Annotated in this window: 45 protein-coding genes (2 of these 45 cut by a window edge); 10 read left to right on the top strand and 35 right to left on the bottom strand. The window is 28.8% G+C overall.

Annotated features, from left to right (window positions below):
* The 11 genes from GOQ27_RS11600 to GOQ27_RS11550 form a co-directional block, all read right to left on the bottom strand.
* Window positions 1-966 carry the start of a glycoside hydrolase family 31 protein gene (locus GOQ27_RS11600; RefSeq protein WP_203367028.1) on the bottom strand. 1,287 nt of this gene lie to the left of the window's left edge, so the window shows 966 of its 2,253 coding nt (coding positions 1-966); the start codon lies at window positions 964-966; the stop codon falls past the left edge of the window.
* Window positions 967-1,204: 238 nt separating this feature from the next.
* The gene (locus tag GOQ27_RS11595) at window positions 1,205-1,855 is read right to left on the bottom strand and encodes a hypothetical protein (protein WP_203367027.1); all 651 of its coding nucleotides are present in this window, start codon (window positions 1,853-1,855) and stop codon (window positions 1,205-1,207) included.
* Between the two features lie 61 nt (window positions 1,856-1,916).
* Window positions 1,917-3,653, bottom strand: coding sequence for an ABC transporter ATP-binding protein (locus GOQ27_RS11590; protein ID WP_203367026.1), 1,737 nt, complete (start codon window positions 3,651-3,653; stop codon window positions 1,917-1,919).
* Window positions 3,654-3,795: 142 nt separating this feature from the next.
* Window positions 3,796-5,382 carry a Na+/H+ antiporter NhaC family protein gene (locus GOQ27_RS11585; protein WP_207751304.1) on the bottom strand — a complete coding sequence of 529 codons (1,587 nt, stop codon included), beginning with the start codon at window positions 5,380-5,382 and terminating at the stop codon, window positions 3,796-3,798.
* Window positions 5,383-5,512: 130 nt separating this feature from the next.
* Window positions 5,513-7,294 carry a hypothetical protein gene (locus GOQ27_RS11580; protein ID WP_203367025.1) on the bottom strand — a complete coding sequence of 594 codons (1,782 nt, stop codon included), beginning with the start codon at window positions 7,292-7,294 and terminating at the stop codon, window positions 5,513-5,515.
* A 256-nt stretch (window positions 7,295-7,550) separates the two neighbouring features.
* Window positions 7,551-8,327 (bottom strand): helix-turn-helix domain-containing protein, encoded by a 777-nt coding sequence (locus GOQ27_RS11575; RefSeq protein ID WP_203367024.1) that lies wholly within the window; start codon window positions 8,325-8,327, stop codon window positions 7,551-7,553.
* 121 nt (window positions 8,328-8,448) lie between these two features.
* Window positions 8,449-11,784, bottom strand: coding sequence for a UvrD-helicase domain-containing protein (locus GOQ27_RS11570; RefSeq protein WP_203367023.1), 3,336 nt, complete (start codon window positions 11,782-11,784; stop codon window positions 8,449-8,451).
* The gene (locus tag GOQ27_RS11565) at window positions 11,750-14,926 is read right to left on the bottom strand and encodes a PD-(D/E)XK nuclease family protein (protein WP_203367022.1); all 3,177 of its coding nucleotides are present in this window, start codon (window positions 14,924-14,926) and stop codon (window positions 11,750-11,752) included. The genes GOQ27_RS11570 and GOQ27_RS11565 overlap by 35 nt, the downstream gene beginning before the upstream one ends.
* A 79-nt stretch (window positions 14,927-15,005) precedes the next feature.
* On the bottom strand, window positions 15,006-15,362 hold the full coding sequence (locus GOQ27_RS11560) for a hypothetical protein (RefSeq protein ID WP_203367021.1): 357 nt from the start codon (window positions 15,360-15,362) through the stop codon (window positions 15,006-15,008).
* Window positions 15,363-15,489: 127 nt separating this feature from the next.
* Entirely contained in the window at window positions 15,490-15,768 is a 279-nt protein-coding gene (locus tag GOQ27_RS11555; RefSeq protein WP_203367020.1) for a 2Fe-2S iron-sulfur cluster-binding protein, read from the bottom strand.
* Window positions 15,769-15,889: 121 nt separating this feature from the next.
* A complete protein-coding gene (locus tag GOQ27_RS11550; protein WP_203367019.1) occupies window positions 15,890-16,441 on the bottom strand; it encodes a hypothetical protein in 552 nt (183 codons plus the stop codon).
* A gap of 155 nt (window positions 16,442-16,596) precedes the next feature.
* Between GOQ27_RS11550 and GOQ27_RS11545 the strand changes: the two genes are divergently transcribed.
* From GOQ27_RS11545 to GOQ27_RS11535, 3 genes are all read left to right on the top strand, one after another.
* Complete coding sequence (locus GOQ27_RS11545; protein WP_203367018.1) at window positions 16,597-17,331, top strand: class I SAM-dependent methyltransferase; 735 nt, start codon at window positions 16,597-16,599, stop codon at window positions 17,329-17,331.
* A gap of 82 nt (window positions 17,332-17,413) precedes the next feature.
* Window positions 17,414-17,605, top strand: a complete 192-nt coding sequence (locus tag GOQ27_RS11540) for a ferredoxin (protein ID WP_203367017.1) — start codon at window positions 17,414-17,416, stop codon at window positions 17,603-17,605.
* A gap of 72 nt (window positions 17,606-17,677) precedes the next feature.
* A complete protein-coding gene (locus GOQ27_RS11535) occupies window positions 17,678-19,753 on the top strand; it encodes an ATP-dependent helicase (RefSeq protein ID WP_252187817.1) in 2,076 nt (691 codons plus the stop codon).
* A 36-nt stretch (window positions 19,754-19,789) separates the two neighbouring features.
* Here the strand turns inward: GOQ27_RS11535 and GOQ27_RS11530 are convergent, their stop codons facing one another.
* From GOQ27_RS11530 to GOQ27_RS11515, 4 genes are all read right to left on the bottom strand, one after another.
* Complete coding sequence (locus GOQ27_RS11530; protein WP_203367016.1) at window positions 19,790-20,554, bottom strand: TPM domain-containing protein; 765 nt, start codon at window positions 20,552-20,554, stop codon at window positions 19,790-19,792.
* 15 nt (window positions 20,555-20,569) lie between these two features.
* Window positions 20,570-21,139, bottom strand: a complete 570-nt coding sequence (locus tag GOQ27_RS11525) for a LemA family protein (protein WP_203367015.1) — start codon at window positions 21,137-21,139, stop codon at window positions 20,570-20,572.
* Between the two features lie 67 nt (window positions 21,140-21,206).
* Window positions 21,207-22,460, bottom strand: a complete 1,254-nt coding sequence (dsdA, locus tag GOQ27_RS11520) for a D-serine ammonia-lyase (RefSeq protein ID WP_203367014.1) — start codon at window positions 22,458-22,460, stop codon at window positions 21,207-21,209.
* 20 nt (window positions 22,461-22,480) lie between these two features.
* Window positions 22,481-23,218: a flavodoxin family protein gene (locus GOQ27_RS11515; protein ID WP_203367013.1), complete on the bottom strand. Its 738-nt coding sequence runs from the start codon at window positions 23,216-23,218 to the stop codon at window positions 22,481-22,483.
* 438 nt (window positions 23,219-23,656) lie between these two features.
* On the opposite strand from GOQ27_RS11515, the gene GOQ27_RS11510 reads away from it, so the two are divergent.
* Window positions 23,657-24,094, top strand: coding sequence for a hypothetical protein (locus tag GOQ27_RS11510; RefSeq protein ID WP_203367012.1), 438 nt, complete (start codon window positions 23,657-23,659; stop codon window positions 24,092-24,094).
* 26 nt (window positions 24,095-24,120) lie between these two features.
* Here the strand turns inward: GOQ27_RS11510 and GOQ27_RS11505 are convergent, their stop codons facing one another.
* The 6 genes from GOQ27_RS11505 to GOQ27_RS11480 form a co-directional block, all read right to left on the bottom strand.
* Window positions 24,121-25,116 carry an ABC transporter ATP-binding protein gene (locus GOQ27_RS11505; RefSeq protein WP_203367011.1) on the bottom strand — a complete coding sequence of 332 codons (996 nt, stop codon included), beginning with the start codon at window positions 25,114-25,116 and terminating at the stop codon, window positions 24,121-24,123.
* The gene (locus GOQ27_RS11500) at window positions 25,109-26,089 is read right to left on the bottom strand and encodes an ABC transporter ATP-binding protein (RefSeq protein WP_203367010.1); all 981 of its coding nucleotides are present in this window, start codon (window positions 26,087-26,089) and stop codon (window positions 25,109-25,111) included. Before GOQ27_RS11500 ends, GOQ27_RS11505 begins: the two co-directional genes overlap by 8 nt.
* 17 nt (window positions 26,090-26,106) lie before the next feature.
* On the bottom strand, window positions 26,107-28,521 hold the full coding sequence (locus GOQ27_RS11495; RefSeq protein WP_203367009.1) for an ABC transporter permease subunit: 2,415 nt from the start codon (window positions 28,519-28,521) through the stop codon (window positions 26,107-26,109).
* The gene (locus GOQ27_RS11490) at window positions 28,518-29,435 is read right to left on the bottom strand and encodes an ABC transporter permease subunit (RefSeq protein WP_203367008.1); all 918 of its coding nucleotides are present in this window, start codon (window positions 29,433-29,435) and stop codon (window positions 28,518-28,520) included. The genes GOQ27_RS11495 and GOQ27_RS11490 overlap by 4 nt, the downstream gene beginning before the upstream one ends.
* 273 nt (window positions 29,436-29,708) lie before the next feature.
* Complete coding sequence (locus GOQ27_RS11485; RefSeq protein WP_203367007.1) at window positions 29,709-30,074, bottom strand: VOC family protein; 366 nt, start codon at window positions 30,072-30,074, stop codon at window positions 29,709-29,711.
* A 143-nt stretch (window positions 30,075-30,217) separates the two neighbouring features.
* Complete coding sequence (locus GOQ27_RS11480; RefSeq protein WP_203367006.1) at window positions 30,218-30,835, bottom strand: histidine phosphatase family protein; 618 nt, start codon at window positions 30,833-30,835, stop codon at window positions 30,218-30,220.
* Between the two features lie 148 nt (window positions 30,836-30,983).
* Between GOQ27_RS11480 and GOQ27_RS11475 the strand changes: the two genes are divergently transcribed.
* Window positions 30,984-31,505: a peptidylprolyl isomerase gene (locus GOQ27_RS11475; RefSeq protein WP_203367005.1), complete on the top strand. Its 522-nt coding sequence runs from the start codon at window positions 30,984-30,986 to the stop codon at window positions 31,503-31,505.
* 53 nt (window positions 31,506-31,558) lie between these two features.
* On the opposite strand, the gene GOQ27_RS11470 is transcribed toward GOQ27_RS11475, so the two are convergent.
* From GOQ27_RS11470 to GOQ27_RS11420, 11 genes are all read right to left on the bottom strand, one after another.
* On the bottom strand, window positions 31,559-32,416 hold the full coding sequence (locus GOQ27_RS11470) for a DegV family protein (protein ID WP_203367004.1): 858 nt from the start codon (window positions 32,414-32,416) through the stop codon (window positions 31,559-31,561).
* Between the two features lie 12 nt (window positions 32,417-32,428).
* A complete protein-coding gene (locus tag GOQ27_RS11465) occupies window positions 32,429-32,881 on the bottom strand; it encodes a GNAT family N-acetyltransferase (protein ID WP_203367003.1) in 453 nt (150 codons plus the stop codon).
* A gap of 275 nt (window positions 32,882-33,156) precedes the next feature.
* Window positions 33,157-34,185, bottom strand: a complete 1,029-nt coding sequence (locus GOQ27_RS11460; RefSeq protein ID WP_203367002.1) for an anti-sigma factor domain-containing protein — start codon at window positions 34,183-34,185, stop codon at window positions 33,157-33,159.
* Window positions 34,124-34,891: an RNA polymerase sigma-I factor gene (gene sigI, locus GOQ27_RS11455; RefSeq protein WP_203367001.1), complete on the bottom strand. Its 768-nt coding sequence runs from the start codon at window positions 34,889-34,891 to the stop codon at window positions 34,124-34,126. The genes GOQ27_RS11460 and sigI overlap by 62 nt, the downstream gene beginning before the upstream one ends.
* Before the next feature lie 148 nt (window positions 34,892-35,039).
* Entirely contained in the window at window positions 35,040-36,143 is a 1,104-nt protein-coding gene (locus GOQ27_RS11450) for an HD-GYP domain-containing protein (RefSeq protein WP_203367000.1), read from the bottom strand.
* A gap of 133 nt (window positions 36,144-36,276) precedes the next feature.
* Window positions 36,277-40,557 (bottom strand): 2-hydroxyacyl-CoA dehydratase, encoded by a 4,281-nt coding sequence (locus GOQ27_RS11445; protein WP_203366999.1) that lies wholly within the window; start codon window positions 40,555-40,557, stop codon window positions 36,277-36,279.
* A 232-nt stretch (window positions 40,558-40,789) separates the two neighbouring features.
* Window positions 40,790-40,960 (bottom strand): aspartyl-phosphate phosphatase Spo0E family protein, encoded by a 171-nt coding sequence (locus tag GOQ27_RS11440; RefSeq protein WP_252187816.1) that lies wholly within the window; start codon window positions 40,958-40,960, stop codon window positions 40,790-40,792.
* Between the two features lie 207 nt (window positions 40,961-41,167).
* Window positions 41,168-41,410, bottom strand: a complete 243-nt coding sequence (locus GOQ27_RS11435; protein ID WP_203366998.1) for a hypothetical protein — start codon at window positions 41,408-41,410, stop codon at window positions 41,168-41,170.
* 20 nt (window positions 41,411-41,430) lie between these two features.
* The gene (locus GOQ27_RS11430) at window positions 41,431-42,690 is read right to left on the bottom strand and encodes a DNA polymerase Y family protein (protein ID WP_203366997.1); all 1,260 of its coding nucleotides are present in this window, start codon (window positions 42,688-42,690) and stop codon (window positions 41,431-41,433) included.
* 116 nt (window positions 42,691-42,806) lie between these two features.
* Window positions 42,807-44,639, bottom strand: a complete 1,833-nt coding sequence (locus GOQ27_RS11425) for a peptidoglycan D,D-transpeptidase FtsI family protein (protein WP_203366996.1) — start codon at window positions 44,637-44,639, stop codon at window positions 42,807-42,809.
* Window positions 44,640-44,731: 92 nt separating this feature from the next.
* Window positions 44,732-46,306: a hypothetical protein gene (locus GOQ27_RS11420; RefSeq protein ID WP_203366995.1), complete on the bottom strand. Its 1,575-nt coding sequence runs from the start codon at window positions 46,304-46,306 to the stop codon at window positions 44,732-44,734.
* Window positions 46,307-46,509: 203 nt separating this feature from the next.
* Here GOQ27_RS11420 and pepT point away from each other — a divergent pair, with 203 nt between their 5' ends.
* Window positions 46,510-47,739 (top strand): peptidase T, encoded by a 1,230-nt coding sequence (pepT, locus tag GOQ27_RS11415; protein WP_203366994.1) that lies wholly within the window; start codon window positions 46,510-46,512, stop codon window positions 47,737-47,739.
* A 44-nt stretch (window positions 47,740-47,783) separates the two neighbouring features.
* Here pepT and GOQ27_RS11410 read toward each other — a convergent pair whose 3' ends face one another.
* Together GOQ27_RS11410 and GOQ27_RS11405 are read right to left on the bottom strand one after the other, a co-directional pair.
* The gene (locus tag GOQ27_RS11410; protein WP_203366993.1) at window positions 47,784-47,963 is read right to left on the bottom strand and encodes a hypothetical protein; all 180 of its coding nucleotides are present in this window, start codon (window positions 47,961-47,963) and stop codon (window positions 47,784-47,786) included.
* A 155-nt stretch (window positions 47,964-48,118) separates the two neighbouring features.
* The gene (locus GOQ27_RS11405; protein WP_203366992.1) at window positions 48,119-48,868 is read right to left on the bottom strand and encodes a TrmH family RNA methyltransferase; all 750 of its coding nucleotides are present in this window, start codon (window positions 48,866-48,868) and stop codon (window positions 48,119-48,121) included.
* A 176-nt stretch (window positions 48,869-49,044) separates the two neighbouring features.
* Between GOQ27_RS11405 and GOQ27_RS11400 the strand changes: the two genes are divergently transcribed.
* The 3 genes from GOQ27_RS11400 to GOQ27_RS11390 are packed head-to-tail and all read left to right on the top strand — an operon-like array spanning window position 49,045 to window position 52,926.
* Window positions 49,045-50,595, top strand: a complete 1,551-nt coding sequence (locus GOQ27_RS11400; RefSeq protein WP_203366991.1) for a spore germination protein — start codon at window positions 49,045-49,047, stop codon at window positions 50,593-50,595.
* 13 nt (window positions 50,596-50,608) lie between these two features.
* Window positions 50,609-51,697: a GerAB/ArcD/ProY family transporter gene (locus GOQ27_RS11395; protein WP_203366990.1), complete on the top strand. Its 1,089-nt coding sequence runs from the start codon at window positions 50,609-50,611 to the stop codon at window positions 51,695-51,697.
* Window positions 51,694-52,926, top strand: a complete 1,233-nt coding sequence (locus GOQ27_RS11390) for a Ger(x)C family spore germination protein (protein WP_203366989.1) — start codon at window positions 51,694-51,696, stop codon at window positions 52,924-52,926. The genes GOQ27_RS11395 and GOQ27_RS11390 overlap by 4 nt, the downstream gene beginning before the upstream one ends.
* A 1,396-nt stretch (window positions 52,927-54,322) precedes the next feature.
* Here GOQ27_RS11390 and GOQ27_RS11385 read toward each other — a convergent pair.
* Window positions 54,323-55,171: an aminotransferase class IV gene (locus GOQ27_RS11385; RefSeq protein ID WP_203366988.1), complete on the bottom strand. Its 849-nt coding sequence runs from the start codon at window positions 55,169-55,171 to the stop codon at window positions 54,323-54,325.
* A 276-nt stretch (window positions 55,172-55,447) separates the two neighbouring features.
* Between GOQ27_RS11385 and pflB the strand changes: the two genes are divergently transcribed.
* Window positions 55,448-57,671: the 5' portion of a formate C-acetyltransferase gene (gene pflB / locus GOQ27_RS11380; RefSeq protein ID WP_203367053.1), read on the top strand. The gene runs 5 nt beyond the window's last position; 2,224 of the gene's 2,229 nt are visible here — the first part of the coding sequence; its start codon is at window positions 55,448-55,450; its stop codon lies off the right edge, out of view.

The raw sequence follows: 57,671 nt of genomic DNA, 5'->3' as shown, positions 1-57,671 counted from the left end.
AAAATAATCCTTTTCTACCCCTTCATCATAAACATTATATCCTTCTTCTTTTTTAACACCAGGATCAATAATTACTACAAGCTTATAACCCATTCCTTTTAATATATCATTCATTTCTTTAAATTCTTTAAATTTTTCAGAATCTACCGTAAATACCTTATAATCCTTCATATAATCGATATCCAAATAAAGGATGTCACAAGGAATATTCTCTTCTCTCATTTTCTTTGCTACAGTCATTAACTCATCTCTGTTTTCATAACTCCATCTACATTGTTGGTATCCTAAAAAATCCTTTCGAGGCAATGGCATACTGCCTGTAATATCACTATATCCCCTGACAACTTTAGACAGCTGAGGTCCATATATAAAGAAGTAATCTATTCTTCCATCTTCTGCTCTAAAATCAATAGTATCTTCTACTTTTTTGCCAAAATCAAAGTATGTTCTATATGTATTATCAAAATATATTCCATAAGCAAGATTTTGACTTAACCCTATATAAAATGGAATTGATGTATGATATTCTTTTACAGTACCTGTATGTATTGGACTATTCCCTAAGACGTCCGAATTCCAATTAACAGTATCTGTACCTATTTTATTAATCCATCCATACTTTTCTCCCATGCCATAGAACGCTTTTTCGTCTAATAGTTCTTTACTAACTTGTATATTATTTAAATCTACTTTTTTATCTTTATTAATTAGATTTCCTTCTATGTCATAAATCTCCACAGTAAGAGAGTTTTCGTTTATCTTTATTTGTAAATCTTTAGTCTTTATAGAATGTCCCTTAAGTTCAACATCCATTTTCATAGGCTTTGCTATAACTGCTATCGTGCTATCTGGTAATTTATTCTCTTCAGAATATGAAAACCTAACAATACTATCTGAATAGAACACTACATCTAAAAATACATTATCCTTTTCTACGGTATATCCATATGTTGTTTTTTTAATCAAAATTACTCCTCCTTAAGTTTAGTTAGATAATTTGTATATATTTTAGTATTTCTGGTACTGACCAAGCTAGGGTTGGGGCAAAGCATTCCATTTTTCTAAGAGTATTATACCACAATACATTTATTTCTACAGCTTTTCAATGTCTAACCACATATCAACTTTAAAGTTCATCCATTATAATTGCATCCTTTTTTCTCAAGTTTTAGGTATATTTTAAAGCTGTAGGTTTCCCTACAGCTTAATACTTTTTATTAATTAACACCCCAGAATACTCTAGGTCATCATTATCATAACCTTGAATAGAATTATTTTGAGGTACTTTTATAGACTTAAAACTTCTATACAATTTTACCACTAATTCTCTAAGAGGCTTTATAATATAATCTAAATCATTAGAGTTTTCTATTTTACTTATAAATTTGTTAGTATCTATACTTAATCTTTCATTATATTCTATTCTTATACCTAATTCTACTAAATATTTTCTATAGCTCCTAACTGTTTTTTTTATTATTTCATTATGATCTGTTGTAAATTCGTTGTCTAGAACTTCTAAAGACCTTAGAGCATCATTATATTTATTTATTAATTCCTTCATATTATTAGAAATATGTTCTTTATCCCTTTGAAAATTCTTTATTGCCTTTTCTAATTTCATTTCATTATGATAGAAACTATAATACTCATCTTTTAATCTATCAAGATTATCATAAAACTGATCTGAAGCAATTAAGTGATTGGCATTAGAATTATATGTATTATTCTCTGTCCTATTAGATGGAGAAACCTTATCTATACCACTAGTATTCATTATTTGTCGACTTCTTTCAACGAAACTATTATGAATCCTGTATTTAGTTCTTGAAGTTCTAGATATTGAAGGAGCCATAAAAACACTTCCTCTCACCTTTTTATATTATATACCCATGAGGAGGATCAATATAACAATTTTAAGCTACTTCATCAGGCATATATCCTTTAAATTGAGACTTATACAATTTAGAATACAATCCATCATTTTCTAATAATTCATTATGGTTTCCATTTTCTATTATTCCTTTATCTGTAAGGACTACTATTTGATCTGCATTTTTTATTGTTGATAATCTATGAGCTATAACAATTGTTGTTCTACCTTTTGATAATTCTTCTAGGGCTTTTTGTATTTTAATTTCAGTTTCATTATCTAGGGCTGACGTTGCTTCATCTAAAATAAGTATAGGTGGATTCTTAAGAAAAACTCTTGCTATAGATATTCTCTGTTTTTGACCTCCAGATAATCTTATACCCTTTTCTCCAATATATGTTTTATATCCATCAGGTAATGTTAAAATAAAATCATGGATATTAGCATTTTTTGCAGCTTCCACAACTTCTTTCTCTGTTGCATCAGGTCTACCATAGAGGATATTTTCTTCAATAGTTCCAGTAAATAGGAACACATCCTGTTGTACAAACCCAATATTTTTTCTTAAGGATTTCATAGTTATATCTCTAATATCCATACCATCAATAGTTATATTGCCACTACTAACTTCATAAAATCTTGGTATCAAATGACATAAAGTAGATTTTCCCCCTCCAGAAGGACCTACTAATGCTAAAGTTTTACCATGATCTACTTGCAAATTTATTTCACTTAATACTGTTTCCTCTTCATCATAAGAGAAAGTTACATGGTTAAACTTAATATTTCCTTTAACTTCTTCAAGTCCCTTTGCATTAGGACTATCTTCAATATCCGGTTTAATATTTAATATTTCAATGAATCTTTCAAATCCTGTCATACCAGATTGAAATTGTTGAGTAAATTGAGTAAGTCTTCTAATAGGTTGCATAAATAGATTTACAAATAATAAATATGCTAATAAATCTCCAATGGTTATCAATTTATTAAATAGAAATATTCCTCCTGCTGTTATTACTACTAAGTTAAGTAAATTCGATAGAAAATTCATCCCTGTAAAGAATTCTGCCATTGTCTTGAAGGCAAATTCTCTTGAAACTCTAAACTCTGTATTACCTTCTGCAAATTTATCCATTTCATACTCTTCGTTAGTAAAAGATTTAGAGACCCTTATACCAGATATACTATTTTCTAATTGAGAATTTACATTAGCAATTTTCTTTCTAACCTCTCTAAAAGCATTGGTCATTTTTTTTCTCTTCTTTAATGCAAAAAATAGCATTAATGGAATAAAGGCAAATACTATTAATGTCAAACCTAAGTTTATATTAGCCATTAATATAAAGGAACCTATTAGCATTACTATAGATAAGAATAAATCTTCAGGACCATGATGAGCTAATTCAGATATCTCTCTCAAATCATTTACCATTCTAGACATTATATGTCCTGTTCTATTCTTATCAAAATAACTAAAGGGTAATGTCTGTAAATGAGAAAATAAGTCTCCACGCATATCATATTCCATTCTTGTCCCTACTACATGTCCCCAATAATCTACAATATAATTTAACATAGCTCTAACTACAAATAGACCTAACATTATAGCAGCTATTATATACAATGATCTTAATTCACCATTGGGTATGATTTGATCTGTAATTCTTCTAGTAACCATTGGAAATACTAGATCAATTGCTGCTATTAAAAAAGCACATACCATATCTAATATAAATAACTTTTTATGTGGCCCATAATAGGATGCAAATTTTCTTAACATTATTAACCCCTCCCTGATGCATATCGCTAAATATAATTTTAAATCTTCTGAAGATTAATGTCAATGAGATTATTTCGACTCCCTAATAAATTTCATAAAAATAAGAGATACCTAAAAGGTATCCCTTATTTCATATTTTATATTAATTTGATTTAGCTTTTTTTATCTTTCTTTTAGTCTTAGGATTTATACCATACTTACGTCTTGAGTGATTTGATAGTACATACATCAATCCAAAAAGTATAATTACACCTAATGGTATCAATATCCAAGGAGTTAATTCAAATAAACCAAACAATAGATACATAAGCAGTGCTACTCCTGCAGCAGTTAATGCATAAGGAACTTGAGTAGTTACATGATCTATATGATCAGCACCTGAGAATATAGATGCCAATACTGTTGTATCTGATATAGGTGAACAGTGATCTCCAAATATAGCTCCTGAGAATACTACTCCAGCCATAGCTAAGGAAAGGTATACATCATTTGTTAATGTGTATGCTAATGGTATAGCTATAGGAGTAAGTATTGTCATTGTACCCCATGATGTCCCGGTTGCAAAAGATATTAACATTCCTAATAGGAATATTGTAACAGGAACAAAAACAAATGGTAGAGATTGCGGTAATGAATTAACTATAAATCCAGCTAAGTCCATCTCACCAGTTATACTACCAAGACTCCAAGCCAATACTAATATGGCACAGGCAAGTAACATAAGCTTAAGACCATCTATAAATGTATCCATTGCCTCTGCTAGGTTCATTATCTTTGTAGATATAGCCATTACTATACCGGTAAGAGTCATAGCAAATGCTCCCCATAATAATGCTTTGGCAGGATCTGAAGCTCCTAATATATCCATTAATGAACCACCTTCAGGTCCACCACCAGTAAACCAGAATCCAAACAATGTTACGCCAACAAGTACTATTAAAGGTAAAAAGAAGGTAATTAACATAGGTTTAGTATCTTTAGGCTCTCCAAGCTCATAATTAACATCAAGCATTGGCTTAGCTCCATCTCTTACAATTTTACCTTCTGTTACTGCTCTATGTTCTGCTTTAAGCATAGGTCCAAAATCTCTACCTGTTATAACTAGCATTCCAACAAATAACACTGCAAAAATACAATATAGATTCAATGGAATACTATATAAATATCCTTGGAATGAAGAAATTCCAGTTATACCTGCTGTATCCATTCCGGCTTTAACCATGCCTATTTGAAATGCTATCCAGTCAGATATGAAAAAAGTAGCAACCGGTGCAGCTGTAGAGTCTAATATATAAGATAATCTTTCTGAAGATATTTTCTGTTCCTCAGATATATCTCTAAATACATTTCCAACTATAGCAGCATTCACATAGTCATTAAAAAATACTATTATACCTAGTAACCATGCCCCTACTCCAGCTGCTTTTCTTGATTTAATTCTTTTTCTAGCCCAAGTAGTAAGAGCTTCACTTCCACCTAGACGCCAAATAAATGCAACTCCTGATCCCATTAATAAATTAAATAATAGCAAACTTGCATTCCACTCATCCGTAATAGATCCCACTATTGCTGATAATGAATATGCAGCTCCTGAAAATGGATTCCATCCAGATATTATAAGTCCTCCGGAAAACACACCTAAAAATAGTGATATTAGAACCCTTTTTGTTACAAAAGCCAGTACAATCGCTACCAATGGTGGTATTATCGCTAACCAACCATAGTCCATATAAATTCCTCCTTTTAAATTTATGACATATATTTGCTATGATTTTAAAAAATACTTTATGCCTTTCCATTCCCCCTCTTTTTAAACCTTCCTTAATTAATAAATATTCGCCATAAATCATTAAATTCCTTTAATTATTTTGAATATTTATAATTTTCAAATAAATCAACATAAAAAATGTATTCATATAAATAAAAGCTATTATCCCTGTATCATTAATGAATAGAGCAAACAATGAAGTAAAGTAAATTATTTTTAAATGAATATCTTTATCTCTATGTAATATAATTGAAGAAAAAATGAAATTCAGTACCCATATAATAGACCATGGAAATGTAGTAGCAAAAAAAGCTACTTGCTCTAATTTATTTTTAACAATGTTTATTAACTCATTTATACCAAATTGTTTAATATTTAAACTGAGATTTGATAAATGACTTTTATTTCCCAAGGATCTATCTATGAGTAAATTTATAGATATGGCCAGTATAATTAGGAATATAATTAACCATATATTAACCTTAACATTTTTATAAAATAGGTTCTTTATTAAAATATAACTCATAAAGATAGAAGTAATAAATCCCCCTACATTCGCTCCATATATACCGGTAAATGATAGTATAATTATCAACAGATATATTATTGATATCCCTTTGGAGTACTTATCGAATATTTTTTCTTGTATATTATAAAAAACAATTATAGATGTAGCTAATAATACTCCCATTGCTTCATTATTAATTCCATAGTACCTTCCTCCAGCAAAAATATTATTATATCCAATATATGAGTTATAGAGTAATTCATTCTTAAAGTAAACACCTAATAAAATAAATAAGTTTATAAAGATGGTCATATATATTGGTACTTTTGTATTCTTTCTAGCTTTGATCATAATGAATACTACTATTAAAAAAATCCCGATGAGATATGTGTATATATTTAATATGTTCATAAGAGGTGTTAAAAGGAAACTTGAAAAAAATATAGATAAAATTAAATATCCAATAAAAGTAGAAAGCCTAGTTGTTTTTTTATAGATTATATATATAATAAAAAATAATATCTGAAGAAATATTAAGATACCATGAAATAGATATTTTAATAAATTTATATCAGTTATATTATTTAATTCTTTCTTTATATACTTTAGAGGTTCTTTATGTTCTAATATGTTAATAGAATTTCCGATGTTTTCTTGTTTTATATCGTATAGAGAAAGTATTGTAGGATATATATCTAAATTACTTACAATTCCCTTTCTTTTTGTAGTTTGGCTAAATAGTAATCCTTCATTATTATCTTTATAATAGAGGATAGGGACTACAGTATAATTAAGTTTCTCTTTTTGATTATCTATCGTACTGATAGGTAATATAAATATGCTTTTTTCTGTATTTCTTTTAATAACTTCATTTATAGATTTTGAATTCATATCTTTCAAATTTATTAATAACAAGTTTCCATTATTGGTGAAAAATTCATTTACTAGTTGATTTAGATTTTCTTTATCTTTAGCTTCTATACTCCTCTTATAAGACAAAGGACTTACAACATCTGACAACTTATTTAATCTATCTTCTTCTCCAATCAAGCCTATACTTTTACCCTCTTTTTTTAATATTTCTCCTAATGATTTGATTTCCCGGGGAATTTCTACAGATTTTCTCACTCTTCTGCCCTGTAAAATTATATCTAACCTCTTATACATACTCTCTTCCTTTAAATACTCTTTTACTTTTATATTCATAAGTCCTAAAGCTATATTATTATCTGATTGTACATCTTGAATAGTTTCTATATTTAGCTCGTCCATAAGGATAATTATGACTTTTTCACCATCTGCATAAATATTTTTAGATAAAAATAAGAGTACTAGAGTAAATAATATACTAATGCTTTTTTTCATAATATCACCCATAAATAATTACATGTAATAAAGAAAATATCCCAACTATAATTGAGAATACTCCTAACAAGATATAAGATTCATCAGATATTTGTATTTGAGAATTTATTTTGACTTTATTAATTAATATTACTAATCCACCTATAATTGATAAAATTCCTATCAAAATCATACTAATCACCAGTAATAGTATCTAAATTAGTCAGTATTCTTATTCTAAAAAATAACATAATAAAAAGAGTATCCTAGGATACTCTTAGCTGACTAAATTTTCTTTAACTTTATTCTTCAATACCATTATCTTTTCATTATGGGTATCAACTTTATTTAATATACTCTGTGCCCTAATAATATCATTGTTATTAAAATAACATAATGCCCTATAGTAGGCTATTTCTTCTCTAATATCATTGTTTATTTTACTCTTCTCTAATTCCAATACATTACTTTCTGCTAGATTAAGATGTATTATCGCATTATCTATATCATCTTTTAACAGCATGGTGATTCCTAACATCTTATGAGTTTCAATAACTGAGCTTATTTGATTTAATCTAGAAAAATGGTCTAAAGCATCAAGAAATTGAGTCACTGCGCAATGATATATCTTATTACTTAAAGATAATTTTCCTAAGAGGTATAATCCTCTTCCATAATAGTTTGATAAACCATATTCCTTAGCTATCTGTATTGCAGTAAAAATTTTATGTAGTTTATCTGTAGTAGTTAAATTATAATTTAATTCTACTTCTTCAAATATTAGGTTGCACTCTTCAGTTGCCATATCTGATTCAGTTTTCAATAGATATGAAGCAGTTATATAAATATCTACTTCCTTTTCCTTAGAAATATAATTAATTCTATCAGCTAAATAGGTAGCATTAATAGGATTAATATTTCTTTTATTATTTTCAAACATTGAAATATAATTTTTTGAAAACTTACTCCCCGCTAACTCCTCTTGTTTAATTCCTAGTTGTTTTCTTAAGTTTTTAATTCTCTCCCCTGGACTTAAAATTCTTATGGTTTCCATCGTCCATCCCCCCACTTCGCTTTGTACTTAATAATTTAGCATAATTTTCTGATAATTGTTGTCGTTTCTTGTCGAATGGACTAATAATTTAATATATGTAATATTTAAATTATTAGTTTACTTAATCACAATCCTTCTTATGCCTACAATACTCACATTTAATCTTATTTTTATCATAGTCATCAATTTTCTTATTCATTTCTACAAATTTTATAAATTGCTGTATATCTTTTATATTATTTCTAAGACTCTTGTCAGAAATATCTATTTCTAAAAATTCTCCAGTTTCAAGTAGCATCAGACCAGCTCTTTTCACTTTTAAATTATATATATCTTGAACTACGGTAGTATATAGCTGGATTTGAGCACTATATTCTTTTAATAAATATTCTTTATTATTTGTTTTATTTGTTTTAAAATCAATAATTTCAGCTTCATTATTATTAATATTTATTCTATCTATAACACCTAACGTCTTAGATAATCCTATATTATAGTGAAATTGAACTTCTTTGTATATTTTATCTAAATCATCTTTACTTAATTTAGCATAATTATCTATATAAGGTTTTATTTCTTTTATTATATTTTCTTTAACAGGTAGATTATATTCTTTTAGAGTATTTATTATTAATTCTGTTATCTCATTATTCTCATTATATAATTCACACACCTTATGTATAACTGAACCTTTATCTAAAGGAGATATTGATATATTATTTTCATCTTCTCTAGTTTGGAAGTCAAATTTAATTACCGGTTTTTGTTGATAATAATTATGATAAAAACTACGTTTACATTTCTTATAAGTCATATATTGACTCACACTAAAAGAGTTAAAATATTTCTTTCCATAATATTTATGATCATTAAACTGAGGAAATACTTTACTATTTACTTTCTTAGTTCTTAAATGTTGGTTTTCTATACTCTTCACTCTCACTATATCTTTCTTTTCTATATCAATATTATTGATATATTTAATATTCTCTTCTGGAATATAATTTTCTATCATATTTTTAAAGGAATTTTTATAGTTCTTCCCAGCAATTTGACATCCTAATATTAATTTTTCTTCTGCCCGAGTCATAGCTACATAAAGTATTCTTTTATTTTCCTCAGATTCTTCTTGATTATCTATAGTGGATAATTCAGAGAATATAGGCGATAATTCTTTTGAAGGTTTACCCTTTGAATCAGGGTGCTTTATTCCTATTCCTCTTAGTTTATTAAACAATAAATTAGATTTATTGTTTCTAAACATCTTAGATGTTTCAGGAATTATCACTACTTTAAATTGTAGTCCCTTTGATTTGTGGATAGTCATTATATTCACAGTATCCCCATCGGCTGATTCTACATCTGCTTGAGTTGCATCACTACCATATTTTAATAAATCACCAATATGATTTAGAAACTCCCTTAATCCTAATTTTTCTTTTATCTGAATTTCTTTTGCTAATTGAATAAATTTATATATGTTAGCCATTTTTTGAGTATTACCAAAAAGGAGCATATTTGTTTCTACATAATTAGTTTGATTTACAAGTTCTGTTATAATACTATTTATATCTAATACATTTTTAAGCTTATTAAGCTTGTATATTATATTATAGGCCTTTTCTATCTTTTGCTTTTCTTTATTTTGGACCTCACAATTTACTAAGGCCTCTAATATTTCCTTAGATTTATCTTTAAATATCCAGTACAAAGTTTCATCTGAAATTCCTATCATGGGACTTCTTAAGAATCCAGCAAGAGATACAAAATCATATTTATTATTTATTACTCTTAGTCCATTTAAAATATCTAATACTTCCTGAGTCTCTAATAGTCCTCCTCCAGAAACATTAGTATAGGGTACTCCATACTCTTTTAGTTTTTCTTCATATATGGATACACTAGTTGTTGATCTAAATAATATAGCAATATCCTTATAATTATATTCTCCATTCTTCACTAACTGTTGAATACGCCTAGCAATGATATCTCCTTCAAACTTCTTATGAAATTCACTAGGGGATTCTTCTTCCGATGGAGTAATATCATCATTTTTTAGTATCTCTACGTCAATATCTATGGCTGATGTTTTATTTTTATTTGGTTTTAATATTTCATATTTATCTTTCATTAGGTTAATAAAAAAATCATTTATAACTTTCATTACAGTATCTATCGTTCTAAAATTATCATTTAATGATATTAATAGGTCATTAGAATCTTTTGATATATCTTTAGATACTTCATCAAACACTGATAAATCTGCTCCCCTAAAGCGATATATTGATTGTTTAGGATCGCCTACTACAAATAAATTATTACAATCTAAACTATGATTTCTACTACATAATTTATATAATATATTTTTTTGAAGGTTGTCTGTATCTTGAAATTCATCTATCATTATATATTTATATTTATTTTGATAATAATTTAATACATCTTTATTATCTAATAATTTTAAAGTCAAAAGCTGCAAGTCTTCAAAATCTAAGGAATTCACTTCTTTTTTCTTTAAAGTATACTTTTCATCTAACTCTATTAATATATTAAATACTGAACTATAAATATTTTTATTTATTTTTTCTATAGCTTTTAATAGAGAATCTATATCCATCTTTACATTATCTATATCTTCTTGTAATTTTTTATTTCTTCCTAAGTTATCTTTTATATAACTTAGTTTTAATAATATATTTTCATTTATCTCTGTATAATCACTATTATAATACTCTAACCAAACACTATCTTGTTTAAGTTTCGAAATTTTTGAGTTTTTAGGTGCATTATCCATTAAATATAAAATATCATTTTTTATAGAAGGTATTTTATCAGTATCAATATTTAAATTATCAATACTTTTTAAAGTTATGTCTTTGACTTCATCTATACTCATCCCAGTGGTTCTAATTTTTAGATATATATTTTTTAAAGTGGTAATTATATTTTCAGAATGTATAGACTCATCTATTGAAAAAGGAGTGAAATACTGCAAAAATTTATAAATATAATCTTGTTTTACTGAGCCATTTATTAAAATATCTTCTAATATTTCAGTGATGAATTTTGTTTTTTGATATTCTTCTAAGATTCCAAAGTTTGGATATATTTCAGCTTCAATAGGGTTTTCCATCAGTATCTTAGAACAAAACCCATGAATAGTAGAGATATTAGCTTTTTCTAAGTCTTCATATATTCTCTTCCAGTTAGAATTTACTTTAATTCTATCGCTAAGTTCCGTTCTTATTCTTTCTTTCATCTCACTCTGAGCTTTTTTAGTAAAGGTTATAGCTACTATAGAATCAACCTCTTTACTTTTTTCTAACTTCCCATTAACCAATATATTAATATATCTCTCTACTAAAACTCTTGTTTTCCCGCTACCAGCTCCAGCATTAACGGATAAATTCTTATCTATCGTATTAACAGCCCTCTGTTGACTTGATGTAAGACTCATCTTTTTCCTCCTTTAATTGGATTCTTTCCTTATTATATCTGCAAATATTTTTAAAAGGACAATAAGGACTACAATTAGTAGGTTTCACCTTAAAATCTCCTGATTTAATGCCATTTATGTACTTATTAATTTTAGCTTTAGTAGTTTCTATTACCTGCTGCCATTCTTCATCATTAAGTGATTTTTTCTCATCTACTAAATTGATACTTTCCCTTTTAACCATAGGATGAGAATATCCACCATCTTTTATTGTGATATATCCCCCGGCTATAGGATTGTAGCCTTTAGCTTTAAGCGCCATTAAATATACTGGTATTTGAAGACTTGTCCCATCTAAAATATCCTTAATACTCTTTCCATAGGAAGTTTTATAATCATAAACTATTGCTTCATTTCCTCTTACATCAATTCGGTCTATCTTTCCTAATAATTTAACTACATTATCCTCAGTTTGAATTTGAAAATCTCCATCATAACCAAATTTAGATTCAAAGGAATGGGGATATAATCCTTTTTCTTTTAACCTATTGATATCTTTCTTTATTAAATCTATAATAATTTTTTGCATAAATTCTATTCTTAGTTTCCATATGCCCTGAATATCTTTAACTCCAATTTCATTTTGTACTACTCTTATAAAAATTTTATGAATATCCTTATCTAAATTTGACATGTCTGATGACATTCCATCAATATATCTATAGATTTTTTCTTTGTATATTGAGTAATAATCTGCTAAAACCTTATGATATATGTTTCCTTTATCCATACTATTAAAATCTTCTATGTCTTTTTCATTAATATCTATTTTTAATATATATTTAAAATAGTATTTCATTGGACAATCACCATAAGTTTCTAATTGAGTAATACTATAAATATTATCTGTTGCTGTATCTATTTCACATATTACCTTAGGGTCATTTAGACAGCCATCATACTCAGTGAAATTCTTTGAATATCTCTTATCTTCTACAGATATATTTCTATAAATATCAGAAATTGATAAGTTATCTATAGAATTATACATATTTGCAACATCTAAAATATCCTGTCCATTATAATGCTTAAACATAAGACTTCTTAGTACATCAGATGGCTTAGCAGCCTTTGTTAAATCTTCTTTTAATAAATAATTAATATTTACCTCTTCATACTTAAGTTTATCCTCAACATTTTTACCATCAATTTTATTTAATACCGCTTCTACAAAAATTGATGGTATGGAGGAATCACTGCCCTTTTCTCCCGAATATGTTAATACTAATTCTCTTGTTGCTCTAGAGATTGCTATGGAAAATAATAGGCTTTCCTTATCATATATCTCTCTATAGTTTTTCAATTTAATCCCAACACTATTGAATACTTCCCTATTTCTATCATTGAAAAACCAATTGCTATTATGTTTCTTGGGGTATTTCCCCTCTCTTAGCCCTACTATATATATTTTCTCAAATTCTAATCCTCTAGAAGTAGAGGGGGTTATCATTTGAACTCCTTTTTTATTTCCTCTCTTAATTGTAAGTTCTTCATCAGAAAACAGTCTAAATAATATGTCATACACTTCTTTAATTTTAACTTTACCTTTTATAGTAATATCTACAGTAGTCTTCAATTTGTCAAATATAGTATTAAGGTTATTTACAAAATATATATCCCTATAATAAATTTCATCAATTTTATGAATTTCGTATAACTGTGCGATATTGTCACCAAGACCATATTTAAATAATATACTTTTTATTATTTCTATAGTATCTTTTATATTAGAACTATTAGGTATAGTACTTATATCTTCAATAATATTGTCTAAAACCTCTTTTATAATATTTATCTTTTTTAATTCTTCACTATATTTTTCATTATCATTAGCTTTAGATTTATATTCAAGATTATTAACTTCTTTATCTAATGCGGACATTATATCTATTCTAGGATATTTAATATGTATATCATAGAGTATGTTTTCTGCTATATCCTTATCTAGGTCTAATTCAATATTTAGATAGTTAGACTTCAATAATTCAATTACATTCTCAATATCATATTTAGATATCTTTACTTTCAATAAATTTAATATGTACTTAGCTATTGGAATATCAATCATATTTTTATTTTTATTTATAGAACAAGGAATTCTACATTCATCTAATTCTTTATAGATTATATCTTTATAAAGGTCTATATAATTAGTAATAATACCAATCTTCTCTGGATCTACTCCTTTATCAATTGTTTCTTTTATATCATCAACTATTCTATGAATTTCTAACTCAATATTATCAGCCTTTATAAGCTTAATTTGTTCTGTAGTTTTATTAAGCTTGTTATTTTGAGAAAATAATCTATAAGATAATTTATCAAAATAATCCATACTATTATTTTCTATATTAACTATTGAAAATCCAAGATTACTCAAATTATCTAAGGTATCTTTTATAGTAGTAAAATCCTTATCAAATTTATACGGAATATTTATATAGATATCTATGTCAAGTTTTGATAATGCATCTATTATATAAAATTCTTGAGGCCTAAAATCAAAGAATTCATCAATAATAACACTATCTAGTTCCTTAAATATCTCCAAGCTATTTTCCAAATTATTAGATGCCATCATATATACTTCTTCATTGTCTAATAAACTATTTTCCTTTAAGAAATCCTGATACTTTTCATATATATTCCAAACCTCAGTATATTTCATATCCTCCTTAATACCATTTTTTATATCATCAACTGTTACTAAGGATCTCTTTATTTCTCCGATAATATATACTAATGACTGTATGAAAGCATGATTCTCCACTTGTTTTTTGTAATAATTAATTTTACCATCCTCATAAAGGCTACTGACTATATTAGATATTATTGTTTCCTTAATTCCATCATCAATTTTAGTATATAAAGATTGATTAACAAACTTATTAACTACATCATCAAATGTTATAACATTCAGATTCAATGCTCCAAAGGTATCTTCTAATAATCTTTTTCTATAAACATTAAGTAGATTTCCTGAAGGTAGTATATAATAAAACTTCTCACAATTACTTTCTCTGATGTACTTCTTGGCTTTATCAATCAAGGTCTCGTTATATTTATTATTTATATCTCCAAAGTATACTATTTTTTCTCCCATAATAGCCTCCATTTTGTTATTAATATAATTATACTAGATATAGTGAATTTTCCCAAAAAAATAATCCCCTTATGGGGATTTATGCTGATATTTTATATTGCTTGAAAATAGATACAATATCATTTACTGTATACTGCGTGTTCCTGTCATATATTAATGACTCTATAATATTTCTTAATTTATTTTCAAATTCATTAGATGGAGTTAATTCACAATGAAAGGGATTCTCAACAATTTTAAGCTCTAAGAGTAACTCCCAAAAAGTTCTATAACTTACTATCCCTAAGGTTGACAGAGGGTATTCATTCACAAATTTACTTTCATCTATTTTTATTGCTTTTTCATATAACCTGCTGGTAATCTCATTATTAGTTTCTTTTAATTCTAATAATCCTTTATAATATTCTTTTGCTACTATATCTTTACTAATATTCATGATATACCTCCTATCCTGTATTTCTTAAGTACAGAAGAAATTATAACACATCCATGTGATGTTATATGTCGAATTTTCAGTATTTACAAACTTTTAAAAATTCTTTTACATTTCCGCTATATATTTGTTATGCATCCACTACAATATCTCCATGAGGAATAAAACTACAGGATAATCTCCAATCATCCCCTATTTGTTCATCACTAAGTCTATTATACTCCTCTGCACTAACATCCATAATGTCATTTCCTTCAAGTACTTTAACTCTACATCCTCCACATAAAGCATTACCTCCACAGGGAGACAGTATAGGTATTTTATTTGCCCTTGCTATCTGAAGTAGGGTATATCCAGGATAAGTCTTCACCACTTTACCAGATCTTTTAAAATTTATAGTAATATGCATAACTGCACACCCTTTCTAGAAAATACTATTTAATATAATACCCAAAAAATTAATTATATAGTATTGTATTTTATTAATAGTTTCTTTTCTAAAAAGTAAAATTTAAAAGGCTGATATGATATTATTTGTTCATCACTATTTCACATTTTTCAACTAATTCCGTAGGTATGGCATCTCTATTAGTAATTACAATAAATTTTATGTTGTTTTTATTAACTGAATTTAGAGCATTTACTACTTCACTCCATTCTAGATTTTCTAATACATAATCATTTATGAGTACATGAATAGTTTCATCTTTAATTACTGAGTTTAATCTAGATATTATTACAGGGAATAGCTCAGCAGCACTCATATACCCTAGAATAGATTTTATTTTTATAATGTTAATGTTCTTTTCATTCATATATTCTATTAAATTATCTCTAGACAAAAAATCCTCAACTGATAATTTAATATGGTATCTTCCCTCTATATTCTCTTTATATTTTGAGTTTTTAAATCTATTATATTTTTCTTTACTCCAAAAGGAGTCTAATAATATAACCTTCTGGTTGTTTTTTGATAATTTTATTATATAATTTTTAGCCTCAATTTTTGCTTTATTATAATCGTTATTTAAAAATAGTACACTTTTGTTATATAATTCATTTTTTGAAATACTACTTAACATACATATCCTCCTCTAATAAGTATCAACTAAGTATCAACTTTTAGTACCTGATACTAATACTTAATACCATTATATCATATTTTACTTATTATGTTAAAGTAATATAATAGTATTAAATAAACTAGAGTTCAGCACCGTTATTGTTAGGAGGTCACATGGATAAAGAAAGAATTATAAATCAATATTTTGAGAGATTGAACATAAAAAAATTTAATGATTTCGATTCATTTATTGAGTATATAGAGAGTAACTATGACCCACTTCTATTTCAACAAATTATTGATAATTTATTAAAACGATTCGATGAAAAAAAAGATGAACTGTTTAAAGTCAAGAATAGTAATCTTAGTCTTAGTCTAGATTTTATATCTTGGTCTAGTGATTTCTATAAAAAGATTTTTAGAGATATGTTATCTATGGATCTAAAGAAAAATGTATTAGATATAGGCTGTGACAATGGATTTATCACTTGTTTTTTAGCCTATAGCTTTCGAAATACTAATTTTATTGGAATTGATATTAATCCTTATTCTATAAAAATAGCTAAGGAACTTGCCAAGGAACTTAATCTAAAAAACATAAAATTTTATACTATAGATTATATTGATATAATAAGTCAATTTTCATCTTCCTATTTTGATACAGTAATATCAATTAAGGTGTTGCATGAAATAGATAGTAAAGAAGATTATGCTGATATAGCATACAAATTATTAAAAAACAATGGTTTACTATATAGCTGTGAAAGGTTAATAGATGAAGAGGATTTAAAGGAATGGGTAAATCTATTAGATAAAAGTAATTTTTTTATCTATAAACCTATTCCTTACATTTCTTTTAATGAATTAGATTTTTATATGGAATTCCCAATTATTTATGCTCGAAAATAACAGTGACAATTATCACATACATATTTTCAATACTTTGTTATCATTTAGTAGTACATTAAATATTATTTAAGGAGGCTATAATATGAAAGCAAAGGTTGATAAAAACTCATGTATAGGGTGTGGTCTTTGTGAGGGAATCTGCCCTAAGATCTTCCAAATGAATGAAGACAATATAGCTGAGGTTATAGTAGATGAAATCCCAACAGATGATATTGTTGATGCAAATGAAGCAAAAGAATCTTGCCCTGTTGAAGCAATTACCATAGAAGAGTAATCCCAGTATATACTGGGATTTTTTTTATTCTTATGATATACTTTTAATATTCTAATTTAAGGAGTGTCTTGATTGCCAGAGACTTTCTTCAATAACTTATCAAATAATTTTAATATAAGCTTAAATAAACAACAAAGGGAAGCTGTGTTACATATGGATGGCCCTGCCTTGGTATTAGCTGTACCTGGAGCAGGTAAAACAACTGTGCTTATAGCAAGAACTGCTAATCTAATTTTAAATCATAATATAAATCCTCATAATATCTTATCTGTAACCTTCAGTAAGGCCTCAGCTATGGATATGAAAGACAGGTTTGATAAAGTCTTTGGAGGTCATATAAATAGGAATGTACATTTTTCCACCATTCATAGTTTTGTATATATGCTTATTCGTAACTATTCTAGGATTAATAATAAAAATTTTATCCTTATAGAGGGTAAAAAATCTCCAATAAATAAGATTAGACTATTGAAGGGTATATATAAAGAAGTAAATAACACTATCCCATCCGAAGATAAACTTGAGGAGCTACTAAATGCTATTGGTTATGTAAAAAATATGCTAATAGATGAAAATGATTTCTCTAAATATAAAAATCTTAATATTAAGGATTTTAAAAATATATACAAACAATATGAAAGTTTTAAGAAAGAAAATAATTATATAGATTTTGATGATATGCTTACCCTATCTATAGATATATTAAATAAAAACCCACTGATCCTTAGCAATATAAGAGATAGATATAAGTATATTCAAGTAGATGAGGGACAAGATACATCTAAAGCTCAAAATGAAATAATAAGACTATTATCAGCCCCTAGAAATAATATTTTTATAGTGGCTGATGATGACCAAAGTATATATGGCTTCAGAGGGGCATATCCTGAGTACCTTCTAACCTTTGATAAACTCTATAAGAATTCTAAAATATTCTTTATGGAGCAGAATTATAGATCCAGTAGCAATATAGTAGATACTTCTAATGAATTTATAAAATCCAATTTCATTAGATATAATAAAAATTTACATACTAAAAATCCTGAAAATTTACCAGTTACAATTGCTAAATTTAAAAACGACTTAAAACAATACGAATACTTATTTGATGAATTAAAAGTCAATTCTAAAGACGCTGCGGTGTTATTTAGAAATAATATATCAGCTATAGCTATAATAGATGGTTTATTAAAAAATGATATACCTTTTTATATAAGGGATTCAAAGATTAATTTCTTTGAACATTGGATTATTAGAGATATTTTATCCTTTATCACCTTAGCCTACGATAATACAGATATCCATGCCTTTGAAAGAATATATTATAAAATGAATGGATACATTTCCAAAGCTCAAGTTCAATTTGTTAAAAAGAAAAGCTCATCAGAATCTGTCTTTGATAAGCTAATGGAATTCCCTGATATAAAGTTTTTTCAAAAAAACAATATCAGAAGAATTCGTGATAAATTTAATGCATTAAAAAAGTGGAGTGCAAAAGATTTTGTAGACTCAGTTTTATATGACTTAGAATATGATCAATTTTTACGGGATAACTCTAAAAGATATGGACAAGCCTATGAAAATATAAAGATTATTATATCTACTCTTCATTTTATATCTCAGAGTTTATCAAATCCATTAGAAATTCTAGATAGATTAGATTTTTTAAAAAAATCTTTATATGCAAACAGAACTTTTCAAGAAGGTAAGATTAGACTTTCAACTCTTCATTCTTCAAAAGGTTTAGAGTTTGAAAGAGTTTTTATGGTAGATTTAATAGATAGTGAGTTCCCTTCTGGAAGTAGTATAGATGAGTATGATTTAGGAAATAGCAAATCTTTAGAGGAAGAAAGAAGACTCTTTTATGTAGGTATGACAAGAGCTAAAAAAGACCTAAAATTAATAACTTATAAATCTAGAGATGGAGAAGAAGTTTTCCAGTCTAGATTCATATCAGAACTTGAAAAGATTCTATCCCATTGTGAACTAGGTATTCACAACGGAGATAGGGTAAATCATAAATCTTTTGGTGAAGGAATTGTACTAGATATTAATGATGATATGATAACTATAGATTTTAAATCCTATGGTAAAAAGAAAATTTCTTTAAGTATCAGCTTAGAAAATAATCTATTAAAAATAATATAAAAAATAAAAAAACGGACAAAATTGTCCGTTTTTTTATTACCATCCTCCTGAGGCACCGCCACCTCCAGAAGAGCCTCCTCCTCCAGAGGAACCACCGCCGCCTCCACGACCAGATCCTCCTCCTCTTCCTATACTTCTTATTAGCATATAGGTTAAGAAACCACCAAAAAATCTAAAATCAATAAAGATAAGTATCAATACTATTATTGCGATAAATATCTTCTTGATACCACTCATTTCATTAGTTGATCTGTTAGGTGGATCATTATTTAGATTGTCTTCTTGAATATCCTCAGTTATACCTTCATACTCTTCATCTATTTCCTTTACTATTTCCTCAAATGCTAGTAATACACCTTTATTATAATCACCCTGTTGGAAATAAGGCACAAGATAATTATCTCTTATTCTACCAGCTTTAGCATCATTTATTTGCCCCTCTAAACCATATCCAACTTCAATTCTCAATTGTTGCTCATTAGGTGCTACCAATAAGAGAATACCATTGTTTTCTTCTTTACTTCCAATTTCCCATTTCCTAAATAATTCTACTGAATATTCTTCTATAGAACGATTCTGTAAAGAATTCGCAGTTGCAATAACTACCTGAGCTCCGTACTTCTGATAAATATTTTTATTTACTGATATAATATGATTTTCAGTACTAGAATCTAAAATATTAGCTTCATCATATACATAGAATTCATAGCTAGGATCAGGAAGCTCAAAGTCATCTGCTATAGCTATGTTAAAACTAAATATTATAGAAAATAATAAAAGTACACTGAATATTCTACGCATAAGCATCTATATCACCTATTCAAAATTTACATCAGGTACTTCTTGATCTTCCTCTGACACTTCAAAATACTCTCTTCTATCTATCCCAAATATTCCTGCTGCTATATTCGTAGGAAATCTTCTGATTTTACTATTTAATGTTTGAGCAGCATCGTTATAATCTTTTCTTGCTACTGCTATTCTATTTTCTGTACCAGCTAATTCATCTTGAAGTCGAATAAAATTCTCATTTGACTTTAATTCAGGATATCTTTCTACTACCACATTAAGTCCTTGTAATGCACTTGTAAGTTGAGCATTAGCATTGGCTGATTCTTCTGGTGAATCCGCTGCTACCACTCTAGATCTAGCCTCAGTAACTCCTACTAAAATATCCTCTTCTTGCTGAGCAAATCCCTTTACTGTTTCCACAAGATTTGGAATCAAATCAGTTCTACGCTTTAATTGGTTCTCAACTTGAGCCCAAGCTCCATTTACCTCTTCATCTAAGGAAACTAAGTTATTATAACTACCTACAATCATTAAAGCAGGTATACCTACTATAAGTAATATTGCAACTAGTACAATTATCAATGTTTTATTCATTTTTATCTCCCCTTCATTTATTATATATTTAAATCTTATTACTTATCTTGTGCATAGTCAATGGAAGCTATTTACCTCTATTGTACATTTCATTGTAGATATCATCAGGAATAAATAAGCCACCAGTAAGCCACATGATATGACTTCCTTTCTTATTATTGATAATAGGTCCTTTCAAACTCGATACAGCAGATGGCTCTGCCTTTATATCTTCTGAATCCTTCAATATGCTTAATAACTTAAATAACTCTTCATCCTCTATTGTATATATACCATCAATTAAGAAGTCAGCTATTCTTGATACTAAACCTGATGGGGAACCTACAGCTAATCCATCAGCTTCAGTTACATTATCTATACTATAATCAGATATTTTTACCTTTTCATGATCCCCTGTTACTAAACTAAGTAGCATACAAGGAGCATGGGTAGGCTCTACAAAGTAACAGTACACATTATCCTTGAATACGTATTTAAGTCCTAATGCTATCCCTCCAGGAGCTCCTCCAACCCCACAGGGTAAATATACATGTAGTGGATTTTCTCTATCAACTATAACACCCATATCAATTAATTGTTTCTCTACTCTCAAGGCTGCTACACTATATCCTAAAAATAAATCTATAGAGTTTTCATCATCAATAAAAAATGCTTTTTTATCAGCTAGCGCTTTCTTCCTTCCTTCTTCAACTGCTTTTGAATAGTCATCTTTATGTTCAATTACAATTGCGCCTTTACTTCTTAATAATGATTTCTTCCATTCTTTTGCATCCTTTGACATATGTATTTCTGCATTAAACCCTAAAGCAGTGGACATTATACCTATACTCATTCCTAAATTTCCTGTGGAGCCTACTATTATAGTATGTTGAGAAAAAATATCTCTATATGACCCTTCTGTAATCTTAGAATAATCTCCATCTAAACTTATTAGATTATTATCTAGTAAAATATCTTCTGTTATTTTTAAAACTTCATATATTCCACCTCTGGCTTTAATCGAACCAGCTATGTCTAAATAGTTATCACATTTTAAATATAAATCTCCATTGATATCTATAGTATAAGACTGTTCTAAGGATTTTATTAAATCATCAGCCTTTATTAATTTAGATTCTATTATTCCATCTTCTGTTTCTGGAAATAATCTTTTTATTAGAGGAGCAAATCTATTAAGTCTATCTTCAGCTTCTAATATTTGGCTATATTTTATATCTAATTTTGTAGCCATATTTTCAAACATAAGTTTATTTGGGTTTCCCCAAAACAAAGGTTTTAATGCTTTTATCTTTTCTAATGTATTTCTATTATATTCATCCATATTTTCACCTCTCTATTAAATTAGTTTTCTACCTTTTTTACTTTTTTATAAAGCATATTATAAAAAATCTTTGCTACACTTTTTTTATAGGCGGGTATTTTACCATAATAATAAATACTATTATTCCATCCTCTTTCAGTCCAAAACACTCTATCTATTTCATGAATTTTTATAGCCAATACCTTTTGAACTTGATACATTATTAATTGATTGAGAGAAGGTTTAAAGTTATCTCTATGCATTTTTAAATGATTTATAAAATCACTGTATTCCTCTTTTCTTATATCCTTCTTAATGGTATTTACTGTTCTAGTGATACTTGAAGTAGGCATCATACCCCATTGAATAGATACTCCCTTTAAATACTTAGTTGTATCATTTATTCCCGAAGCTGCTGTAGTTACAACATACATAATAGGTTTTCCTACAAGTTCTGGCCTATGAAACCACTTAGCAGTCCTATCAATAAATAATTTCATCATTCCAGAAACATTGCCCATGTATACGGGAGAACTAAGTATAACTCCGTCATATGATTTTAATATTTCCATTAACTTTTCTGTATCATCCTTTAATCCACATTTATCAAACCTAACACAAGATTCACACCCAACACAAGGGGTTATATTATATTCAAATAAATTCAAAATATCTATATGAATATCCTGCTCTTTAAACTTTTCTTTCAACTCTTTTAATATACCATAAGTATTCTTCTTTCGCTTACTACTATTAATAGCTATCACTCTTTTTCCCATCAGCACCCCTACCTATATTAATATTCAATTACCCTTTACATATATTCTATTCTAATTTTCACACAAAAAAAACCCCTAGGTTCGTACCCTAGGGGTTCCCTAATTCAGGGAGGTGTTTATTAAGTATAATCGGCAAGATATACTTTAAAATACTACTATGGAATTTTGTAAATTATGAATTTACGTAAATGGGTAGGTATTGATTAATGGGGGGTAATATATTATTCAACACCTTTAAACATCGCTGATTAATCTTTGTCAATAGCTGTAACTCGTCTTTAATTGAGACTCATTATCAACTCTATAACTATAATAGCATAATTGAGAATGATTATCAAGTCTTTTTTCAAAAAAATTTTCATTTTTTATAATCATTAAATCACAACTCTAATTATCCATCAATATAATATAGTAGTATCAAGAAAGGAGTATATTAATATGGATGATTTTAGATATATGCAAGAATTTTCCCCAGATGGATTCTTTGGTCCTGATGGATTTTTTGGACCAAGACCAGATGGTCCCTTTGATGATGATAGACCTTTTGGTCCTGGCCCTGGCAGATCTCCAGGAAGACGTCCTGATGGACCTCCAGGACCACCTGGAAGAGGCCCAGATGGCCCCCCCGCTGGACCTCCACCACCTTTTGGCCCAGATTTTGAATCGGATTTTTCACCTTATCGGGTAGATCCTGGTTCCATAAGACGTTGTTTATATAGAATGACTAGAGTACGCTTAGATAATGGAAGAAGATTCTGGTTTTATCCTGTATTCCTAGGTAGAAATAGTATTGCTGGATATAGATGGGTAAGACGCTTTAATAGATGGGTATATACAGGAATAGACTTAGATAGGATAGACTTCTTTAGTTGCTAAAAAAGAACTGGATTACTCCAGTTCTTTTATTCTATCTTTGCCATTACTTCTTCATTTAAAAAACAAGCTGATTTATGTCCTTCATTGATATCCGTAAGTTGCGGTATGACTTTATCGCATATATCCATTTTATAGGGACATCTTGTATGAAATAGACATCCTTTTGGTGGATTTATCGGGCTTGGTATCTCACCTTTTAATACTATTCTCTCATTTTTCACTTCAGGATTTGGATCAGGAAATGCTGATATCAAAGCTTTGGTATATGGGTGCTTCGGATCGTTGTATATGGTATTTACATTCCCTATTTCCATTATCTTTCCTAAATACATTACCCCTACTCTATCAGATACATGCTTTACTACATTAAGACCATGGGCAATAAATAAATATGTAAGATCATATTCCCTTTGTAAATCAGTAAGCAGATTTAATATTTTTGATTGTATAGATACATCAAGTGCTGAAACTGGCTCGTCACATAGAATAAACTTTGGCCTAGTAGATATTGCCTTGGCAATACCTATCCTTTGTCTTTGCCCTCCACTAAATTCATGGGGGAATTTTTTAGCATCATTTTTTGATAGACCCACAATATCTAATAATCTTTTTACTTCTTTTTCCGTTTCAAATCTAGGGACTATTTTATGAATTCTCAAAGGCTCTGTTAATATATCCTCTATTATCATCTTAGGATCTAAAGCCCAAGAAGCATCTTGAAATATTATCTGTAAATCTTTTCTCATCTTCCTAAATTTTCTATCCGAATGTTGATATATATCTTTGTCTTCTACATATACTTTTCCATCTGTAGGATTTAATAATCTAAGAATCAGATGACCTGTAGTACTTTTTCCTGACCCACTTTCTCCAACCAACCCAAAGGTCTCTCCCTTTAAAATATCAAAGGAAATGCCATCTACAGCCTTCACATTTTGTGTATGGGTTAATATATTGGATTTATTCATAGGGAAATATTTTTTTAGATTTTCTACCTTAATTAATGTTTCTTTATTATTCATTTTTTCCCTCCTCATAAAGCCAGCATCTAACATAATGGTCTGTACTGTATTCAATCAAGCTAGGGACATTATCTTTACATTTATCCATCCGTTTTTCACATCTTTCATAAAAAGCACAGCCCTTTGGCTCTTTTAACAGGTCAGGTACATTTCCATCTATTGTGTACAGCTTCTTTGTGGGATCATTGAGTCTAGGAATACATTTCATCAATCCTACAGTATAAGGATGTAAAGGATTCTTGTATAATTCTTTTGTATCTGCTATCTCCCTAATCTTACCTGCATACATTACTAAAATTCTATCAGCAATATTAGTGACTACACCTAAATCATGAGTAATAAATAATACTGACATATTATATTCATTTTTTAGATCTTTGATTAATTCTAATATTTCTGCTTGTATTGTCACATCAAGGGCAGTAGTAGGCTCATCAGCTATGAGTAGTTTAGGATTACATATTAATGCCATAGCTATCATTACCCTTTGTCGCATACCACCACTCAATTCATAGGGATAAGAGTTATATCTTTTCTCTGGCTCTGGTATATCTACTTTTCTAAGTAACTCTATAGCCTTTGCTTTAGCTTCTTTTCCTTTTGCCTTATTATGAATGGTGAGAGCTTCTTTTATTTGATATCCTACCTTTAACATAGGATTCAATGATGTCATAGGTTCTTGATAAATCATGGATATCTCATTTCCTCTGATACTTTTAAGATCTTTTCTTTTCTTACTTAATAAATCCTCTCCATCAAATATTACTTCACCTGATTTTATCTCACCTGGAGGCATCGGTAATATCCCCATAATTGATAGAGCAGTAACAGACTTACCACTTCCCGATTCTCCAATAAGCGCCACTATCTCTCCTTTTTTTATTTCAAAGGATACATCATTTACTGCATATACAGTCTTATCATCTAGCTTAAAATGAGTCTTTAAATTTTCAACCTTTAATAAATTCTTCAAATTCTCACCCCTGGATTCTATTTAAGTTCATAATTATACATTGTAATAGCATCAATTATTAATTGAGCCTGTTTTTCTAATTTTTCTTCATCTATAATTTTCAAGTTTTGTTCTAAAGTATCTGCCTTACTTCTAGTTATATCATTTACAGATCCAATAGATATTCCACTACTGCCATTGGCATTCATATTTGTGATTCCATCCATAGGCTCTGCCACCCTATCTAATTTTAAATTCATATCTAACTCCTTACCTCTTTTTGTAAGAATTTTTGTAAAATTATAATGGGCTTTATTATCAGAAAATAGTAAAGAAGTATCTAAAAATAAAGTATCTGAGTCCTTATATCCTAAATAATTAAGAAACATGATGAAATGATCTTCTGACATATTTTCGTAGACATCAGATTTTCTAAAAGCATCCATACCTTTTTTCTTATTTGTAATAGAAGCATCAAAGAATGTAACATATATATCTCTATCTGGTTTGAAGTCCTTCTCCTTTAAAACCCTTGCAACTTCTAAATTAGTTGCAATAGATGTTCCATTGTATAAAAGTCCTTCATCCTCTAATCCATTAGTAATTCCTTTATAATCATAATTACAAGCTAGTATCATCGGTGGTTTAGTGGAGTCTTTCCCTTTAATAACTCCCCCAATATTTTTAACATCATATTTATCAATATATTCCAATGTAATATCCAATACAAATTCCTCTCCTTCATAGGATTTAAGAATATCTGCCGTTTCCTGGGTTACTGGAAAGTCCATAGCTCCAAAAAAACCTTCAGTTTTTTCTAACTCTGTTAAAGGACCCATTATCTCTATATCACGATATGATCGTATCACTGCATCTTGCATTACAAAGAATAGTCCATCAATAAATTTTTCTTCCATTAATCTCATTACAGTGCTATGATTATATCTTCTACTTTCACTCATAACAATAAAGTACTTTTCATTTTCATCATAGTTTCCTTTTTCATAATTCTCATAACTTAATATTCTTCTACGTATCTCTCCACTATAAGTTGTGTCAGAAGTTTTATCTAAAAATAATCTAAATAGATTGTAATCCTTTTTAAACTCAAACTTAACATTTTTATTTTCTGTATTAATATAAAAATCTACTTTTTGTACTGTTTTCATATTTACTTCCACACTATCTTTCTGAATATAACTTTCACCAAATAAAGGTTCTACCCCACTATTCTTTAATTGATTTAATATATATTCTGAAGCAATTTCTTTACCTTCTGTTCCTAACTTTCTTCCTCCATATTTTTCTTTAGATAATTCTTCCACATGACTATACAACTGTTCTTTATCTATATCAAACTGACTTTTAGGAGAAGGAAGTATAAAATAAATTATAATCCCTACTACTACAGCGGTTTTTATGAAGACACTTTTCTTATATCTTTTCATAGTTCTTATTTGATAAATATATGTTCTTGGTGATAAATGATAAGGAATGTGCTTTAAGAATATAATAAATTTTGAATTTCTTTTATTTAATTCTATCTTTAAACCTTCTCCTAATAAATTAAATCCTAGTACACTTATAAATATTGCTAATGCAGGATATATCACAATCCATGGTTTCCATGCTGTTATTGCATATCTAGCTGATGAAAGCATGGAGCCCCATTCCGGATAATAACTGGGTACAATATCAATTTTAAGTTCATTTATTAAATCCATATTAACTTTATTAACTCCGATATATACACCAAGAACACCTAACTCTGCTATTATAATTAAAACTCTACTTACCTCTATCAAATAATAGATTAATATACTAGCAAATAGGTGGGGTAAAACATTTTGTACGGCTATAGAAAATTTATTTTTTCCTATAGCTACTTCTCCTTTAATAAAATCTTTTGATAATATATCTTTTATTCTGTCTCTAAGAATTGTAGCAAACCTTCCCCACCCTACAAAAGTTAAAACCACTATATATGCTATAACTGCTGATTCTATTTCCATAACTCTAATAAACCCTAATCCTAACACTATAAAACTCACAATTAAAGCTGGTATCGCACTGAATGTTGTATTAAATATATCTATTATTTTAGAGCTTATCCTTCCTCCAAAGCCAGCAAAAAAAGCAAAGGGCAAAGCTACTAAAAACCTAAATAATGCTATGAGTAAGCCCAATTGGATAGTTAGTTTAGTTCCATAAATAACTCTACTAAATACATCTCTGCCTATTACATCTGTTCCCCATATATTTATATCATTAGGATCATGGGGAGGATTATCAATCTTTAATTCTCCGTCTACCACTTTAGGTAAACTAAAATGTGTAGAGAAAGGGTCTAGTGGTATTAATTGATATCCATATATAGCTATAAATAATATTATAGATACTAAGATCAGCCCTAAAATTAATGGAGTATTGATTTTCTTTAATTTATTTATCAACTGGCTCCACCTCTTAACTTAGGATTTAATATATATCTTAGTATTTTAAATAAGATATTAAGAACAAAATACATAAGTCCTATCATTATAGCCATTGCCATAACAACATTTACTTCTCCTGACTCATAGTTTTTAAACATAATAAGAGCTAACCCTGGATATCCAAACATATATTCAACTAATAATAGTGTTGAGATAATTATAGTAGCTATAGACGTAAAAGAATCTAATATATCCATTATTGCATTTCTTATGATATGTATATAAATAATCCTTTTATTAGAAGCACCTTTTCCTAAAGCAGTAGTCACATAATTCTTTTCATAATTTTCATCTATAGATAATGAGGTTATTCTGGCTATATATGACATAGGTATCAGTGTTAATGCAGTGATTGGTAAAATAGTATATTTCCATCCTCCAAATCCTGCTGCTGGTAAAAATTCAAATCCATTTCTATAAAGTATTACAGCAAAAAATTGTAATACTAATATCAAAAATACATCAGGCATTGCTAGTATGGTAAGAGTACTTAATGTTTTAAGATTTGATGGATATCTTTTATGCTTTTTACTGTCAAAGATTCCTTTAATTATTCCTAGAGTAATTGCAAAGAACAATGAGAAACTAAGTATTATAAATGAATTTTTGAACCCTGATTTAACAAATCTCCAAACCACTTTACTAGTAGTAGTCTTTCCGAAGGTTCCTGACAATAACATCTTGTAGTAATCCATTACTTGAATAAAAATTTGTTTATATTGAATATTCGTCTCTATATTAAATTTTTTAATATCAATATTTACATAAGTATTCTTTGGCAAATTTAATATAAACAATATAAATGTTAATGTGATTATAGTTACAATAATATTGATTAAAATGTTAATTATAAATTTCTTATTTACTTTCAACATACTTCCTCCTTTTTTATAATTCTTAAATGCCTCCCCCATATTCTGTATATTCTGTAAATTCCGCAAATAGTCTTATATACCTTCTTGATTTTTCATTTGTAACTTTTTTTTAATATTTAAAATTCATTTGTCATATATACTTAATATTTATTTTGAAATATATAATATAAAGTAAAATATTTTATTAAATTAACTTTCCTAGACTATAAAAAATACCTATAATAAATTATTATAGGTATTTTACAACTTTTATCTATTATTACACTTTTACTATATGTTTTCTATAAACTCTATTCTCTCTCCATCAGGACCCTCTATAAAAATAATCTTCATGCTATTCACTATTTTGGGCTCATCAAAGATAAATAATGCATTATACTGTTTTGCTCTTTTTATAGCTTTATCTAGATCTTCTACTGTAAAAGCAATATGATCAATTATTCCCCTAGATCTTTCTACATCTTTCTCTTTATACTGAAGAAGCTCTATTATTCCATTACCAGATTTAAGATATAGGAATTTTAACCTATCATCTTCAAAATCACCTTCTACTTCACAACCTAGTACTTTTTGATAAAACTCTTTTGATTTATCTATATTCTTTACTACAACTGCTATATGGGCTATATCATACATTTTAATTCCCCCTTGTTTTTTTAAGATTCTTCACTACGTTCTGAATGACAAACCTAATAATAGAGCCATCACTATCTGACTGTCATCCTGAGCAAAGCGAAGGAGCTTATCTTCAAGACTCTCTACTACCTTCAGATGACAAATTATCTAGTCATGCTATCATTATGGGATATATCTCCATATAATTCTATATTGAATTTATCATTCTTTGCATCTACTATTGTAAGGCTTGTATTAGGAAGAACTTCATCCTCCCATAAATCCTTTAATGGTCTTCCTTTAACATAAAGCATTATTATAGCTAACACTATACCATGGGCTACTATAAGTACATTCCCCTCATACTTCTCTTTTATCTCTTCTATTACTGGTATTACTCTATCATATACTTGTTGATATGTTTCTCCTTTTTCTGACATATAAGCTATAGGATTATTCCAGAGGTTATTAAACATTTCAGCATCACTTTCCTGAACTACTTTGGCCTTTACTCCTTCCCAATCTCCGAAACTCATTTCTTTAATTCTTTCTTCTTTAATTATTTTTATATCTCTATCACCTTTTATTATCTCTGCTGTGTCATAGGCTCTTGGTAAAGGACTAGCATATATTGCTCCAAACTCTATATTCTTTAATCTATCACCTAACTTTTTAGCTCCTTCAATCCCTTTTTCTGTTAAAGGAGATCCTTGTTGTCCTTGAAAACGTCTTTCTGAATTCCATACCGTTTGTCCATGCCTTGTTAGATATAATTTTGTCACAAATATCACCTCTATTATTTAAATGTTTTATTATTTATTTTATAATTATATCAAATATAATAATACCATATTGAGTTTTTGTTGATAATTAATTAAAATATAGGATATACATACAAATGTAGTGTATAATAAATTATGAGGTGATTAAATGAGTAACAATCCAATGGTAAATATTAAAATGAAAAATGGAAACGAAATCAAAGTAGAGCTATATCCTGATATTGCTAAAAATACTGTTAATAACTTTATATCTTTAGTTAATAAAAACTTCTATGATGGACTTATTTTTCATAGAGTTATAAAAGGATTTATGATCCAAGGAGGATGCCCTGAAGGTATTGGTACTGGCGGCCCAGGATACAGTATTAAAGGAGAATTTAGTGGGAATGGAGTTAAAAATGATTTAAAACATGATAGAGGAGTTATATCTATGGCTAGATCAGCTCATCCTGATTCTGCGGGAAGTCAATTTTTCATAATGCATAAGAACTCTCCCCATCTAGATGGTCAATATGCTGCTTTTGGTAAAGTTATTGAGGGTATTGAAAATGTAGATAAAATAGCTGAAACTGATACAGACTATAGTGATAAACCTTTAAAAGAACAAAGAATCGAATCTGTTACTGTAGATTTAAATGGAAACGACTTTAAAGAACCAGAGAAAATATAAGTTAGAAGGCATCCTTTTAAGGATGCCTTCTAATTTATATAAAAGTTATTTTATTATTCCGTTTTATTTAAGAAAAATATAGCTAAAGTTCCCGGACCAGAATGGGATCCAACCGAAGAGCCTATCATGCTTACGATAAAGTTTTTTACACCAAAATTCGTCTCCATTAGTTCTTTTGCTTGCATAGCAACTTCTATATCATCTCCATGACTTATTCCAACCACTTGATTTTCTAAGTCTTTTCCTCTTTCTTTCATTATCTCTATCATTCTTTTTACTACTTTATTTCTTCCTCTAACCTTTTCAATAGGTATTAATTTACCATCTTCTACATCTAATATAGGTTTGATATTCAATAATCCACCAACAAAGGCTTTAGTCTTACTAACTCTTCCACCTCTATAAAGATATTCTAAACTATCCACTGTAAATATATGTTCCATATGCTTGCTATAAAAGTCTACAGCTTCTAATATTTCTTCTATACTCTTGCCTTCTTCAGCTAACTGACCAGCTTTATGTACTATAAGACCAAATCCCATTGAAGCAGCCTTAGAATCAAATACTTCTATTTTAAAATCAGGATATTCTTCTAATACTTCTTCTTTCATAATTACTGATGTATTAAATGTTCCAGATAATTCCGAAGAAAAACCTACATATACACATTCCCTATTTTCTTTTGCATATTTAGTGAATACTTCTTTAATCTTTCCTGGTGATGCTTGAGCTGTTTTAGGTGCAGCACCTTCCCTCATCCTTTTATATAGATTTTCTGCTTCTATATCAACACCATCTTCATACTCTTTTTCATTTAGTATAACCATTAAAGGCATTACCTCAATATCATATTTTTTTATAATTTCCTTTGGCAAATCGCATGCACTATCAGTTATTATTTTTACCCTCATCAAACCATCTCCTTATTTATTATTCCCCTGAAAAACCATCTCCACATGTGGGATCCCATCTTCTAAATACATCTCTGAAACTTTTTTAAATCCTAATTCTTGATAAAATTTTAATAAATATTCTTGAGCAGAAATTCTTATTATATTATATCTTAATTCATTAGTAATAAATTGTATAGCATTTTCCATTATTTTCTTGCCTAATCCTAATCCTCGATTGTCTTCATTCACTAGTACTCTACCTATAGATGCCTCCTCAAAGGATATACCAGGCTTTAATACCCTTACATATGCCAAGATACTCTCACTATCCTTTAAAAATATATGATAAGAGTCTATATCTCTACCGTCTATCTCAGGATAAGGACAATTTTGTTCAACTACAAAGACATTAATTCTCTCTTTTAATATCTTATACAATTCATCCTTCGTTAATTCTTCGTAGCTTTTAATAAATAAACTCATAAAATCCCTCCAAAGTAGTCATAGGATTGTATTCTTTTAACTATAATTAGTAATATATAAAAATATACTTAAATAAATTATACTATAAGGTTATAATTCTTTCCATCCTATAGAAAAATAAGGGGTGATTTAATGTCTAAGATTTTCTTCATAAGAAAAAAAACATTATATGGAATAATAGGTGTGATTATATTGATAATAGCTATTTTAGCCGCTTTAACACTTATTTAATTCCAAAAAAGCAAAAGAATAAGGCCCATATATTGGGCCTTAAATTATTTTTTTCCATTAAATGAATTATTATTTTTTTTATCATTTCCGTTGTTATTATTTTTGTTATTCTGATTTTTTTTATCATTTCCGTTGTTATTATTGTTTTGTTTATTATTTATATAATTTTCACTATCTATTTTCTCTTTTTTATCTTTTAAATTTTCTTTAAATTTATTTGGATTATTTTTTTCTTTATTATTTGATTTTATATATTTCTTTTTATCTTCTTTTTGACTATCTTTCAATTTTTCTTTATTTTTCAATGGCTTATTTTTATTAATTTTTTCATCTTCTTTTTCATTCTTTTTGTTATCTTTTATTATATTCATTATTTCCTTTACAGATTTAGTAGATAATTCTTTTTCTGTAAGTGATTGATCTACTTTTATAGCTTTATTAATTATTTTCATTTTCCCTGGAGAAATCTCTTTCACTTTTGAAGTTGTATAATCTTTAGTGGTATTAGATAGCATAGTAACTTCTACTACTTTTTCATCTTTTAATCCTTCCTCTATATGTTCATTCACTTCATTTAATAGTTTTTCCTTATCTATATTGTTTTTTTCATCTGTTAATGTTATTAGGACTGCATTCTCATCCTCTTCCATATATCCATTTTCCATTGCTTTATCTATGACTTTACTTACCACTTCATCTATTTTTCTATTTTTATATTCCTTTAACTCTTCAGTAATATATTGTCCATCTTCATTTATACCTTCTACATTTATTACTCTGTCATACAAATTATAGGCTATTTCTACACTTGGATTAATATCCACATTTACATATCCAAAGGGATTATAATAACCATAGACTCCATATCCTGAGGTCATCATAAATATAAAGATAGCTGCAGCTGCAATAAATCTTCTTATATTAGAATTATAGTTATAATTTCTTTTCTCAGTAAAGCTAATCTCTTGACCTATATCAATACTCTTTCTTTCTTTCTCTATTTCTACGAATCTACCATCTTTGGTTAATACTATTAATTTTTCTTCCATTACCTCCATAACTACTGCTTTCATTACTATCACCTCCATTTATATATTCCCTGATATAAACATAATCACCCCGCAAAACTATTACTGCTGATATGATATATATTCGACCTCTCTCTAACTTTTTTCGGTGTATTTTTTTTATGTCTTGAATATCTTTTATTGGAAGTCGCTTAGTTCTATTTAGTTTTCCCATTATAGAAGTATTATTTATTATTATCATTGCAATTTCATTATATAATTCCCTGAGTTTTTTATGACTTGGTGAAGCCTTTACTAAATCTTCGAATTTTATTCCCCAAGTTAATAACTCTTCCTTATACTCTAGAATTTCTTCTTTCCTCAGTCTGTTTTCTTCTATTAATTTAAAACTATGTATAGCTTCTTTATCTTGTATATTACTACTTATCTCTTTTTCATCATCTTCTTTTAAAAGTATTTCTTTGTTTATTCTTTTATTTTTTCTATAATAATCTATTAACCTTAACTGGATAACTCTTTTAGCAAATGTTAAAAACTTACCCTTTTCTCTATCATATCCCTCTATAGCTTCTTTAAATGCTAGCATCCCTATTGTAAGTTCATCATCTTGTCCATATCTTAGATATCTACCTACTCTCTGTTGAGCAGTACTTGCTATAAATGGCTTATATTCATCTATTAATTTATTTAATTCTTCTTCTTCCTTTTTTGCATCTTCAACTCGGTCTTCAAGGTTTCTTTTAAAGATCATTTTTTCACCTCGCTCATTTAGTGTTCTATTAATAATCTATATTTATAATACAGTATATTTTCTTAAACAGTCCATTCCAAATATATACATACGAAACAATACCTTGTTTTTTAAGGTATTGTTGGTTAAAATTTATTTTTGCTATGATTTATATAATTTTAATAATCTTTAAATCATTTCTAGATAAATCTATTATTTTATCTTCTATTCTTATTAAAGGTTTAAACCTATCTACTTCACTTATAAACACAATCTCTCCTACAGATTTATCACTTAACAATACATATCTCCCAAGATTATTCCAAAGTATATTCTTAACAAATACTTTCATGCACTCATAATCTAAATGAGTTATTTCGTTATTATAAAATTCTTGAAGAGTTTCTATTATCCCTTCTCTGCTTTTATCTTTAAAATATATATTAAATCGATCTGCAACCTGTAATATCTTTGACTCTAAAGATTGCTTCTCTGAGTTAAGGCTTAATGGATACCCTGTACCTACCTGATTTTCATGATGAGTTATTACCATTTTTTTAACTTCAACATCTATACTTTTTATTTTTACTATCATCTCATAGGCTATTAATGGATGTTTTTTGTATAAAGCTAAATTCTTTTCAGACATTTCTCCATCTATAAATAAATCTTTAGGTAATGTATATAAACCAATATCTCTTAATAATCCTGCTAATATTATATTATATACTTTTTTAGATGAAAGTCCTCTCCACTTTCCTAATAATCCTCCCATTATAGCTACATCAATATGACTATTATACTTTTTATTACCTTTTTTATTAGCTAATTCTATACATACTAATATTGAGTTTTTACTTCTGATCTCTTTATATATAATTTTACCTATCTTCTTTATACTAGAGATATTAATAGTTCCTTTCTTTTTTATATCTTCAACTACATCTTCCATTATTTTTATAATATTATTATAGTATCCATTACTCTGAATATTTACTTTAGGTTTTAACTCCTCAATCTTTCTTATAATTTTTTCGTTTGTTATAGATAAATCCTCTGCTACTGGTTCTTTAGTTATTTCGGTTACTTCTTCCACCACAATATCTAATTCTTCTATTCCATATACTTTTAGTTTCTCTAAAATACTCTCAGTTAATTGCATACCTGTAGATACTAGTATTGCACCATTCTTATCCCTTACATCAGAGCTTAACTTCATTTCAGTATTACATTTTTCTATATTAATTTTTTTGCCTGACAGAGCCATAACCATTTTAGACACTCCTAACTTTATTCTTATATCAAGTATTCTTCTTTTATAACAATTTACCTGTGGTAGTATAGTCCTAACTTGTTCTTTTCTGTTATAATATTGCAATAAAAAAAAGAGTAGGGGATATCCTACTCTAATTAGTTGGAGCTACTTCTTGTTCTGTTATTTTTCTTTCTTTTTTTACTCCTTCTATATTCTTAAATGCTACAGATAACATAAGTTTTATACGATTTAATTGATTAACCTCACTAGCTCCTGGATCATAATCTATTGCTGCTATATTTGACTTAGGGTAAGAGCTTCTTAGCTCCTTTATCATACCCTTTCCTGTTATATGGTTAGGTAAGCATGCAAAAGGCTGTAAACAAACTATATTATCTACTCCTTCTTCTATTAGCTCTACCATTTCAGCAGTTAAGAACCAACCTTCTCCAGTTTGATTTCCTATAGACAAATGTTTTTCTGCTCCTTTAGCTAATTCCTCTATTGCTTTAGGTGGACTAAACCGTTTACTCATCTTCAAGGCTTTTTTCATATCTCTACGATAATACTCAAGAGCTTTAATTGAAAAATTACCTAGTATTTTATTTTTCAAGCTTCCTGATAATTTTTCGTATTTAAAATTATTATTATAGGCTGTGTATAAAAAGAAATCAATAAGATCTGGTACTACTGCCTCTGCTCCTTCTTCTTCTAATAGTTCTACAATATTATTATTTGCAGTAGGATGAAATTTAACTAATATCTCTCCTACTACCCCTACCTTTGGTTTTATAATATTATCATTTATTAGAAACTCATCAAAGTCTTTTATTATTCCTTGGATATTTTGTTTAAATTCTTTTTTCCTATCTCCATCTAAAAGACTCTCATTACATTTATCCATCCATTTTCTATACAATTTATTAGCAGAACCTTTTACTTTTTCATAAGGTCTTACTTTATATAAAACTCTCATTAATAAATCTCCATATATTAAAGATTTAATCATGTTTTCTGCCATTTTAAACCCTACTTTGAACCCTGGTTGTTCTTCCATGCCAGATGCATTTAAAGATATAACTGGTATATGTTCCATCCCTGCATCTTTTAGAGCTTTCCTTATAAAGGCTATATAGTTAGTAGCTCTACAACCTCCTCCAGTTTGGGATATTATTACAGAGGTGTTATTTAAATCATACTTTCCAGACTTCAGGGCATTCATTATTTGACCTACAGTGATAATTGATGGATAGCAGGCATCATTGTTTACATATCTTAACCCTTCATCTATAGCTTGATAATCTACTGAAGGAAGGATCTCAAGGTTATAGCCTGAACTCTTAACTCCACTTTGTAATAATTCAAAATGTATAGGAGCCATCTGAGGTGCCAATATAGTATGGGTTTTTTTCATCTCTTTAGTGAAGGCAACTTTCTTAGAATGTTCATATAGTCTCTCAGGAACAAAGTCCAATCTATCTCTTTCTTGCATAGCAGCCATAAGAGATCTTATTCTAATCCTTGCTGCTCCTAAATTATTTATTTCATCTATTTTTAGAACGGTATATATCTTACCGTATTGCTCTAAAATTTCATTTACTTGATCTGTAGTGACTGCATCTAAACCACATCCAAAAGAATTTAATTGAACCAGTTCAAGATTTTGTTGTTTTGCTACATATGTAGCAGCTCTGTACATTCTAGAATGATAGACCCATTGGTCTATGACTCTGATAGGTCTTTCTACTTCATCTAGATGATCTATTGCATCTTCAGGCAATACTGCAATGCCAAAAGAATTAATCATTTCTGGAATACCATGATTAATTTCCGGATCTATATGATAAGGTCTTCCTGCAAGAACTATCCCCTTCATATTATTATTATTAATATACTCTAAACTTTCTTGACCCTTATTTCTTACATCTTCTTTGAATTTCCCTAATTCATTATATGCTTTTTCTACCGCTAATTTAATTTCAGATTTTGATAAATTTTCATCTAATAATTCCTCAACTAATCTTTTAATAAGCTTTTCCTTATGATCTAATGGTAAAAAAGGTTTATAAAATTTTATGTTTTCTGTAGTTATTTCTTCTATATTCGCACTTAATGTTTCTGGGTAAGAAGTTACTACTGGACAATTATAATGATTATTAGCTCCCTCATCCTCTTCAATATTAAAAGGAATACACGGATAAAAAATCTTTTTTATTCCCTTTTCTATAAGATTCATAATATGACCATGGGTTATTTTTGCAGGATAACATACTGACTCTGAAGGTATACTATCCATCCCCATTTCATAAACTGATTTAGAAGATCGTCTAGATAAAATAACTCTATATCCTAATTCATTGAAGAACGTAAACCAAAAAGGATAATCCTCATACATATTTAATACTCGTGGAATACCTATATCTCCTCTAATTGCTTCTTCTTTTGATAGGGATTTGTAACTAAATAATCTTTTATATTTATATTCATATAAATTAGGAGCATTATTATTAGTCTTTTCTAACCCAGCTCCTCTTTCACATCTATTTCCTGATACAAATCTTCTACCATCCGAAAAGTGATTTATTGTTAATAGACAATTGTTTCCGCAAAGCTCACATCTATCAATGCTAGTATCTATACGAAAATCTATAATGTTTTCCTTATTTATTATGCTTGTTTTATAACCTTCTTTATATTTTTCCTTTGATATCAATGCTGCTCCAAAGGCTCCCATTATACCAGATATATCTGGCCTTACTACTTCCCTTTCTGAAATAAGTTCAACTGCCCTAAGTACAGCTTCATTATAGAAGGTTCCCCCTTGGACCACTATCTTTTCACCCAAGTCCTGGGGTCCTCTTAGTCTTATTACTTTATATAACGCATTTTTTATTACTGAGAGGGATATTCCTGCTGATATATCAGATACTTCTGCCCCTTCTTTCTGAGATTGCTTAACTCTAGAATTCATAAACACTGTACATCTTGTTCCTAAATCTACTGGATTCTTTGACCTTATACCAGATTTGGCAAATTCAGATATATCTAAATTTAAGGACTTAGCAAAGGTCTCTATAAATGATCCACACCCAGAAGAGCATGCTTCATTAAGCATAATAGAATCTATTACTCCGCCCTTTATTCTAAGACTTTTCATATCCTGTCCGCCAATGTCTAATATAAAGTCTACTCCTGGTAAAAAGAAGTCTGCAGCTTTATAATGAGCTACCGTTTCTATTTCTCCTATATCTATCTTTAAAGCAGACTTTATTAAATGCTCCCCATAACCTGTTACAGTAGAATTAACTATCTCCGTATCCTTATTTAACCTATTATATAAATCCTTTATTGCTTCTATGCTAGATTTAAGAGGACTACCTTGATTACTTCCATAATAAGAATATAAGAGACTACCTTCTTCATCTATTAAAGCTAGTTTGGTAGTTGTAGATCCGGCATCTATTCCTAAAAAGGCCTTTCCTTTATATTTATCTAAGTCTATTCTTTTAACTTTATTTTTATCATGTCTTTCTTTAAACTTTATGTAATCTTCCTCATCATTAAATAAAGGTTTGAGATTTTGATTTTCTCCATTATTCATTTGATATATTCCAGGAACTCTTTCATATAAACATTCAAAAGACAGAGATTCTTGATCTCTAGATGATAAAGCTGCTCCCATTGCTACAAAATATTGGGAATCTTCTGGGAATATTATATCTTCTTCTTTTATTTTTAAAGTTTCTACAAATCTCTTTCTAAGCTCCGACATAAAATATAATGGTCCTCCTAAAAAGGCCACACTACCTCTTATAGCTTTTCCTTGAGAAAGACCACTTATAGTTTGATTTACTACAGCTTGAAGTACAGAAGCTGCTATATCCTCTTTTTTTGCTCCTTCATTTAGCAATGGTTGTATATCCGTTTTTGCAAATACTCCACACCGTGAAGCAATAGGATATATCATTTTATAATTTTTTGCTAATTCATTTAATCCGGCTGCATCTGTCTGTAATAATGAAGCCATTTGATCTATAAATGCTCCTGTACCACCAGCACAAGTACCATTCATTCTTTGCTCTATTCCCTCTCCTAGATATGTAATTTTTGCATCTTCTCCCCCTAGTTCTATAGCAACATTAGTGTTTGGTATGAACTGTTCTATGGAATTAGTACAAGCAACTACTTCCTGTATGAAAGGCGCATTTAACTTTTTAGAAATATTAAATCCTCCTGACCCCGTCACCATAACAGTTACTCTTTTTTTATCTAATACTTTCTGAGCATCAGAGAACATTGAAATAACTGTATTTTTTATGTCAGAAAAATGTCTCATATAGTTTTTATAAAGTATATTAAATCGTGAATCTATAACTATCATTTTAACAGTAGTAGATCCTATATCAAGACCTACATTTAATATTTCGTACATTTACTTCCCCCCTTGGGCGTGCTTTCTTACTTATGTATAATTCAATACTTTATCTTATAACTTTATTAAATATTTGTTACCTTATACTTCTATTTTATCATATTCATGGCTATATAGCCTTTATGATTATTCAAACTAATTTAATTATATTTTAACCATGTTATTACTGTCAATCTTTAGTTATTTAGTATAAAAAAAGAGATGCTAAATAGCATCTCTTTTTTTATACTTTTCAATTATTACTTCTGTAATATTGGACTATCAACTCATCTAATTGTTCACTTATTTTTTGAGCATAATCTTTATTATATAGGTCATTTGACAAGATTTTATTTAATTCTCGTCTTTTATCATTAATTTCTCTTTTCAAATTTAATCCCATATACTTATCCCTGGTTTTCATTTTTCCCCCTTTTTTTTATCTTCCCCCCGATTATCCCCTTATGCGTTTTATGTATGTTATGGATAATTATACCATTATTTTGTCGTATTTTCAAAAGTTTCCATCGACATTTTTCTTCTGTATTAGATGTCTTTTTCTTTATTATCCCTATTTTCTACAATTATATTTTATATTATTATTAACTATTTATTAAATAGGCAATCATCATTATTTTTTAAATAGGTACCATCTAGCTGTATCCATTTCGTATTTAATTTCATATACATCTTTTTCATTATGTAAACATACAAATACTATTCTTCTATTACCTGCTAGTTTTTCTTCGTAGGTTTTGATTACTTTTTGTATCTTTATCTTATTATCTTTATATTTAAATTTAAAAGGCTTTATATTTCCTGTATCTTTTTCAAAGATAGCTATCATGTCTATAGTTTCATTTATAACTTTCATATATTTTACTCTCCTTTAACCTATAATATACTAGACATCACTGGATAGTCTTCTGCTGCAAAACCTCCAAGCATAGGCTTTAGTCCACTATGTAGAAAGGTAGCTCTTGTAACTGAATAATCTCCAAACCTTTCCCTTATAGTATCAATTGTTTCATTGATTTTTATAAGCTTTATGGACTCTTCTTTATCAAATAATGATGATTGTATTTTTTCTGAAGAAGTTAACTGAGATAATCTTAAGCTAAATTTTCTTATGGGAGTTCCATCCCATATATCATCAAATAACTCTAATGCTATTTGATATATTTCTTCAGTTGAATTAATGGATGATAATATTTTTCTTTGATGACTTCTATAAAATAAATCAAGATTTCTTATTCCTAAACTTATGACTCCACAGGCTACATTTGACCTTCTAATTCTTCTAGAGGTAGTTTCACATAAGCTTAATATTATTTTTTTTGCTGTTTCTCTATCCTCCACATCGAAGGGAATTGTACTACCATTGCCAACACTTTTAAAAGGTATGTAATTATTATAATTAAAAGTAGAATCATCCCTCCCCCAAGCATAATTATAAACTAACCTACCATGAGATTTTAATATAGTATCTATAATTTTAAAGTCGGAATTAGCTAAATCTCCAATAGTATATATCCCTAGCCGATTCAATTTGGGTTTAGTTTTCCTTCCCACCATGAATAGCTCCTCCACAGGCAAAGGCCATAACTTATTTTTTACTTCTTCTAGAAATAGTGTATTAACTTTATCAGGCTTTTGTAATTCTCCTGCTTGCTTTGCCAATAGTTTATTACTAGATATGCCTATATTCACTGTAAATCCTAATTCACTTTTTATTCTCTCTTTTATTTTATGAGCAGCTTTTATAGGATCCCCAAAATGTTCCTCCATTCCAGTAAAATCTAAAAAGCATTCGTCTATACTAAAAATATCGATGTATGGAGAATATTCTTTTAGTAAAGTTATTAATGCCTTACTAGCTTTTACATATAAATCATAGTTGGGAGGAACTACTAAAAGATTTTTACATTTCATTCTAGCATCCATTAAACTTTCTCCAGTCTGAATTCCAAGCCTTTTTGCGGGTAGAGACTTTGCTAATACTATTCCATGTCTTTTTTCTTCATTGCCCCCTATAACTGATGGTATGTTTCTTATGTCCTTATCAATTCCAACCTGATCATTATAAGCCGCCTGCCAAGATAAAAATGCTGAGTTCACATCAATATGCATGATAATTTTTGAATTATTTTCCATTACAATCCACCTTTCGAACATGTGTTCGATTTTATTATATCACTATTTTATTCCTTTTAGAAGAAAAATATTCCTTTATCCCATTAAAAAATATGAGTTGAATCAACTCATATTTTTTAATCATTTTTTTCTGTTTTTTCTTCTTCTATTTCTTCTCTTGGTACATTTAAATAGGTCAATGTATCTTCTATAACTTGCTTTGCTATAGGAGCAGCTATTACACCACCATAATGACTTCTAGGGTCTGGTTCATCTATTATTGTTAAAACAGTTATCTTAGGATCATCTATAGGGGCAATTCCAATAAATGATGCGATATACTTATCGGCTACATATTTACCATTTATGGCTTTCTGAGCTGTTCCTGTCTTTCCTCCTACTCTATAACCAGGTATATTAGCATTTGACCCTGATCCTTCCGATACTACACTTTCTAATATTTCTAATACAACTTTTGCTGTTTTTTCAGAAATTACCTGTTTAGTAAAAGTAGGTTCTATCTTTTCAATTTCTTTCTTCTTATCATTATTTTCATCATTTTTATAATGGATTATACTGTTTATTATATTTGGTTGCATCATCTTACCCTTATTTGCTATAGACGATATTGAGTTTATAAGCTGTAATGGCGTAACTGCTACTCCTTGTCCAAAGGCCATAGTAGCCACATCTACATCTCCCATAGTTTTAGGACTTTTTATTAATCCTCCTATCTCTGAAGGAAGCTGTACATTAGTTACACTACCTAGTCCAAATGCTTTAGCATATTCATTAAGCTTTTCCTTTCCCAATCTTAACCCTAATTCTACTGCTACTTCATTACAAGAATTTTGGATTCCTTCAGCGAGAGTCTGAGCTCCATGAGGAGACATACAAGTGATATTACCTGGAACCTGAGTTACCCGTGCATCACAATAAAAAGTTTCATTTAAATTTGCAAGACCTTCTTCTAGACTAGCAGCAAGCACTAATATTTTAAATGTGGATCCTGGTTCATATATCTCAGAAACTAAAGGATTTTTCCACATATCATATAAATAATTTTCTTTTTCTACCCAGGATTTTTCATCAAATTTTGTTTTTAATTCTTCACTCCAATTTATCCAAGGTATATCCGGATCATAATTCATTGACATTCTATCATTAGGATCATAATCAGGTTTAGATGCCATGGCTAATATATCTCCTGTTGTAGGGTCCATAATTAGTACTGATGACCTCTTTGCTTTATTATTCTTCAGTGCTTCTTCTGCTCCTTTTTCTGCATAATGTTGAATTGTTGCATCTATAGTTAATGCTAAATCATTTCCATCTTCTGGTTCATATTTCTTTTGATGATTATAAGGTAGTTCCATTCTATTTCCATCTACAGTCTTAATCCACCGGCCTGGTGTACCCATAAGCTCGTCATTGAAATATCCTTCTATTCCATATTGACCTATACCGTCTCTATTAGTATTTCCTATTACTTGAGCTAAGAAATTTTCAAAGGGATAGTACCTTTTATTCACTTCATCAATACTAATTCCTTTAAATTTCTTTTTTGCTAATAATTCCGCTTTTTCTCTATCTACATATCTTTCAATTTCTGTCCAACTACTATCTGATTTTATAGCCTTTTCTACTTTTTCTTTTTCTATTTCTAAAATATTTGAGATATCTTCTATGTATTTATCATGGTCTTTTTCATCTATTTTATCTGTAAGGGCAGATACTGTATATAAGGATATATCAGTAGCCAGTTTTTTTCCATTTCTATCATATATGTCTCCTCTTTGAGGACTAATCATTATATCCCTAGTCCATTGATGTACAGCTTTTATGCTAAGACTCTCTCCCTTTACAATCTGTAAATATCCTAACCTGCCTATCATTGCAAATATTAGGATAGATAATGATATAAATGATAAGATTAATCTATTTTTCACAAGTTTATCAAATGATTTCATCTTTCTTCCTCCATTCCCTAGTAAAATCATTTTATCATAGGAATGGTTTTTTTTCATTAGTTACAATTAACTAAAATAATAAAATAGGCTAGCTAATTAGCTGGCCTATTAAAAGGGGTAATATTTCTTACCTCTATAAAAGGTTTATTAGAAGAACCTTCATTATATTGTGCATAAAGAAGTATTTTTTCATGATTAGGAGATATTCTCACTTCTACATTTAAAATATCTTCTCCATAGTAGGATTTAAAGTTCATAATATTATTAACCTTAAAATCCGTATCAATAGTAAATATGCCTTCATCGGAAATAAGAAAAATATTTTCTTCTTGTCTAGAATAGTCATATAAGTATCCTATATCTTCATTTATTGTCTTTTCTGTATCTAAATCTATAATACTTATACTTTTTATATCTTTATCTCCATCCCTAAACATAAACATATTATTTTCAAATAATTCTATTGGGGTTATTTTATGACTAGGATATCCTTCACTTAAATCCACAATGTCTTCTAACACTATCATGTTATCTTCTGTCTCAATATTAATGTACTGAACCTCTCCCTTTATATTTTCAGTGGGAGATATAAGATTTTTTTGTATATCTTTTATTTTTGCAGTTTGTATTATTATTCCCTTATTATCTTCAGACCAATATATTTCCGAAGTAGTGAGATTTTTTTTAAAGTTTATTACTTTTATCTTCTTGGTTTTAGTATCATATATTCCTATTTTATCTGATAAATAATAATTCGTTTCTATACTATCAAATATATACTCTTCATAGTCTTTAGATTGAATTAAAAATGCTAATTTTTCTCCATCATTAGACCATATAGGACTAGTAAGGATAGTGTCATCCATTTTTATTTCTTTTTCAATACCTTTATTAATATCAATAATATTTATTTGATTATTAACATTAGGTATCTGTGAAACTATATGTGTAGAGTCAGGGCTCCAAGTAGCTGCTATATAAGAGAAGACATAATCAATGTCTGGAATATAGTTAGCTTTTTGTAAATGTTTTTTATCTATATTATAAATGAAGCGTTCATTTTCACTTTTATCTGATTTTGCAGGTATACCATTTACAATTACTTTATTTCCATCGGGAGAAATATGGTACCATTCTTGTCTTTCTGATATTTTTTCAACATCTCCATTATTATTCATATAATACAATCCGTTAAATCCATCATTTGAATATATTATTGCATTTTTATTTACTCTTTTCCATTCCCATATCATACCTTCTATATTAAATTTTATATCTACTTTATTCTGGGAAGTTTTATATTCATAAATACTATTTTTACTTTCCCCTTTTTCTTGGTAGGTAAAATTAAACGCTATTGTCTCTTTATCAAACCATTCCAAAGATGTTATAGAATTTATGTTATTAGATGAGGATTTTAAATATATACTGTCTCCTTCCTTTTCTAAATAAATATTATCCATACTATCTGAACTATAATCTTTCTCACCTTTACTTCCTTTTCCTGTTTTTTCATCTTCATGTGCTCTGTCTTCTTCTGATATATCTTTAGTTTGTTTATCTGTTCCTTTACTTATATCTCCCTTATCTTGATCTATTAATGTCAATGAAAGTATAAGAGCTAATGTAATCAATGAAAATACAATAAGTATCTTTTTATCTTTCAATATTCCACCACCCATTTACTATCTATATTTTTATCTTTAGTAATTATTCTATAGTTTAATATATACCCACTCTTTATTCCTTTATAGAAGTATTAATTTATCATTTAAATATAAATATCCCCTTTTACAATTAGTACAGAAAGAGTATAATACATAATATATGCTAATATTATTTGAAAATTTTATCTAAAGGAGATGTATCAATGAATAATGTAGTAGAAAGATTTATAAAATATATTAAATTTGACACCCAGTCTGATCCTACATCAGAAACATGTCCAACCACTTCAAAGCAATTAGATTTTGCTAAAGAATTATATAAAGAGCTAATGGAGATAGGACTTAAGGATGTATCCTTAGATCAAAATGGATATTTAATGGCCAATTTACCATCTAATACAGATAAAGATGTTCCTACTATTGGTTTTATCGCTCATATGGATACTGCTCCTGATATGACAGGCAAAAATGTTAATCCTCAAATAGTAGAAAATTATGATGGAAAAGACATTGTATTAAATAAAGATAAGAATATTATTTTATCTCCAAAAGATTTTCCCGAAATTCTTGATTATAAGAATATGGATTTAATTACAACTGATGGCACTACTCTATTAGGTGCAGATGATAAGGCTGGTTTAGCTGAAATTGTAACCGCCATGGAATATTTAATTAATCATCCTGAAATCAAACACGGAGAAATAAAAGTTGGATTTACTCCTGATGAAGAGGTGGGTAGAGGTGCAGATAAGTTCGATGTAGCTAAATTCGGAGCAGATTTTGCCTATACTATGGACGGAGGACCTATAGGAGAATTAGAATATGAAAACTTTAATGCTGCAGAAGCAATAGTACATATTCAAGGAAGAAATGTACATCCAGGATCAGCAAAGAATAAAATGATAAATTCAATTATAATAGGTACAGAGTTTAACCTAATGCTTCCTGAAAACTCTAAACCAGAGTATACTGAGAAGTACGAAGGCTTTTATCATTTAATCTCTTTTGAAGGTAGCGTAGAAAATACAAAACTTCATTATATTATAAGAGATCATGATAAAGATAAATTTGAAAATAAAAAAAGAATTATTAATGATATAGTAGACTTTTTAAACTCTAAATATGGTGAAAATACAGTATCTATAGAAATTAAAGATCAATATTATAATATGAAAGAAAAAATAGAACCAGTTATGGATATCGTTTATAATGCTAAAAAAGCAATGGAGTCAATAGATATAATTCCTGATATTAAACCTATTCGTGGAGGTACGGATGGATCTAGACTTTCTTACATGGGACTTCCTTGTCCTAATATATTTACTGGAGGTCATAATTTCCACGGTAAATTTGAGTTCATACCAATTCACTCTATAAAAAAAGCAGTAGAATTGATCGTAAAAATAGCTGAATTGAATGTAGAAAATAATTAAAAACTAAAGAACCCAGTTCAAAATTGAACTGGGCTTTTTTAAATCTAAATTTTATTAGGCTCTTTAACTGCACTTTCTATTCTTTTTGTAAAACGCTTTTGAAGACACTCCATATGATAATATTGTTTTATTTTTGGGTCATAAATCAATTCCTTATCCAATGGGTTCTGATCGCAAATATGACAGGTGGTTTCTTTTTTTATAAACCTTTCCAAAATACTCATGCTTCATCCCCTCTTTTTCCATTTATCTTAAGCATCTTCGGTTAATACTTAGATCTCCTCATCCAGGGCTAAAATCCAATCTAAAAAGAAGGTTTTACCATTGGACAAACTATCCTATATATACTATTATAGTATGTTTTAGGTACAAAATCCATCTAAATATTACTTTTTGTGATATTTTTTTGCCTCATCATTTCAAATGCTATTACTGATGTAGCAGAAGTAGCGGCTAAAGAAATACCATGATTTCTTCCGTAAGGTATCTGTATGATAGTATCTGCCTTTTCTAAAAATGATCTAGTAATTCCTCTTTTTTCTCCTCCTATTAGTAAAAACATTGGTACATTAAGATCTGCTTCATATAAAGATATTGAATTCCTATTAGATGTACAGGCTAAAGTCATTCCCTTATCTTTGAAAAAGTTAGAGGCCTCTTCAATATCATTTGCTACTGCCATGGGCATCAACTCGGTAGTTCCCGCAGAAGCCTTGGCTACAACAGAGGTGGCTTCCATCCAGTTTCTTGGATTTACTACTACTCCATCTACACCTGCTAAATAAAGGGATCTAACTGCATATCCAAAATTATATGGATCCTCTATCCCATCTAACATAACTATAAAAGGATTTTTCTTGTCTTTTATTAGCTCCTCTAGAGAAACAAACCTTTTATCTCCAGCCTTAGCTATAATTCCCCCATGGGTCTTACCTTGAGTCATTTCATCAATTAAATGTCTATCTACTTTCTTAATCTTTATTCCTGTTTTATTAATCATGCTCTCAAAACTTTTGATATCCCTACCTTTTTTACCTTTATCTATATATACTCTACTAATCCTTCTACTCTTTCCTTTAATTGCTGCTTCTATTGATAATTTACCTTCTAATATGTATTCTTTAGTCATTTTAATCCTCCTAGTTTCGGTTTGTATATATTATACTTCACTTACCTTACTAATAAAACCTATTCAACGATTTATTTATCAAACCTCTATCCTTATTAATAATTTTTTTTAAAGTGAAGATAATATTAAGATAACTAAATTCTTCATATTACTCTTAAAAGCTTAGGAGGCAAGTAATGAAGCTACTTAATAGATTCAAAAACTTAATTATAGATAAGAATGAAACTGAAGTTCATACTAAGTTATATAAAAACATTAAAGAAAACATGAAAGTATCTAGGCATATATTAAAAAATCAAGAGTACTTAAAGCAAGTATTTAATAAAAGTAATGACATAATATATAAAACTCTAACTTTGGAAAATAACAATTTAAAATTATTAGTAGTTGGTATTAACGGATTGATGGATGCACAAGTAATAACAGATGATATTTTTGTACCTCTTAAAGAACAAGATAGGTTCAAAGATACAGAAAAACTCACCTTATCAACAATAAAGAGAAATTTACTCACTGCACTAGAGGTTGAATTAAGTAATGATTTTAATAAATTAATAAATTCACTGTTTTTAGGAGAGACTATATTATTTATAGAGGGTTATGAAGAAGCTTTAATAGTTGGCACTCATGGATGGAAAGAAAGAAACATTGAATCTCCTCAAACTGAAGAAACTATAAGAGGCTCCCGTGAAAGTTTTGTAGAATCAGTAGGTACAAATATCACCCTAATAAGAAGAAGAATAAAAACTCCTGACTTAGCAATAGAACAGTTGAAGGTAGGTAGAAAAACCCAAACAGAAATAAGATTAATTTACATAAGTGGAGTCTGTAATTCTAATATTGTCAATGAAGTCCGAGAAAGAATAGAAAATATAGATACTGATGGAGTAGTGGGTAGTGCTCAAGTTGAACAACTCATTGAATGTAATAAATGGACGGTATTCCCTCAAACACTTGCTACTGAAAGGGTTGATAGAGTAATTGGAAGTATACTAGAAGGGAGATTAGCTATAATGGTAGATGGGACCCCTTTTATTTTAATTACACCAATTACATTTACATCATTTCTAAATAGTCCGGATGATTATTATGAAAGATCAGTAACTAGCTCCTTTATGAGACTAATAAGATATATAAGCTACTTCCTCACTACAACTTTACCAGCATTATACTTGGCTTTAACAGCATATCATCCAGGTATGATACCCACACCCTTAGTTTTAACTATAACAGAAAGTAGAATAGGACTTCCTTTTCCAACTATTATAGAAGTATTTATTATGGAATTCACCTTAGAAATTTTGACAGAAGCCAGTATTAGACTTCCAAGACCCATTGGTCAAACAGTAAGTATAGTTGGTGGTTTAGTAATTGGTCAAGCAGCAGTTCAGGCAGGAATCGTAAGTCCTCTTATAATAATAATTGTAGCATTAACTGCTTTAACATCCTTTGTTATACCAATTTACACATTCACTTTAAGTAATAGAATGATACGTTTTCCCTTGATATTGGTAGCAGGAGCCTTGGGGTTATATGGAATATTTATGGGATGGCTTTTTCTACTTATTCATTTAGCTTCATTAGAGTGCTTTGGAGTCCGTTATTTATCTGACTTTTCACCATATAGTTTAAATAGCTTAAAAGACACATTTATAAAAGTTCCCCAAAGTCTTATGAAGAAAAGACCTGAGATTTTAAATGTTGAAGATATAAAAAGACAAAATTAAAGGATGATTTTTTATGAATAAACAGTTAGAAAGCATAAATATCATAGCATTTATTATAAACGGTGTTCTTAGTATAAGACTATTAACTTTACCTAGAGAGATAGGTGAACATGCTAAAAATAACGGATGGATGTCAGTTCTATTAATGGGAGCATATATCTTTTTTGTAGGATATGTGTTTTTTTGGGTGGGTACTAAGCATAAAGATTTAACCTTTTCTCAAATATGCGAAAAAGTATTAGGTAAATTTATAGGTAAGATTGTAATCCTAGGAATAGGAGTCTACACTATTGTCTCAGTAGGGTTAGGGTTAAGAATATTTGGTGATGCAATACAAATATATCTATTAGATAAAACCCCCTTAATAGTAACAATGTCTATTATGCTCTTAGCCTGCTCCTACTGTATATTGAAAGGAGTTAAGACTATAAGTATTATCTTAGATATCCTTCTTCCATTAATTCTTGTTTCTATTATAATTCTGATTATTCTCTCATTTAGTAATATAGATATAATGAATTTAAGACCTGTATTTCATGGAGGGATAACACCAGTAGCTAAAGGAGCATTAGAAATAGCAGATCCTTTTTTGACCGTGGGAATAATCGGATATATACTACCATTTTTTAAAGACTTTAAAAAAATGAAAAAATGGATTTTCATAAGCATCTCTATCTGTATAGTTATATATATGATAGTAGTACTAATATGTATATTATCCTTTGGTAGTGAAGAATTAAACTTCTTATTATTTCCAACCATAACCTTAGCAAAATCTATCCGGATGGAAGTAAAAATATTAGAAAGAGCAGAAAGTTTATTCATGGCTGCCTGGGTCCCTATAACATTTACTACCCTGTTATTATTTTACTTAGCATCTACACTAAATTTAAAGGCTCTTTTTAATACAAAAAAGGATTATTTCTTAATATTGTCTCAAATACCATTATTTTTTATTATAGCTCTCTATCCAAGCAATATTTCAGAGGTATTTAAATTCATGGGATGGAACGAAAAAATTGGTCAAATACTTATTTTTGTAATTGTACCTGTGATGATGATCGCTCAACTTATTAGGGAAAGGAGAGTAAAAGCTAAGTGAAAAATAAATCAATTATATATATTCAACTTTTAGTATTGATCATATCCGTCCTTATGTTAAATGGTTGTTGGGATTATAAAGAAGTAGAAAAACGAGGGTATGTCTTAGGAATTGGAATCGATGAACCTTTTCCTATACCCCAAGGAGATGGGGAGAATAAATCTCATATGAGTGAAAAAGAACTGGAATTATATGAATTACAGCAAGGAGATCCTCGGTACGCATTTACAATACAAGTTCCTATATTACCTAAAGCTCAAATAAAACCCTTAGGAGCTGGGGGCGGTGGAGGTGAGGAATCAAGATCCTGGAACTTAACATTGCTAGGCCGTTCTTTCTTTGAAGCCAATAGAGAGTTTTCAACTCGAGTAGATTATATGCCTTTTTATGAACATTTACAGGTTATTGTTTTGAATGAAAATATAGCAAAGAACGGCATAATTCCTCCCTTAGATATGATATTAAGGGATCCTGAGATGAGAAGAAGAACTAGGGTCTTTGTTGCACCAGATAAAGCTTTAGATGTTCTTAAAGTCTCCCCTAAAATTGATGATTATGCTTCTCTCTATCTACAACAACTTCCAAATAATGCAGATAAAACATCAAGGATGGCTCATGTGACAGATTTAGGAGAAGTAGCAGAAAGTTTACATAGCAATACAGATTTTGTACTACCCCGGGTTATTTCCACAGAAGATGAAATAAAGAATGCAGGCTTAGCTGTATTTAAAAAAGATAAAATGGTAGGATGGCTGGGAGAAGTATATACTATATATACTAAGTGGATTAGAGATGCGGTTAAAGGTGGCATAATAGTTATAAAATCTCCTGAAGATCCTAGTGTACTGATAACTTTAGAATTATCAGAAGTAAAAACAAAAGTAAAACCAATAATTGATGGTGATAATATAAAGATGAAAATAGAATCAAAAGCTGTGGTTAATATCGCCGAAATTACACAAACAAAACACGAAAATGTTTTGGATGAAGCTTTTATTGAGAGAGTTGAAAAAGAGGCGGAAAAAGAAGTATCCAATAGAATACAAGAGGCAATAAAATATGTTCAAAAAAAATTAGGCGCAGATATATTTCATTTTAATGTGATAATGAAAAGCTTTGCCCCTAATGAATGGGAAAAAGTAAAAGATGATTGGCATTCAATATTTGAAACCTTAGAGGCAGAGGTTAATGTTGATATTAAAGTAGATCATGTAGGCATAATTAAGTAAAATAGAGGTCCTAGATTAGTACTAATCTAGGACCTCTATTTTACTTCTTATTATCTTTTACTAGGTTTTAGTTGTAGATTCCAACCTCACTAACTCTTTCATACCAATGTCTTCTTTTGAATCAATTAATCTTATGTTTACTAAAATATCTAACATGTCATTTACCTCCTATTTTTTTATAGTAATACTTATTTTTTCATTTCTAGATTCATATAAATCTCTAAACCTTTATCTTTATCTACAGTATTAATACTTAATACCTTATCTATTAAATCAAACATACTATCACCTCCTACCTAATGATAAGAGTTACTTCTTTAATTCTAATTTCTTATATTCCTGTAACCCTTGATCTGGATTTATTGAATTAACTTTTAATACCTTATCTATCATCTCAAACATGTCTTCACCTCCTATTAACTATTCTCACTTTACTTACTTTCGCATTTCTAAACTCATATAGGTCTCTAGACCCTGATCTTTTTTTACTGTATTACCACTTAATATCTTATCTATTAAATCAAACATAATATCACCTCCTATCCCTGATAAGAGCTACTTCTTTAATTCTAAATTCTTGTATTCTTGTAACCCTTGATCTATATTTATTGAGTTAACCTTTAATACTTTATCTATCATTTCAAACATAATATCGCCTCCAATTATCTATATTTATTATTCTTCTTTAAGCTCAATCTTTTTCCCAAAATCTTCAATAATCCCTTCAAATACTTTAAACATACGATCACCTCCCATATGTAGGATGGGTTATTTCACTAATGACTCAATCCTTTTAAATAAATCTAAATCTGATGATTTCTTACTATTTTTTACAATACTATTGGTTTCAAATATTAAAAACATACTATCCCACCTCCCCCAGTTTCATTATTATGACTAGTCTTCTAGAATTGTTCCTTTTTTCTTTTCATTTAGTTGAACTAAAAGTTTAATATACAAATCCTACATCTCTTCACCTCCTTTCAAAACAAGTATATATAAAACATATTAATTTCTCTTTAAGCAAAAGTTAAATCCATATTTTTGTTTTTTATTTCTATTATGAAAATAAAGTTAAATTTGCATAAAATTTCTTGTCTTTGGACACAAAAAAGTCCACAGTTATACTGCGGACTTTAAAATAAAGTTATTAATGGCATAAAAATAGCCGCAGTCCTGCGGCTATTTAAATATCATTTTTTATTTAAATATAAAAATAAGTCGCAGTATTCCCTGCGACGTATATCTCATTAATAAATTATGTATAGATCTAATTATAAATTACAACTCGCAGGTCGTTCATCATATTTAATTTTTTTGAATTTGAATACATTCTTAACTTAATCATTAAAACGACCTCCTTTAAATTTATTCATTCTAATTATACCATCGGGTTTTAATTATTACAAGAACTTTTTTGAAAATTTTTATTATTCTTTATATATCCTTCTACTTCATTAGTATATGTAGCTTTTATCCTTTTTACTACAATATTCTCTGAAGAATTATAAAAACTTTCATTAACTTTACTTATAGGTAATACCCCTACAGAAGTTCCACTCATAATTATACCTTCAACCTCAGACAATTGATCCTTTTTTAAATGATCTTCTTTCACCTCTATATCTAATTGTCTACATATACTTAGTATTTTATCCCTAGTAATCCCTAATAATACTTCTCCCCTGGGAGCTGTATAAATAGTATTCTCTTTAATGAAGAAAATATTAGATCTACTTCCTTCTGTTATATAGCCCTCTTCATTAATTAACAAAGCTTCAAATGCTTCCTTTTCTTTCAACTTCCTTTTTATATTGCTCCTGAAGTCCTCATTAACCTTCTTTACCTGGGGATTATCTCTAACAGCATCTATAGTTATTGCCTTGACCCCGTTTTCATAAAAAGTTTTCTCAGGATAGAAACTCTCTATGAAATAGAATACTGAATCAAATCCGCCTTCATAATAATTAAGTATTATCTTTATGTTCATATTATGTATTTTATTTTCCTTAATTAATTTAATAATATTATTTATGATATTTTTTTCTTCAATCTTACATTTATATCCTATGAGTTCACAAGATTTCTTGAGTCTTTCTATATGGTCTTCTAAAAAAAGAGGAACTCCATCTATAACTCGGATCACTTCATATATTTTTTGTCCCTCATTTAGATATATATTATCAATACTTTCTTTGATATACCCATTATATATAATATATTTTCCATTACTTTCTATATTCATATCATCACCCCTCTTAATAGTATATCAAAGATATTCTTTTTAATTAATTAATATTTTTTGTAATAATATTTGTGCATTATGTGATATACATCACAGTTAAGGGTAAATGATATATGTTATCAATATAATATAACGATAATTTAACTTAATTTCGTGAAAAATATGTTATAATATAGTCAAAGATATTGTATACAATATCCATGTGGGATATGTATATATTTGTTACATTTACTTATACACTACTTATTATATCTATTTAAGGAGGTCATTTAATTGATTAAAGAATGGCAGAATTTTAATGAAGGAAAGTGGATGGAAGAAATTAATGTAAGGAACTTCATCCAGAAGAATTACACTCCTTATGAAGGAGATGGGTCTTTTTTAGAAGGACCTACGGAAAATACAACAAAGCTTTGGAATAAAGTTTTAGAATATATGAAAGAAGAAAGAGAAAAAGGTATATTAGATGCTGATACCAAGGTAATATCTACTATAACTTCCCATGATTCAGGATATATTGATAAAAACTTAGAAAAAATAGTTGGTATTCAAACTGAAAAACCATTAAAAAGAGCTATCATGCCTTTTGGTGGTATAAGAGTTGTTAAAGGTTCTTTAGATGCCTATGGATATGAATTAGATCCTCAAACTTCGGCTATATTTGACAACAGATATAGAAAAACTCATAATGACGGTGTTTTTGATGCTTATACTGACGAGATGAGAAGAGCTAGAAGATCTGGAGTTATAACAGGACTACCTGATGCTTATGGTAGAGGAAGAATCATTGGTGATTATAGAAGAGTTGCATTGTATGGTATTGATAAACTAATTGAAGGTAAAATAGAAGAGAAAAAACAATTAGATATGGATTATATGACTTCTAAAGTAGTAAGACTTAGAGAAGAAATATCTGAACAAATATATGCTTTAAATGAGCTTAAGGAAATGGCATCTAAATATGATTTAGATATAAGTAAACCTGCTAAAAACTCAAAAGAGGCTGTTCAATGGACTTACTTGGGTTACTTGGCTGCAGTTAAGGAACAAAATGGTGCCGCAATGTCTTTAGGTAGAGTATCTACTTTCTTCGATATTTATTTTGAAAGAGATTTAGAGAATGGTACTATTACTGAAAAAGAAATTCAAGAAATTATGGACCATTTTGTAATGAAATTAAGAATGGTTAGATTCCTAAGAACTCCTTCATATGACCAATTATTCTCAGGAGATCCAACTTGGGTTACTGAAGTAATCGGTGGTATGGGTATAGATGGAAGAACTCTTGTATCTAAGAGTAGTTTTAGAGTCCTTCATACTCTTTATAATATCGGACCAGCTCCTGAGCCAAACTTAACTGTTTTATGGTCTGAAAAACTACCTGATGGTTTTAAAAAGTATGTTACAAAGGTTTCTATAGATACTAGTTCTATTCAATATGAAAATGATGACTTAATGAGACCAGACTATGGAGATGACTATGGTATAGCTTGCTGTGTATCTGCTATGAAGATTGGTAAGCAAATGCAATTCTTCGGAGCAAGAGCCAACCTAGCTAAAGCTTTACTATATGCAATAAATGGTGGTAAAGATGAAACCAGCGGTGACCAAATAGGTCCAAGATTTGAGCCTGTTACTTCTGAATATTTAGAGTTTGATGAGGTAACTGAGAAGTTTGATCTTGTAATGGATTGGTTAGCTCAATTATATATTAATACACTTAACATCATCCACTATATGCATGATAAATATTCTTACGAGAGAATTCAGATGGCATTACATGATAAAGATGTATTAAGAACTTCAGCTTGTGGTATCGCTGGATTATCAGTTGTAGCCGACTCATTATCTGCAATGAAACATTCTAAAGTTAAAGTTATAAGAAATGAAGAAGGTCTAGCAGTAGACTATGAAATAGAAGGCGAATATCCTGCTTTTGGTAATAATGATGACCGAGTAGATAGAATAGCTACTTCTATAGTTAAGAAGTTTATGAACAAACTTAGAAAACATAAAACTTACAGAGATTCAGTTCCTACTCTATCAATCCTTACTATTACATCCAATGTAGTATATGGTAAGAAAACTGGAAGTACTCCTGATGGAAGAAAAGCAGGAGATCCATTTGCACCGGGAGCAAACCCAATGCATGGTAGAGATACGAATGGAGCTATTGCATCTATGGCATCTGTAGCTAAGATTCCTTTCGAACATTCTGAAGATGGTATTTCATATACTTTCTCAATTGTTCCTAAAGCTCTTGGTAAAACTGAAGAAGATAGAATTAATAACCTATCCGGTCTTCTAGATGGATATTTCCATGATGAAGGTCATCATATAAATGTAAATGTATTTGATAAGGAAACATTATTAGATGCTATGGATCATCCAGAAAAATATCCTCAATTAACTATTAGAGTATCTGGATATGCTGTAAACTTCATCAAGCTTACAAGAGAGCAACAGCTGGATGTAATAAATAGAACATTCCACGAGAGAG

The organism is Anaeromonas frigoriresistens (genome assembly GCF_016820655.1).
GTDB lineage: Bacteria > Bacillota > Clostridia > Tissierellales > SIT17 > Anaeromonas > Anaeromonas frigoriresistens.
This window is presented reverse-complemented; position numbering and strand designations above follow the sequence as displayed.

Bases quoted from the DNA above. Each gene is read 5' to 3' on its own strand.
- GOQ27_RS11530 (WP_203367016.1), bottom strand. From the start codon at position 20,554: ATGCGTAGAATATTCAGTGTACTTTTATTATTTTCTATAATATTTAGT.
- GOQ27_RS11510 (WP_203367012.1), top strand. From the start codon at position 23,657: ATGGATGATTTTAGATATATGCAAGAATTTTCCCCAGATGGATTCTTT.
- GOQ27_RS11590 (WP_203367026.1), bottom strand. From the start codon at position 3,653: ATGTTAAGAAAATTTGCATCCTATTATGGGCCACATAAAAAGTTATTT.
- GOQ27_RS11465 (WP_203367003.1), bottom strand. From the start codon at position 32,881: ATGAGTTTATTTATTAAAAGCTACGAAGAATTAACGAAGGATGAATTG.
- GOQ27_RS11595 (WP_203367027.1), bottom strand. From the start codon at position 1,855: ATGGCTCCTTCAATATCTAGAACTTCAAGAACTAAATACAGGATTCAT.
- GOQ27_RS11485 (WP_203367007.1), bottom strand. From the start codon at position 30,074: ATGTATGATATAGCCCATATAGCAGTTGTAGTAAAGAATATAGATAAA.
- GOQ27_RS11555 (WP_203367020.1), bottom strand. From the start codon at position 15,768: ATGCATATTACTATAAATTTTAAAAGATCTGGTAAAGTGGTGAAGACT.
- GOQ27_RS11400 (WP_203366991.1), top strand. From the start codon at position 49,045: ATGAAGCTACTTAATAGATTCAAAAACTTAATTATAGATAAGAATGAA.
- GOQ27_RS11440 (WP_252187816.1), bottom strand. From the start codon at position 40,960: ATGAAAACCAGGGATAAGTATATGGGATTAAATTTGAAAAGAGAAATT.
- GOQ27_RS11575 (WP_203367024.1), bottom strand. From the start codon at position 8,327: ATGGAAACCATAAGAATTTTAAGTCCAGGGGAGAGAATTAAAAACTTA.
- GOQ27_RS11475 (WP_203367005.1), top strand. From the start codon at position 30,984: ATGAGTAACAATCCAATGGTAAATATTAAAATGAAAAATGGAAACGAA.
- GOQ27_RS11505 (WP_203367011.1), bottom strand. From the start codon at position 25,116: ATGAATAATAAAGAAACATTAATTAAGGTAGAAAATCTAAAAAAATAT.
- GOQ27_RS11470 (WP_203367004.1), bottom strand. From the start codon at position 32,416: ATGAGGGTAAAAATAATAACTGATAGTGCATGCGATTTGCCAAAGGAA.
- GOQ27_RS11460 (WP_203367002.1), bottom strand. From the start codon at position 34,185: ATGAAAGCAGTAGTTATGGAGGTAATGGAAGAAAAATTAATAGTATTA.
- GOQ27_RS11580 (WP_203367025.1), bottom strand. From the start codon at position 7,294: ATGAAAAAAAGCATTAGTATATTATTTACTCTAGTACTCTTATTTTTA.
- pepT (WP_203366994.1), top strand. From the start codon at position 46,510: ATGAATAATGTAGTAGAAAGATTTATAAAATATATTAAATTTGACACC.
- GOQ27_RS11515 (WP_203367013.1), bottom strand. From the start codon at position 23,218: ATGGGAAAAAGAGTGATAGCTATTAATAGTAGTAAGCGAAAGAAGAAT.
- GOQ27_RS11585 (WP_207751304.1), bottom strand. From the start codon at position 5,382: ATGGACTATGGTTGGTTAGCGATAATACCACCATTGGTAGCGATTGTA.
- GOQ27_RS11405 (WP_203366992.1), bottom strand. From the start codon at position 48,868: ATGACTAAAGAATACATATTAGAAGGTAAATTATCAATAGAAGCAGCA.
- GOQ27_RS11410 (WP_203366993.1), bottom strand. From the start codon at position 47,963: ATGAGTATTTTGGAAAGGTTTATAAAAAAAGAAACCACCTGTCATATT.
- GOQ27_RS11560 (WP_203367021.1), bottom strand. From the start codon at position 15,362: ATGAATATTAGTAAAGATATAGTAGCAAAAGAATATTATAAAGGATTA.
- GOQ27_RS11550 (WP_203367019.1), bottom strand. From the start codon at position 16,441: ATGTTAAGTAGTATTTCAAAAAATGAATTATATAACAAAAGTGTACTA.
- GOQ27_RS11540 (WP_203367017.1), top strand. From the start codon at position 17,414: ATGAAAGCAAAGGTTGATAAAAACTCATGTATAGGGTGTGGTCTTTGT.
- GOQ27_RS11570 (WP_203367023.1), bottom strand. From the start codon at position 11,784: ATGAGTCTTACATCAAGTCAACAGAGGGCTGTTAATACGATAGATAAG.
- sigI (WP_203367001.1), bottom strand. From the start codon at position 34,891: ATGATCTTTAAAAGAAACCTTGAAGACCGAGTTGAAGATGCAAAAAAG.
- GOQ27_RS11450 (WP_203367000.1), bottom strand. From the start codon at position 36,143: ATGGTTATGGCTCTGTCAGGCAAAAAAATTAATATAGAAAAATGTAAT.
- GOQ27_RS11435 (WP_203366998.1), bottom strand. From the start codon at position 41,410: ATGAAAGTTATAAATGAAACTATAGACATGATAGCTATCTTTGAAAAA.
- GOQ27_RS11385 (WP_203366988.1), bottom strand. From the start codon at position 55,171: ATGAATATAGAAAGTAATGGAAAATATATTATATATAATGGGTATATC.
- GOQ27_RS11395 (WP_203366990.1), top strand. From the start codon at position 50,609: ATGAATAAACAGTTAGAAAGCATAAATATCATAGCATTTATTATAAAC.
- dsdA (WP_203367014.1), bottom strand. From the start codon at position 22,460: ATGGATGAATATAATAGAAATACATTAGAAAAGATAAAAGCATTAAAA.
- GOQ27_RS11430 (WP_203366997.1), bottom strand. From the start codon at position 42,690: ATGGAAAATAATTCAAAAATTATCATGCATATTGATGTGAACTCAGCA.
- GOQ27_RS11565 (WP_203367022.1), bottom strand. From the start codon at position 14,926: ATGGGAGAAAAAATAGTATACTTTGGAGATATAAATAATAAATATAAC.
- GOQ27_RS11545 (WP_203367018.1), top strand. From the start codon at position 16,597: ATGGATAAAGAAAGAATTATAAATCAATATTTTGAGAGATTGAACATA.
- GOQ27_RS11525 (WP_203367015.1), bottom strand. From the start codon at position 21,139: ATGAATAAAACATTGATAATTGTACTAGTTGCAATATTACTTATAGTA.
- GOQ27_RS11425 (WP_203366996.1), bottom strand. From the start codon at position 44,639: ATGAAATCATTTGATAAACTTGTGAAAAATAGATTAATCTTATCATTT.
- GOQ27_RS11445 (WP_203366999.1), bottom strand. From the start codon at position 40,557: ATGTACGAAATATTAAATGTAGGTCTTGATATAGGATCTACTACTGTT.